This is a genomic window from Streptomyces sp. NPDC001903, from assembly GCF_042891345.1.
Classification (GTDB): Bacteria; Actinomycetota; Actinomycetes; order Streptomycetales; family Streptomycetaceae; genus Streptomyces.
The window spans coordinates 57,672-115,342 of the sequence record NZ_JBIASZ010000020.1 but is presented as its reverse complement, the minus strand read 5'-3'; the positions used below and the strand labels follow the sequence as shown (position 1 = coordinate 115,342).

General features: G+C 69.2%; 52 protein-coding genes and 1 pseudogene (2 of these 53 cut by a window edge). 38 read left to right on the top strand and 15 right to left on the bottom strand.

The window, feature by feature from the left end:
• On the top strand, positions 1-387 hold the 3' end of the coding sequence (locus tag ACFYZS_RS33405; RefSeq protein ID WP_389020947.1) for a phosphotransferase. 636 nt of this gene lie to the left of the window's left edge; only the last 387 of its 1,023 coding nucleotides appear in the window; its start codon lies off the left edge, out of view; it ends in the stop codon at positions 385-387.
• Here ACFYZS_RS33405 and ACFYZS_RS33400 read toward each other — a convergent pair.
• Positions 384-542, bottom strand: a complete 159-nt coding sequence (locus tag ACFYZS_RS33400) for a hypothetical protein (protein WP_389020944.1) — start codon at positions 540-542, stop codon at positions 384-386. The genes ACFYZS_RS33405 and ACFYZS_RS33400 overlap by 4 nt on opposite strands.
• Between ACFYZS_RS33400 and ACFYZS_RS33395 the strand changes: the two genes are divergently transcribed.
• The gene (locus tag ACFYZS_RS33395) at positions 528-692 is read left to right on the top strand and encodes a hypothetical protein (protein ID WP_389020941.1); all 165 of its coding nucleotides are present in this window, start codon (positions 528-530) and stop codon (positions 690-692) included. The genes ACFYZS_RS33400 and ACFYZS_RS33395 overlap by 15 nt on opposite strands.
• A gap of 191 nt (positions 693-883) precedes the next feature.
• Here the strand turns inward: ACFYZS_RS33395 and ACFYZS_RS33390 are convergent, their stop codons facing one another.
• Positions 884-1,105 carry a DUF397 domain-containing protein gene (locus ACFYZS_RS33390; RefSeq protein ID WP_389021084.1) on the bottom strand — a complete coding sequence of 74 codons (222 nt, stop codon included), beginning with the start codon at positions 1,103-1,105 and terminating at the stop codon, positions 884-886.
• Between the two features lies 1 nt (position 1,106).
• Positions 1,107-1,946, bottom strand: coding sequence for a helix-turn-helix domain-containing protein (locus tag ACFYZS_RS33385; RefSeq protein WP_389021081.1), 840 nt, complete (start codon positions 1,944-1,946; stop codon positions 1,107-1,109).
• A gap of 276 nt (positions 1,947-2,222) precedes the next feature.
• On the opposite strand from ACFYZS_RS33385, the gene ACFYZS_RS33380 reads away from it, so the two are divergent.
• The 4 genes and pseudogenes from ACFYZS_RS33380 (at position 2,223) to ACFYZS_RS33365 (ending at position 5,118) form a co-directional block, all read left to right on the top strand.
• Positions 2,223-2,705 carry an ATP-binding protein gene (locus ACFYZS_RS33380; RefSeq protein WP_389020938.1) on the top strand — a complete coding sequence of 161 codons (483 nt, stop codon included), beginning with the start codon at positions 2,223-2,225 and terminating at the stop codon, positions 2,703-2,705.
• Positions 2,706-2,843: 138 nt separating this feature from the next.
• Positions 2,844-3,074, top strand: a pseudogene (locus tag ACFYZS_RS33375) (DUF6415 family natural product biosynthesis protein); the annotation flags it as partial.
• A 112-nt stretch (positions 3,075-3,186) separates the two neighbouring features.
• Complete coding sequence (locus ACFYZS_RS33370; RefSeq protein ID WP_389020936.1) at positions 3,187-3,417, top strand: DUF5999 family protein; 231 nt, start codon at positions 3,187-3,189, stop codon at positions 3,415-3,417.
• 795 nt (positions 3,418-4,212) lie between these two features.
• Complete coding sequence (locus ACFYZS_RS33365; RefSeq protein WP_389020933.1) at positions 4,213-5,118, top strand: TauD/TfdA family dioxygenase; 906 nt, start codon at positions 4,213-4,215, stop codon at positions 5,116-5,118.
• Between the two features lie 138 nt (positions 5,119-5,256).
• On the opposite strand, the gene ACFYZS_RS33360 is transcribed toward ACFYZS_RS33365, so the two are convergent.
• A complete protein-coding gene (locus ACFYZS_RS33360; RefSeq protein WP_389021079.1) occupies positions 5,257-6,030 on the bottom strand; it encodes a glycosyltransferase family 2 protein in 774 nt (257 codons plus the stop codon).
• A 65-nt stretch (positions 6,031-6,095) separates the two neighbouring features.
• Here ACFYZS_RS33360 and ACFYZS_RS33355 point away from each other — a divergent pair, with 65 nt between their 5' ends.
• From ACFYZS_RS33355 to ACFYZS_RS33340, 4 genes are all read left to right on the top strand, one after another.
• Positions 6,096-7,352: a nucleotide sugar dehydrogenase gene (locus tag ACFYZS_RS33355; protein ID WP_389020930.1), complete on the top strand. Its 1,257-nt coding sequence runs from the start codon at positions 6,096-6,098 to the stop codon at positions 7,350-7,352.
• A gap of 43 nt (positions 7,353-7,395) precedes the next feature.
• A complete protein-coding gene (locus tag ACFYZS_RS33350) occupies positions 7,396-8,790 on the top strand; it encodes a hypothetical protein (RefSeq protein ID WP_389020926.1) in 1,395 nt (464 codons plus the stop codon).
• Positions 8,772-9,884 (top strand): glycosyltransferase family 4 protein, encoded by a 1,113-nt coding sequence (locus ACFYZS_RS33345; RefSeq protein ID WP_389020923.1) that lies wholly within the window; start codon positions 8,772-8,774, stop codon positions 9,882-9,884. The genes ACFYZS_RS33350 and ACFYZS_RS33345 overlap by 19 nt, the downstream gene beginning before the upstream one ends.
• 971 nt (positions 9,885-10,855) lie before the next feature.
• Positions 10,856-11,173, top strand: a complete 318-nt coding sequence (locus ACFYZS_RS33340; RefSeq protein WP_389020920.1) for a nucleoside triphosphate pyrophosphohydrolase — start codon at positions 10,856-10,858, stop codon at positions 11,171-11,173.
• 249 nt (positions 11,174-11,422) lie between these two features.
• Here the strand turns inward: ACFYZS_RS33340 and ACFYZS_RS33335 are convergent, their stop codons facing one another.
• Complete coding sequence (locus ACFYZS_RS33335) at positions 11,423-11,941, bottom strand: NUDIX hydrolase (protein ID WP_389020918.1); 519 nt, start codon at positions 11,939-11,941, stop codon at positions 11,423-11,425.
• Positions 11,942-12,680: 739 nt separating this feature from the next.
• On the opposite strand from ACFYZS_RS33335, the gene ACFYZS_RS33330 reads away from it, so the two are divergent.
• The 25 genes from ACFYZS_RS33330 (at position 12,681) to ACFYZS_RS33210 (ending at position 41,678) form a co-directional block, all read left to right on the top strand.
• The gene (locus ACFYZS_RS33330) at positions 12,681-13,619 is read left to right on the top strand and encodes a conjugal transfer protein (protein ID WP_389020915.1); all 939 of its coding nucleotides are present in this window, start codon (positions 12,681-12,683) and stop codon (positions 13,617-13,619) included.
• Positions 13,616-13,927, top strand: coding sequence for a hypothetical protein (locus ACFYZS_RS33325; protein WP_389020912.1), 312 nt, complete (start codon positions 13,616-13,618; stop codon positions 13,925-13,927). The genes ACFYZS_RS33330 and ACFYZS_RS33325 overlap by 4 nt, the downstream gene beginning before the upstream one ends.
• A complete protein-coding gene (locus ACFYZS_RS33320) occupies positions 13,924-14,427 on the top strand; it encodes a hypothetical protein (protein WP_389020910.1) in 504 nt (167 codons plus the stop codon). The genes ACFYZS_RS33325 and ACFYZS_RS33320 overlap by 4 nt, the downstream gene beginning before the upstream one ends.
• Complete coding sequence (locus ACFYZS_RS33315) at positions 14,427-16,991, top strand: ATP-binding protein (protein ID WP_389021077.1); 2,565 nt, start codon at positions 14,427-14,429, stop codon at positions 16,989-16,991. The genes ACFYZS_RS33320 and ACFYZS_RS33315 overlap by 1 nt, the downstream gene beginning before the upstream one ends.
• A 334-nt stretch (positions 16,992-17,325) precedes the next feature.
• Positions 17,326-19,728: a hypothetical protein gene (locus ACFYZS_RS33310; protein WP_389020907.1), complete on the top strand. Its 2,403-nt coding sequence runs from the start codon at positions 17,326-17,328 to the stop codon at positions 19,726-19,728.
• Entirely contained in the window at positions 19,725-20,834 is a 1,110-nt protein-coding gene (locus ACFYZS_RS33305; protein ID WP_389020904.1) for an NlpC/P60 family protein, read from the top strand. The genes ACFYZS_RS33310 and ACFYZS_RS33305 overlap by 4 nt, the downstream gene beginning before the upstream one ends.
• Positions 20,835-21,202: 368 nt before the next feature.
• Positions 21,203-21,490, top strand: a complete 288-nt coding sequence (locus ACFYZS_RS33300; protein ID WP_389020901.1) for a hypothetical protein — start codon at positions 21,203-21,205, stop codon at positions 21,488-21,490.
• A complete protein-coding gene (locus tag ACFYZS_RS33295; protein WP_389020898.1) occupies positions 21,472-24,075 on the top strand; it encodes an ATP/GTP-binding protein in 2,604 nt (867 codons plus the stop codon). The genes ACFYZS_RS33300 and ACFYZS_RS33295 overlap by 19 nt, the downstream gene beginning before the upstream one ends.
• The gene (locus tag ACFYZS_RS33290; RefSeq protein WP_389020895.1) at positions 24,072-24,977 is read left to right on the top strand and encodes a replication-relaxation family protein; all 906 of its coding nucleotides are present in this window, start codon (positions 24,072-24,074) and stop codon (positions 24,975-24,977) included. Before ACFYZS_RS33295 ends, ACFYZS_RS33290 begins: the two co-directional genes overlap by 4 nt.
• Before the next feature lie 486 nt (positions 24,978-25,463).
• On the top strand, positions 25,464-26,054 hold the full coding sequence (locus ACFYZS_RS33285; RefSeq protein WP_389020893.1) for a hypothetical protein: 591 nt from the start codon (positions 25,464-25,466) through the stop codon (positions 26,052-26,054).
• Positions 26,055-26,971: 917 nt separating this feature from the next.
• Positions 26,972-27,682, top strand: coding sequence for an SAF domain-containing protein (locus ACFYZS_RS33280; protein ID WP_389020890.1), 711 nt, complete (start codon positions 26,972-26,974; stop codon positions 27,680-27,682).
• On the top strand, positions 27,682-28,500 hold the full coding sequence (locus ACFYZS_RS33275; protein ID WP_389020887.1) for a hypothetical protein: 819 nt from the start codon (positions 27,682-27,684) through the stop codon (positions 28,498-28,500). Before ACFYZS_RS33280 ends, ACFYZS_RS33275 begins: the two co-directional genes overlap by 1 nt.
• On the top strand, positions 28,490-30,040 hold the full coding sequence (locus ACFYZS_RS33270; protein ID WP_389020884.1) for a CpaF family protein: 1,551 nt from the start codon (positions 28,490-28,492) through the stop codon (positions 30,038-30,040). The genes ACFYZS_RS33275 and ACFYZS_RS33270 overlap by 11 nt, the downstream gene beginning before the upstream one ends.
• Entirely contained in the window at positions 30,037-30,972 is a 936-nt protein-coding gene (locus ACFYZS_RS33265) for a type II secretion system F family protein (protein ID WP_389020881.1), read from the top strand. Before ACFYZS_RS33270 ends, ACFYZS_RS33265 begins: the two co-directional genes overlap by 4 nt.
• Positions 30,972-31,850, top strand: a complete 879-nt coding sequence (locus ACFYZS_RS33260; RefSeq protein WP_389020878.1) for a type II secretion system F family protein — start codon at positions 30,972-30,974, stop codon at positions 31,848-31,850. Before ACFYZS_RS33265 ends, ACFYZS_RS33260 begins: the two co-directional genes overlap by 1 nt.
• A 24-nt stretch (positions 31,851-31,874) precedes the next feature.
• A complete protein-coding gene (locus tag ACFYZS_RS33255; RefSeq protein WP_386167297.1) occupies positions 31,875-32,075 on the top strand; it encodes a hypothetical protein in 201 nt (66 codons plus the stop codon).
• Positions 32,076-32,215: 140 nt separating this feature from the next.
• Positions 32,216-32,566 (top strand): TadE family protein, encoded by a 351-nt coding sequence (locus ACFYZS_RS33250; protein ID WP_389021074.1) that lies wholly within the window; start codon positions 32,216-32,218, stop codon positions 32,564-32,566.
• A complete protein-coding gene (locus ACFYZS_RS33245; RefSeq protein WP_389020875.1) occupies positions 32,563-33,033 on the top strand; it encodes a TadE/TadG family type IV pilus assembly protein in 471 nt (156 codons plus the stop codon). Before ACFYZS_RS33250 ends, ACFYZS_RS33245 begins: the two co-directional genes overlap by 4 nt.
• A gap of 1 nt (position 33,034) precedes the next feature.
• A complete protein-coding gene (locus ACFYZS_RS33240; protein WP_389020872.1) occupies positions 33,035-33,478 on the top strand; it encodes a pilus assembly protein TadG-related protein in 444 nt (147 codons plus the stop codon).
• A gap of 30 nt (positions 33,479-33,508) precedes the next feature.
• Positions 33,509-37,006: a LysM peptidoglycan-binding domain-containing protein gene (locus tag ACFYZS_RS33235; RefSeq protein ID WP_389020869.1), complete on the top strand. Its 3,498-nt coding sequence runs from the start codon at positions 33,509-33,511 to the stop codon at positions 37,004-37,006.
• Positions 37,007-37,599: 593 nt separating this feature from the next.
• Positions 37,600-38,070 carry a phage capsid protein gene (locus ACFYZS_RS33230; RefSeq protein WP_389020866.1) on the top strand — a complete coding sequence of 157 codons (471 nt, stop codon included), beginning with the start codon at positions 37,600-37,602 and terminating at the stop codon, positions 38,068-38,070.
• A 608-nt stretch (positions 38,071-38,678) separates the two neighbouring features.
• Positions 38,679-39,467, top strand: a complete 789-nt coding sequence (locus tag ACFYZS_RS33225) for a phage minor capsid protein (RefSeq protein WP_389020863.1) — start codon at positions 38,679-38,681, stop codon at positions 39,465-39,467.
• Between the two features lie 283 nt (positions 39,468-39,750).
• Positions 39,751-40,071 (top strand): hypothetical protein, encoded by a 321-nt coding sequence (locus ACFYZS_RS33220; RefSeq protein ID WP_389020860.1) that lies wholly within the window; start codon positions 39,751-39,753, stop codon positions 40,069-40,071.
• Positions 40,068-40,259: a hypothetical protein gene (locus ACFYZS_RS33215; protein WP_389020857.1), complete on the top strand. Its 192-nt coding sequence runs from the start codon at positions 40,068-40,070 to the stop codon at positions 40,257-40,259. Before ACFYZS_RS33220 ends, ACFYZS_RS33215 begins: the two co-directional genes overlap by 4 nt.
• A gap of 285 nt (positions 40,260-40,544) precedes the next feature.
• Entirely contained in the window at positions 40,545-41,678 is a 1,134-nt protein-coding gene (locus ACFYZS_RS33210; RefSeq protein ID WP_389021072.1) for a glycosyltransferase, read from the top strand.
• 9 nt (positions 41,679-41,687) lie between these two features.
• On the opposite strand, the gene ACFYZS_RS33205 is transcribed toward ACFYZS_RS33210, so the two are convergent.
• Genes ACFYZS_RS33205 through ACFYZS_RS33190 form a run of 4 tightly spaced genes read right to left on the bottom strand, consistent with a single transcriptional unit; the run spans position 41,688 to position 45,286 of the window.
• Positions 41,688-42,119 (bottom strand): low molecular weight phosphotyrosine protein phosphatase, encoded by a 432-nt coding sequence (locus ACFYZS_RS33205; protein ID WP_389020855.1) that lies wholly within the window; start codon positions 42,117-42,119, stop codon positions 41,688-41,690.
• A complete protein-coding gene (locus ACFYZS_RS33200; protein WP_389020852.1) occupies positions 42,119-43,252 on the bottom strand; it encodes a DegT/DnrJ/EryC1/StrS family aminotransferase in 1,134 nt (377 codons plus the stop codon). The genes ACFYZS_RS33205 and ACFYZS_RS33200 overlap by 1 nt, the downstream gene beginning before the upstream one ends.
• The gene (locus ACFYZS_RS33195) at positions 43,249-44,256 is read right to left on the bottom strand and encodes an ATP-grasp domain-containing protein (protein ID WP_389020849.1); all 1,008 of its coding nucleotides are present in this window, start codon (positions 44,254-44,256) and stop codon (positions 43,249-43,251) included. The genes ACFYZS_RS33200 and ACFYZS_RS33195 overlap by 4 nt, the downstream gene beginning before the upstream one ends.
• A complete protein-coding gene (locus ACFYZS_RS33190; RefSeq protein ID WP_389020846.1) occupies positions 44,246-45,286 on the bottom strand; it encodes a dTDP-glucose 4,6-dehydratase in 1,041 nt (346 codons plus the stop codon). Before ACFYZS_RS33190 ends, ACFYZS_RS33195 begins: the two co-directional genes overlap by 11 nt.
• Before the next feature lie 241 nt (positions 45,287-45,527).
• Between ACFYZS_RS33190 and ACFYZS_RS33185 the strand changes: the two genes are divergently transcribed.
• Entirely contained in the window at positions 45,528-46,919 is a 1,392-nt protein-coding gene (locus ACFYZS_RS33185; RefSeq protein ID WP_389020843.1) for a sporulation protein, read from the top strand.
• Between the two features lie 1,070 nt (positions 46,920-47,989).
• Positions 47,990-48,757: a PIG-L deacetylase family protein gene (locus tag ACFYZS_RS33180; RefSeq protein ID WP_389020840.1), complete on the top strand. Its 768-nt coding sequence runs from the start codon at positions 47,990-47,992 to the stop codon at positions 48,755-48,757.
• A gap of 1,448 nt (positions 48,758-50,205) precedes the next feature.
• On the opposite strand, the gene cas6e is transcribed toward ACFYZS_RS33180, so the two are convergent.
• The 5 genes from cas6e to casA form a co-directional block, all read right to left on the bottom strand.
• The gene (gene cas6e / locus ACFYZS_RS33175) at positions 50,206-50,988 is read right to left on the bottom strand and encodes a type I-E CRISPR-associated protein Cas6/Cse3/CasE (protein WP_389020837.1); all 783 of its coding nucleotides are present in this window, start codon (positions 50,986-50,988) and stop codon (positions 50,206-50,208) included.
• 5 nt (positions 50,989-50,993) lie between these two features.
• Positions 50,994-51,788, bottom strand: a complete 795-nt coding sequence (gene cas5e, locus ACFYZS_RS33170) for a type I-E CRISPR-associated protein Cas5/CasD (RefSeq protein WP_389020834.1) — start codon at positions 51,786-51,788, stop codon at positions 50,994-50,996.
• A complete protein-coding gene (gene cas7e, locus ACFYZS_RS33165; RefSeq protein WP_389020832.1) occupies positions 51,785-52,927 on the bottom strand; it encodes a type I-E CRISPR-associated protein Cas7/Cse4/CasC in 1,143 nt (380 codons plus the stop codon). The genes cas5e and cas7e overlap by 4 nt, the downstream gene beginning before the upstream one ends.
• A gap of 133 nt (positions 52,928-53,060) precedes the next feature.
• Complete coding sequence (gene casB / locus ACFYZS_RS33160; RefSeq protein ID WP_389020829.1) at positions 53,061-53,660, bottom strand: type I-E CRISPR-associated protein Cse2/CasB; 600 nt, start codon at positions 53,658-53,660, stop codon at positions 53,061-53,063.
• The gene (gene casA, locus ACFYZS_RS33155) at positions 53,657-55,276 is read right to left on the bottom strand and encodes a type I-E CRISPR-associated protein Cse1/CasA (RefSeq protein ID WP_389020827.1); all 1,620 of its coding nucleotides are present in this window, start codon (positions 55,274-55,276) and stop codon (positions 53,657-53,659) included. Before casA ends, casB begins: the two co-directional genes overlap by 4 nt.
• Before the next feature lie 858 nt (positions 55,277-56,134).
• Between casA and ACFYZS_RS33150 the strand changes: the two genes are divergently transcribed.
• On the top strand, positions 56,135-57,349 hold the full coding sequence (locus ACFYZS_RS33150; RefSeq protein WP_389020825.1) for an IS110 family transposase: 1,215 nt from the start codon (positions 56,135-56,137) through the stop codon (positions 57,347-57,349).
• On the opposite strand, the gene ACFYZS_RS33145 is transcribed toward ACFYZS_RS33150, so the two are convergent.
• On the bottom strand, positions 57,346-57,671 hold the 3' portion of the coding sequence (locus ACFYZS_RS33145; RefSeq protein WP_389020822.1) for a hypothetical protein. 97 nt of this gene lie beyond the right edge of the window; 326 of the gene's 423 nt are visible here — the last part of the coding sequence; the start codon falls outside the window, past its right edge; it ends in the stop codon at positions 57,346-57,348. The genes ACFYZS_RS33150 and ACFYZS_RS33145 overlap by 4 nt on opposite strands.

Below are 57,671 nucleotides of genomic sequence, written 5' to 3'. Positions count from 1 at the left end.
CACGGCGATTTCCAGTACCGCAACCTGCTGCGCCGGGACGTCCGGGTGGTGGCGGTCCTGGACTGGGACCGGCTCGAGGTCCGTCCGTACGGGGAGGAGGTCGCGCGGACCGCGCAGGTGCAGTTCGGGGTAGGTGGTGTCTTCGACCTCGACCGTGTCGCCGCGTTCTGCTCCGGGTACCGGTCCGTGATCGATCTGTCCGAGGGCGACCTCGCCGACACAGTGAAGCGGCTGTGGTGGAAGCGGCTGACCGACTTCTGGCAGCTGGAGTTCTACCTTGACCGCCAGGACCCCACCTTCGGCGAGATGTTCCTGACGGACGAGGCACTGCTGAACTGGCGGACTGACCGCGCCGACGATGTGCAGGCCGCCTACGCGGCCCGTTAGCCGGCGGCTGCCGCCGGGATGAGCCCGGCGGCAGCAAGCTCAGGCAGGCACGACCGGACCAGCGGCGCTGCGCCGGCCTTCGCGCCGAGCCCGGCCCGGTCAGCCGTCTCGATTGCCTGCACCCAGGCGTCCACGTCGTCGTGGTGGACGATCACGCCGCCATCCGCGACCGCAACGAGGAGTACGCCAACGGCAACGGCCTGACCATCGCCTATGCGGAGGCCTTGGGTGTGCCGGTCGACGCCTCGCACGAGCCATGGCGGGACCTGATCAGCGAGATCCGGCTTCTGCGCGTGGACTCGTAGGAAATCGTCGATCGGTTGTGCTCGATGCAGGCACGTGGCGGCTAGACCGGAAGAAGCCATAGCCTCCCACCTCCGCAACGCGGGTGGGAGGCCATGGCTCTATGGATTGTCGGAGCCATCGCTGACAATCTGTGGTTAGCGGGGACCGCCCGCCTCCCCGTCATGACCGGGGAGGATGGAGTGGTCCCCGCTCACACCGCCTGAGCGGTGGCGAGGCGGACGAAGGCGTCGAAGGCGCTGGCCGACAGCAGGAGAACCGGGCCTGCCGCACACTTAGAATCACGGATACCGATCCTACTGTGCCTGGTGGCCGAAAGGTCGGCGACCTCGACGCACTGAGACTCTCCGCCTCCTGAGTAAGACGACTTGCGCCACTCCACGTTACCCAGGTCGGTAGCGCTGAGGCTGGCCATTTCAGTCACGGGTCTTCCCTTTCATGTAGTCCTTGATCATTTCGCGCGAGGCATCGACGTTGAGGGCGGCATCCGCCACGGCGTCGAAGGCCATCGCGAACGCTTCTACATCTTCCGGATCCTCCAGAAAGACACCGCCTCGCAGGTGGTCGATCAGCACCACGGGCGGCCACGGGGACCGGAAATCCATCACGGTCATGTTGCTGGTGAGCCCGGGATGAGCCGGCGCTCCAAGCGGCATGACGCGGATCGTGACGTTGTCCCTCTTTGATAGATCCAGCAGACCACGGAGCTGGTCCCGCATCACATCGGGGGTCGCGCCGGACGGCGGGAACAGCGCTGACTCGTCGATCACGGTCTCCAGAAGCGCTGGATGCTCCGAGCGGGTCAGCACCATCTTCCGTGCCTGGCGAACCTGCACCAGCGAGTCGGCGTGCTTGCGAACTGCGGGACTTGGCGAACTGAAGATCGCACTGTGCGCGTACGCAGGCGTCTGCAGGAGCGCCGTGATCAGCTGCGGGAAGTACGTCTTGATCGAGACCGCGGCCTCCTCAAGCGCGATGCTGTCCGCGTACGGCTTGGGCAGCACCTCCTCGTAGGCTGCCCACCACCGTCGCTGATGTGACTGCACCACATCGGTGATTCCATGCACCGTTTCCGGATCGGTCACCCCGTATGCGGCGAGGAGAAGTGCGACTTCCGAGGCCTTGATCAGGTACTGCCCGGTCTCGACGCGGGACAGCCGCGTGCTCTCCCATCCGAGAACGGCTGCGGCTTGAACTCCGTTCATACCGGCCGCCTTCCGGAAGCGGCGTAGCAAGTACCCAAGTCTGCGCCTCATCACCGGTGGCGGAGTCTGAGAGGTCGTCATGGGCGCAGTTTGGCACAACATTGCGGCGCTGCCGAGAGAACATTCGTTCCATTTTCCTGCGGATTGGAACCGCAATATTGCGAAACTGCGGCAAGTAGGAGCATGCTCTACGCAGGCCATGGTGACGGGGCATCAGTTCATGATCATTCGTCACCTTGAGTTCAACTGGCCTGCCCTGCCTGAAGAGGAACACGACCTGCACGCTGCTGCGCCAACCTGCTCCCCGTCGACACGGAGGACTGCGCCATGCCAATCACCGCCCCGACGCTCGCCGACTTACTGAGACGCGCTCGGCTGCACGGTCCAGTCCCGGCGCGAATCGAGGCTTCCTTTGAGCGCACAGCGCAACTCGATCAGGATGTCCGCCGCGTGGGGCAGGCACGGCGCATTGCTCGTGCCTGGCTGCACCTGTGGGGGGCTGCTGATCTCGTGGACTCGGCGGTCGCAGCACTCTCCGAAGTCGTCACGAATGCGTTCGTGCACGGCCACGGGGACACGGTGACCGTACGGCTCACCCTCACCAATGGCCAACTGCTCATCCAGGTAGACGGCAGTGGCCCTTGGTTGCCCCAGGTGAGCTGTCCTGACCCCAACCAGCTGGACGAAGGCGGCCGCGGCTTGTGGCTCGTGGATGCTCTGTCCGACGGTTGGGGAGTCTTAGAAGGTGGCCAGGTATGGTGCATCATCCGTCCCACCACCTTGCGGGTGGAGCCGGAGACCGGCCAGTGAACGTGAGCGGCGGGTTCGACGTCGCGAGACGACCATCATCCGCATCCTCGAAGCCCTACGGCCAGTCCAGAGTTCCGACATCGTCGACTCGATCCTCGACACCCGCGAAGACATCCTGGGACCGACTACAGACCCGACGAGGACGAGATCCCCGATCTCAGCCTTCGGACACGTGGCTACCTCATGCAGCTCCTCGGCGCCGTTCCCGAGGACGAGACCCTCACCGACCTCGTCACAACGGCTCGTACCCTGCTCGACGTCGAAATACCCGGTGGTTACCTGGCCGTCAGGCTGCACCTGCGCCGCATGGCACTGGCCGCGTTCGGCCTGCTCGACCATCAGCCCCCCCCTTCCGGTCCCTCCCCATGACTCCGCGGCCCGTCGGCGAATCCCGGCGCCGGGCCGTGGTTCCAGCCGCCCTCCACCGGACGACTACACCCTCCCGAGTGCCCGGCGGAGGGCCCACACCCGAAGGACCGTCATGTGCCAGCACAAGCCGATCTGCCCGCCGGCGCAAGCCGCCGACCGGGAGGCCGCCAAACCCGTGGCCAACCACCCCGACCAGGGATGGAGCCTGTTGTGCAACGGTGTGGTGCTCTTCGAGGACACCGGCGGGCTGCTGCCCGACGGCAGGACGATCGAGCCGCACCGTGCGACGGGCGCCTCGTATGTTCCAGTCTCCTCCGCGAGCGGCTCGGCGGTGGCTCGATGAGACGACTGCCCCCGCCGGACCCCGAGTCTCTTCCTGGAATCCGCGTCAACACCACTTACACCAGAACTGGATCGTGGCCGGTCGCCGCCCTATTCCACCCGCAGGCTCACTCTCAGCGTGGCCGCCGGGACGGCGATGCTGGCTATCGCGTCCGGGCTCACCCTCCGCTACGGCCACAGCCTTCCGAAGACTGGCCAGCATGTCTACAACATCTCGGGCTGCTGGGCACTGGACTACGGCCACCCCGCGACGTTCTGCGGTTCGCGCCGCCAGACCACATCTCGCCACACGTGGTGCGCGCGCCCCGGTGCGCTCGTCGCGGTCAGCTTGGAGCCTGAGCCGCGCCCTGCCGAGCCCGAGCACCATCTGCTCACCGGTCGGACCGCCTTGAGACAGCACGCCCCGCGTGAATGGGTCCGTGGGCGGTGAAAACGCCAACGACACCGTCAAGAGGGCTCGAGTCTATGGAAGAGCTACTCACCGTGCCCGGGCAACGTGGCGACTTCTGACCCGCCCGAATGCGACTGGCAGAGAGCGTACTGAACTCTGCGTTGGAACAAGATCTGGATCGAGGACGGTCTGGCCCCGGTACACGACGCGCGAGGCGTTCTGATCCAGCGGGCCCGCGACAGCACGCTCGGCCTCGAGGACAGCCTCACGGCCGTACGCGCCGCAGCCGACCGCCCCTGAGCAGCGGCCAGAACCGAGTTACCCGCCAAGAGATTCGAGCGGACTCGGTGAGAACGCCGGCGCCCGAACGACACCCCGAAAGCCCCAAGAGACAGGAAGCCCCGCGTGTTCATCGACATCCCGCGTGAACTCGAAGCCGCTCTGATCGACCTTCCTCTCCCGATGTGGAAACTGGACGGCTCGGCCCTGGCGAAGTTCACCATGGAGGAGTACCGGACCCAGCTGGCAGCCGCTCCGCAGTTTGCGGAGACCGGCGCGACACTGCGCCACGCGCTGACCGGGGATGGCGGCGGATTCGCCGTGCTGCGCCTGGGGAGCCTTGCCCAAGCCCTGTGCGGGGCAGACGGCGACCGGTTTCTGCGGCTGGCGACTGGATTCGCGGCCGAGGTGGCCGTCCCCTTCTCGCCGTTCCCGCGGTGGCCCCTGTGGAAGGACATCGGCGTCAAGGTCGATAAGGACCCTGGCAAGTCCAGCGGCATCGGGTACAACGCGTTCCACATGGACCTGGTGAACGGAACCCTGCCCCCGGACTACACCACGCTCCTGTGCGTTCGCCCCGATGTGCTTGGCGGTGGCCCGAGCATCCTCTCCGACGGCCACGCGGCGGTGGCGCGGCTGTCGGAAGACAGCCGCGCTCTCCTGGCCGAGGCGGCGTACCACTATGGGACCTTCTTCGACTTGCACGGCGTCGGAGAGGAGTACAACCCGTTCCCGATTCTGGACGGCTCCGACCCGGGCCAGGGGTTCGTCAGGTTCACCGCCAAGATGCTGGAGCGGTCCGAGCTCGGCCAGGCGCACGCCGATGCTGCCGAAGAGCTCGCCGAGGAGCTCGTCCGTGGGCAGGTCTCCTTAATGCTCCAGCCCGGGGACTACCTCATCGTGAACCAGCGCCGCTTCCTGCACGGCAGGGAGGCGCTGCACAGCGGTCAGGAGGCCGTCCCCGCCGCCAACCGGCGGCTACTCCTCCAGCTGTTCCTGCGCGCGGGGGCCAGCGACGGCTCGGCCGCATAGTCGGCCGGCGCCGCCGGTGCCCCTCCGGGTCCCGCCCCGGGTCGGCCACAGCGCGCGTGGCCTGGCTTTCGCGTGGGGCCGGGTCGGGCAGTACCTGGAAACGGTTGCGCTCCGGGCCCGCCGGTTCGTGCACGGAGCCTAGATTCGCGAGTTGCGCAGCGACTGCCACACTGCGCCAGCCAATGCCCGCGTGGCCCGGGGGACCGACAGATGTTCATGCTCGCGGTACAGGGCCCAGTTGTAGGGCACGAGTGAGAGCTTGTTGGAGGACAGCGATCCCGCCTGGTGGGCTCGGTAGAGCGCGAGCGGCTCGGCCAGGCCTCGAGCGTCGAAGCCGTCCCGCATGATCGAGAGCCAGAGGGCATAGTCCTGGCGCTTGCGCATTTCCGGCATCAGCCTCGTACCCAGGACGTTGCGGTCGTACATGGCGGTGAGGGCTCCGACGTGGTCTTGGACCAGCATCGCGCGGTAGTCGACGTGCTCCCGCGCGCGGACCACGCGGCCGTTCGGGATCCAGTCGGTGCTCTCGCCGTCGTAGTCGGCGTCCATCTTGAAGTACGAGGTGAAGGTCAACGGCGCATCGCCGTCCGCGGCGAAGGCGATCTGTTTTTCGGTCTTTTCCGGCAGCCACATGTCGTCGCTGTCGAGGAAGGCGATGTAGTCACCGCGCGCCCGCTCCATCGCAAGGTTGCGGGCCCGGCCCGCGCCACCCCGTTCGGGGGCCGATTCCGGCAGGATGCGCTCGTCCTGCTTGGCGAACGCGCGAAGCAGGTCCATGGAGCCGTCGGAGGACTGATCGTCGGTGATCAGCAGCTCCAGGTCGCTGTGGGTCTGTGTGACCACCGACCGAATTGCTGCGCCGAGAGTGGCTGCCGAGTTGTACACGGGCATCACGACAGACACCAAGGGCACAGCGATCTCCTTGCCAGACCAGGAATGACGGTCCATTCAAGCACCGCAATCGAGTAGGAGCTGCCATGCAGATAGTCGTCGCTGGTCAGGGCTACGTAGGGCTTCCGCTGGCCGTACGTGCCGCAGAGGTAGGTCACCGTGTCATCGGCTACGACGTGGATCCGCACCGCGTCCAGCAGCTCGCCGCCAGCGATTCGTACGTGGAGGACGTGGCCTCCTCGCGGCTCCGGGCGGTGCTGGACACCGGCGCGTACTCCGCGACCGACGACGCCGATGCGCTGGCCGGCTATGACATCGCGGTAATCACAGTGCCGACCCCGCTGCGGGACGGTGTGCCCGACCTGACCCACATCGAGACCTGCGCGCGGACTCTGGGCGAGCGCCTGCGCCCGGGCGCGACCGTGATCCTGGAGTCCACGACGTATCCCGGCACGACCGAGGAGCTGCTGCTGCCGATCCTGGAGGGCTCCTCGGGACTCAAGGGCGGGGTGGACTTCCGGGTCGGGTTCAGTCCCGAGCGCATCGCGCCGGGAAACAAGCGTTGGTCGTTCGAGGGAACACCGAAGCTGGTGTCCGGCATCGACGCCACGTCACTCGAAGTGATCAAAGAGTTCTACGACGGCATCTTTCACACCACGGTGCCGGTGTCCGGGCCCAAGGTCGCGGAGCTGGCCAAGCTGATCGAGAACACCTTCCGGCTCGTCAACATCTCCATGATCAACGAGCTGGCGACGCTGACCGCCCGCCTCGGTGTGAACATTTGGGAGGCGATCGATGCCGCCGGCACCAAGCCCTTCGGCTTCACCCGGTTCACCCCGGGACCGGGAGTCGGCGGGCACTGCCTGCCCGTCGACCCTCTGTTCCTCGCGTGGAAGATCCGGGAAGAGATCGGCGTCCCCTTCCGATTCGTGGAACTCGCTGACGACGTGAACCGGGGCATGCCCGACTATGTGGTCCAGCGCGTTGTGGCAGCACTCGACAAGCGCGGCGTGACCTTGGCCGGAGCCCGGATCCTGCTGCTCGGCCTGACCTACAAGATCAACGCGACCGACCTGCGCAACTCACCGTCGACACGTGTCGCTGAACTTCTGACCGACCTCGGCGCCGAGGTCCGCGTCGCCGAACCCAACGTCCCGAACAGCGTCGGCACCGAGTTGAGCGTTCGCCGGGTGGATGCGACGCCGGAGGAGGTCGCGGCCGCCGACGCCGTGGTCCTCCTGATGGACCACGCGCGATTCGACCTCGCGATGATCCAGCAGCACGCGGCCTGGGTTCTCGACTGCCGAAACCGCATGTCTGGAGTGAACGTCGAGGTCCTCTAGTACTCCCCCGATCGGCCCCTATCCTCCATCCCCAGGAGTTCTCTTGCGCGACGAATGGGAACACGCTCACACGGACTACACCGTGCCTGCGCAGCGTCGCAGCCCTGCCTCGCTGGCTGACAGCGAGGGCGACTGGCGCCACTACCTGGAACACTCGACCCCCAACGGCTGGCTGATCCGGAACAGCGCAATGACCGAGGCACTCATCAGCGGCAAACCGATGCACCTGCTGCACATCACCCGGGGTATCGACGCCATCCGCACCAGCCGGGAGATACACGTCTCCGCCGGCTGTCTGGTCGGCGCCCTGTACTGCTCACCCCTCGCTCGCCAGCGCGAGGGATTGCGCCCGCACAACCTCGGCGCCTACCTGATGCGGACAAAGCCATCCACCACGCCCCTGATCCTGGAGGTCACCCCGGATGCCCCGATCCGACCCAAGGGGATCGACTACCTGCATCTCGGCGCCATCCACCTGCGCACCTACCTGCGCTATCAGAGCTACCTCACCCCCGCCGAAAGCGACCGGCTCGACCGCGCCGTCCTGGCCGGCCTACGCGCCGCGGCCGCGTTCCTCGACATCGCCCTGCTCAACGCCATCGGCCACGCGACGCCGACACCGGCCTTCATCGACCAGCTTTCCGACGCGGTGGCCGACGTGCCGTTCCTCGGCTACCTGTACTTCGAGGTGCTGTCCGAATACCTGATGCTCCACTCCACCACCCCGGAGACCAAGGCCTACGCCGGGGAGGGCGAGCTGAACAACCTCCTCTACAAACGGCTCGCCTTCGCCGCCGTGGACGGCATGGATCAGCTGTTCGACCTGGCACGTTTCAGCCCGCGCCATCACCAGCTCATCCAGCTCATCGACGGCTTGGATCCGGCTCTCGGCCCGGGAGTCGCCGAGTACGTCCGGCGAAGGCTGTCCCACCTGCTCGCCCGCACTGCGCTGGCCCCGTCCCAGGACGTGTCAGCGGTCACGTTCCAGGGCACCGATATCGCTACGCTCCAGAAAGCAGCGCCTGGACTGATCGGCCAAATGGCATTCCGCGAGATCCGGTACATGGCCCGCTACGGGCAGCTGTATCACTGCTTCGAGAAATCAAAGGCTCTTGAGGTGTGGGACTACTGGAACAACGAGGGAATACCCACTCCCTTCAATGGGATCCTCCCCAAGGGAGAGATCGGAATAAATCCCGTCTACCCCCGTTCAGCAGTAAGGATCTGGGTGGCGGAACAAGACAGTAGGGGCTACTTACAGCCGATGGATGAGGTCGCGGCTGCTGTCACGCCCCACCTGGCGACGTGGTGGGCGCCTCCCCGTCAGCGTGGGATGCAGGACGCACCCGTGATTCACGAGCCGATTCAACGCGAGATCTCCAATTCCAGCCCATTGGCTATCGATGATCGGGGTTCCGCATGGCCGCCAAGTTCCTGAACATCCTCACCGGCATCAATCGCATCTCCGCGCCGTCCTCCGGAAGCATGATTCTCGTCGGCGACCTCTACGGCGCGATGCCTGAGACCCATACGACCTTCCTCGGCAGGGAACCGGTCGATCATGCCTGGCAGGCCGCGTTCGGTCAGCTGATCACCCTCTCAACGACAAAGCGGCCACACGGCCCAGACTTCGACCCCTACCTCGACGAGCTGACGCGTGAGGTCGGTGCTCTCATCAAAGAGATCCAGCCGCACGTCATCCACGCTCAGTACCTCGGGTTCGCCCTCAGCCAGGCCTTCACCCGCACTGCCGGCAACATCCCGATCATCTCCGTCGCCCACGGCCCCGACGTCATGGTGGCCGAGCGCAGCGCCCGGGAGCGCGAAGGCCTGAACGAAGTCGCTGCGGCAAGCGCCGCTATCGTGGCCCCGACTTTCGCCCTTGCGGACCGCATCGACCGTCTCACCGGACACCGATTCACCGACCGGCTCACCGTGATCCCGTGGGGTATCCATCTGAGCCATGCCCAGGTACGCGATCAATCGCCAACCGGCAGCGGCCCCCTCTCCCTGGTGCACGCCGGCCGTCTGGACGACAACAAATCCACGATCACCGCCGTCGAAGCCCTCGCCCTCACCCATCAACCGCACGACCTCACCATCATCGGCCAAGGCATCCGACGAGAGCACTTGGAGCAGCGGGCCCACGAACTCGGCCTACAGAACCGGGTTCGTTTCGACCCGTTCCTGCCCCGTGCCGAACTGTGGCGCCGCCTACCGAACTTCGATGCTTTCGTCTTCACCACGAGAGACCTGGAAGCGTTCGGACTCGTCCTCATCGAGGCCCAAGCCCACGGACTTCCCGTGGCCTACTCCGACCTTCCCGGCGTGAGGGAAATCCTCGGCAGCACCGGCGCTCCCTACACCCCCGGCGACCCGCGCTCCCTGGCCGACGCCCTGGACAAGATGGGCCGCGACCACCACCACCGACGCAGCGCCCTAACGAAGGCGGCTCTCAACAACGCACGCCGGTACGACATCGCCACCACCAGCCACCGACTTCGCGAACTGACGCTACGCGTCACCTCCTGACCCCGACGTACCTGTACACGCCAATTGCCATCGCTATCACGCTCCACGAACTCATGGCCGCAGGGAAGGTCGACCACTGGTTCCCTGGAACCTACGAGCCCGAGACGTTCACCTACGGCCGCAGCGCGGCCCTGGACGCCTCGCACTCGCTGTTCCACCGGTCAGCCACCTCCTCACCTATCCGCCCGGTCCGACCGGCCAGCACCTCGGCCGACGGAGACCGCCGTACTGCTGGGCAGCGCGATGATGCGCACCGCCGGACTCGACTGGTACGAGCAAGGCGATATCTGGGACAAGGTTGCCGAACTGCGCCCGCACACCGTCGGCGCCACGAGCGCCCCAGCCCCAGCCCCAGCCCCAGCCCGGCATCTCATCGCGATGCGCCGCCTCATGACCGCCAAGACGCAGGCACTCACCGAGGCCGGGGCCGCCCTGGACGGCCACCGCGACTGGGTGACCTCCTTCGAGGGGCTCGGCCAGACCTTGGCGCAGCTCGCCCAGTGAGCTGACCCGAGGCCTGCGCGCGATCCTTGCCCACCACGTTATCGTTCCCACCCATGCCGGCCTCCTCCACGTTTTGGATCGGCGACTACGCCGCTCGGCGGAACACCCCACTGCGGTGGTTCCGCTGCGCCGCCCCGGAGCCGAAGGTCGCCTGGTACCTGGAACGCGAGTGTGGGTGGACTCTCGTGCGCAAGGCACGCGACTGGGTCGGTTACTGAACTCGCTGCTGCAGAAGGCCCCCGAGCGGATGGAGCACTTCGAGCTGCTCGTCACGACCAGGGCCGACCTCACGATCGGCCCTGTCCTCCGCAGGGCGCTCCTCACGAGCGCTCACGCGGATCCGAAAGACTGACCACTTCGGGTGGATTCCTGGTTCTGATGGCGCCGGATGAGACGCCATCTCTACGCTCGAACAACACGGGGCCGGCCGCGCGGTCGGCCAAGGACGAACTGGTGCGGGAGAGTACGTGCTCACCGAAGGCAAGCTGGTACGGGACCGGATTCCTCAGATCATCCGCGCGGACGGAGCCGAGCCGGAGGTCTACGTGGCCGAGCCGGCGGAGTACCGGGAGCGGCTCCGGGCCAAGCTTGCCGAGGAGGTGGCGGAGTACATGGAGGCGGACGAGAGCGACGCCCCCGAGGAGCTTGCCGACATCCTCGAGGTCGCCTTCGCGCTCGCGGCGGACCTCGGCGTCGACCCTGCCCAGCTGGAGAAGATTCGGGCGTCCAAGGCCGAGCAACGGGGCGGCTTCTCGGAGCGCATTGTCTGGACCGGCAACCGCTGACCTGCGTGCCGGTCCCGCAACGCCTCTACAACTCAGACTTGACCAGCAAGATGTGACTCACCCCAGGCAGGGTCAGCCCGGCCGGCCTCCGTCGCGAACCGGCTGAACCAGCGAGAACGTCCCACTGACCATGCAGGCTTCGCCGGCCAAGGCCTATGCCCTCACCACCCCCGACGCCCCCACCGTGACGAGCTGGCTCACCGTCGTTGCCGCGCGGCCGCGCGTAACCGTGCACGGGCCGACAGAAGCTCAGTGCGCTACGATCGACCGCCCTGTCGCCAAAAGTCGTACGTGCGCCCGAATCCGCTCCCGGTCCGCGGGGAATACGCTCTCCCACTCCTCGTCCAGGTCGAACCAGCGTGGCGGCTGCCCGCTCTCCCCTCCCAGCGGTGCCGCGCGATCGATCACGGCCGCGTACGAGAGCCCCAGGGTCGCAGACCAGTCGGCGCGGTAGGAACGGACGGCCACGGCCGCCGGCAACGCCAGCAGTTCGCCCCGCAGCCCGGTTTCCTCCCCAAGCTCTCGCCTGGCGGCCTGGCGGGGCGTCTCCCCCGGCTCGACCTTCCCGCCGGGCGGCACCCACCCCCTCACCCGGTGCTTCACGAGCAGGACATGGGTGAACGAAGGGTCGGTGACCCACACCTCCGCCGAAAGCGGCGCCATCGGTGCCTGGCGGGCCCGGTCCAGCCACGCCAACGCCTCATCGTACTCCCGTACAGCCAGGCGGGCATCGGCGACCGCCGCTTCCACGGCCAGTTGGTCAGTCACCCGATTCACCCTATGCCTCCGTGCCCCACCGGCACAGCCCGACACCGCACAGAGCGGCCTCACGGTGGTCAACAGCCCAGGCACGCGCCCATCTCAACTAGGCTTACCTGACATGCCCGATGACACGAAACGCGCTGTTTGGATCGTCCCTGGCGCCATCCATCTCCTGAACGAGACCGCGCCCCGCCGCGCCTCCGACCCGGCTGTCCTTGTCAAGGTCGCGCCGCAGGAGATCTGTGTGCCGAGCACCACGGTAGTCGTGCGGTGGGACACCTCCGACATCTGCCCCGCCATCGCGCTGACCGCGGGCGGTAGCCGGATCGCCAACGCCCGAATCTCGGGCAGTGCACTGCTCCGTACTCGGAGCTTAAGGACAAGTCCCGCCACGCCAAAGCCGGTGACTGCCTCCGGGATTGATGTCACTGATAGACGGTGAGTAATGGGCGCGCAGGGCTGTGACCTGCGGTGGGGAGATTCCACTACGGCGGTGGTGAGTCACCGGGAAGTTCACCGCTCAAAGCGTTGCCGTCCCGTGACGGCGCAGGGCTGGTATCGGTGATCTAGGTGGTGAGGCAACGGCCGTTCCGTGACGTACATGCACTCCACGGAAGTCACACCAATGACCCCTGTCCCCCGCCGCCGCGTACGGACGGCTCCCCGCTCGCCGGCCGCGCAGCCGCTGCGCCGCTCACATCCCGAGACGGTTCTGGTCCGCGGCTCCCTCTCACGCGGCCCGTGTGTGGCCCGGATCGCGGTATGGGCGGCGCTGGCTGCCGGTCCCCTTGCCCTGGCAGCTGCCCTCGTTGTTCCCCGTGGCACCGCCGCCAAGGCCGCACCCGTCACCCAGGCCACCAGCGCGCCCCGTCCGGTGACCGATGCGGCCGGTACGGCAGCGGTGTTCGTGGACCTGTGGCTGCGCGCTGACGCCGCCGCACCCGACAGCCCCGTGGCCGCGGCGGTGCGTGCTATCGCCCCGGCCGCGGACCTGCCCAGGCGGGCCCGCACCGAGTCGGGAGCACCCGGTTTGGTGCGTGTCGTGCCGGTGCGGACCACGTCTACGCCGGGCGGGTGGACGGTCGTGGTGGCAGTCCTCACCGACACCGCACACACCCCCTCACCGTCCGCCGGCCAGGCGCCCGAGCGCACGGCGGACACCGTCGCGGCGGCGCGGTACTTCGCGGTGTCGGGGACCGGCGGGCAGAACGGCGGCCCGGTCACCGTCACCGGATCCCCGGCTGAAGTCGCTGCGCCTGACACGGCTCCGGCTCCCGCCTCTCCCTACACGCGTCCCATGCCCGCCGGCGACACGCTGGGCACGACGGTTGGCGAGTTTCTGCGGGCCTACCTCGCCGGCGGACAGGCCACCGCACTGGAGCGTTACCTCTCCCCGGGTGTGCGGCTGTCAGCCCCGGCTGCTGCGGCGTATGCGCGGGTGGATGTCGAGGACGTCGCCGCCGACACCGAACAGGCGGCCGCCAACGCTGTCCCCGGGGACGGTGTCCGTGCCCGCGTGCGAGTCCGGGTGTCCGGTGAGGACCGGGCGGGCAGCCGGTGGCCGCTGGTCTACCGACTCGAGATGACCGCGCGGGCGGGACGCTGGGAAGTCAGCGCGCTGGACGCCGGCACCGCGTCGTCGGCTCCGACTCCGGCCGTCTCCGCCCGGGCAGGTGGGCAGTGAAGTCGCTGATGCTTGCCGGCAAGCTCGATGAGCTGGGTGACTCGCTCATCAAGACTGTGACCGATTGGGGCGGCGCCGGGCTGGTCGCCATTTTGATCGTGCTCGTGATCGTCCAGATCGCCCGGCAGATGTCGATGAAGGCCGCCATCGGTGCGGTCATCGGGATGATCATCGTGCTCGGTATTTACAAGGCTCGCAACGATCTGTCGGACATGTTCACCGACGAGGTCCAGCACCCGGCCAACAGTTCCGGTGCCGTGGTCGTCGTCATCGCCCCGTCCCGGACCGGCGACGGAGGGGTGCTGTGATCGAGCTGAGGGTTGTCCGCTCGTACACCGGTGCGCGGCGCCACCCGTGGGTACTGGGCAAGCTGAGCGACTGGGTCGTCCCGTTCGGCCCGTACACCCCGGCGCAGCTGGTCGTTCTCGGCGGCGGTGCGCTGGGGCTGATCAAGACGTTCGACTGGTGGTCGTGGGCGGGTCCGGTGCCGGTCGTGGTGTGGCTGGTGTCGGTGTGGGCGGTGCGTGGTGCTCAGATCGCGGGGCAGAACCCGTTCACCGCGCTGCTGGGCGCTGTGGCTGTGCTGGCGCAGCATCCGGCGGGCCGGATCGGCGGCCGGGTGGCTCGGGACCGGCGTCCGTCCCACTTGGGCGGCCGGTTCGTCATCGAGCCTGCGCCCGCAGTGGTTTCGGCGCCCGCTGCCGTTGGGGTGGGCGTGGTGGTGGGGGTCCGGGCGGTCGGCTCCGGCCTTGACCGCCTCCTCGCCGGTCCGGCTGGTGCGGCTGATGTGGGGAGGGCAGCAGCATGATGCGGACTCCATTCCGGCACGTCGCCGGCCATCTGCTGTGGGCATCGTCCGGTGCGGTGTGGGCGGTGTGGCGGGTGGAGCCCCTCGCGGGCGGATACCTCCCGGCGCAGGTCCGCTGGGAGCTGCTGGCCCGGATCACCTCGCTGGTGCGGTCGATGCCCGGCATGGAACCCCGATTGTTCGTGCTGGCCGGGCGCACCGATCCCGGTGAGGTCGCCGAGCGGATGGTGGAAGGCGTCGACTGGCAGCGGCTGCCCGCGTGGGCGGAGGTCTGCGCAGCAGGCATCGACCTGCTCGACGGACAAGAGATGCACGAGCGGACCGTATGGCTCGCGGTCCCCCTGCCGGGTAAGGCAGGCGCCACCACTTCAGCGCTGGGTGCGATGTATGCGGAGGTGTCCGCCGCACTCGGTCTGGCCCCGGTGCCCGTGCCGGCGGGCGAGGTGCGGGCGGCACGTGAGGCGGCGGAGCGGCTGCAGACGTCGCTGGGCGGAGGTCTGGCCCTGCGTCCGGCATCGCCTGCGGAAATTGTGTGGATGGTGCAGCACGCCGTGTACCGCGGGCTGGAGGAGCCGCTGCTGGCCGATGCCGCGGCGAGCCCGCTGTATGGAAGCCGGATCCACGGCGAACAGCTCCTGTCTCCCTCGTACGCGGATCTGGGGCAGGTCCGTCTGGCCGAGGGCGGCCAAGAGCACAGGCCCGAAGACAGCAAGCGGCGCAGTGTCGGCTCGTGGTGGCGGTCGGCTGCGGCGGTGTCTCCGCTGGGCCGGCTGTGGCTTCAGGTCGAGTCGGAGGCCGGGACCGGCTACCAGGCCCACCTGGTTCTCGCCGAACTCCCGCCTGCGGTCGCTGTGGATGCCGCTGACGTCCTCGCTCAGCTGGAGGGCATGCCCTTCCCCGTGGACGTGAGCGTGGATCTTCGGGTGGTGGCGGCGAAGAAGGCGCGGGCGCAGGTGCAGCGCAAGAAGCGGGAGCTGTTGGACCAGGCCGGGCAGTACGGGGCGCAGCCGACCGGGATGCCGTATTCGCTGCCGGAGGCGGCCGGGGATTTGGAGGAGCAGGACGCGCGGATGGCGCGTACGTCGGTGGAGGTGGAGGTGCAGTCGGTGACGGTGCTCACCGTGTGGGGTCCGGATGCGGCTACGTGTGACGGGCGGGCGCGGGAGCTGTCGGCGGCCCTGGCGTCGGGTGACTACCGGGCGGTGCGGCCGATCGGCATGCAGGAAGAACTCTTCGTCCTCGGCTTGCCGGGCGGGGTGCGGGCGCCGAAGTTGGGCCAGTTCACGCAGCATCAGCTGTCGGAGGACTGGGCGGCGTGCGGGGCGCTGACGCTGTCGCGGGTGGGTGACCCGGCCGGGATCCTGATCGGCCGCGACCTGGACTGCGGCACCCTGCGCCCGGTACTCCTCAACCCCGCCGACGCCCCCCAGGTCAACGCCTCGGCATCCAGCGCGGTGATCGGTGAGCTGGGCGCGGGGAAGAGCACGCTGGAGAAGCTCATCGCCGCCGCGGTCGTGGATCGCGGCGGGCAGGCCATCGTCATCGACCGCACCCCCCTTCGCGAATGGTCGCGTTTCGCCAAGACCGCAATGGGGGACCGCAGCCAAGTCATTGATGCCGCCCAGGCGCAGCTGTCCATCGACCCGCTGCGGGTATTCGGCGGCGCGGTCGGCGCCCATTACGCCCTGTCGTATCTGACCCTGCAGCTGGGCGTCGGCGCGATGACCGCGGCCGGCGCGGTACTCCACCACGCCGTCGAGGAAGTGGCCGGCGGGCCCGAGCCATCGATGGGCAAGGTCCTCGGAGTCCTTTGCGCGCTCTCGTCGACGGGCGGGAGCCGTGCGGACGCGGCAGCCACCATGGCCGATCTGCTGCGCATCGTCGCCTCGAACCCGCTCGCTGCGATGGTGTTCGACTCGGCTCTGCCGGTGGTGAGCGTGACCGGTGACCTGGGCGCGGACATGGTCGTGGTCACCACCGCCGGTCTGACCCTCCCGCCGCGCGAGGCGTTCGCCGACGCCGAGGTGTTGCGCCAGCAGCCCCTGGAAGCACTGATCGGGCGGGCCGTGCTCTACCTTCTGGCTGCCATCGCCCGGCAGGCCGCTTTCACCGACCCCACCCGCTTCTGCCTGGTCTCACTCGACGAGGTGTACTGGCTGACGTCCTCGGCCGAAGGCGCCGCGCTCGTCCACGAGATCCTGCACGACGGCCGCAAGCATGGCGCCGGTGTCTTCCTCGGCGCCCACGACGAAGAGGAACTCGGCAAGGATGCCGGCCTGGTCGCCTACCGGTACCTCGCCCGCACCACCGACCGCACTCGCGCGGCCAAGGGTTTGCGATTCCTCGGCCTGGACGGCGACGACGAGGACCTGCTGCGGCTGGTGACCACCGGCCTCTCCCCTGTCGGCCAGGCCGGCCGGGAGGGCGAGATGCTGCTGCGCGATCCCCGTATGCAGGTCGGCCGGATCCAGGTCATCCCACCCGAAGTGCCCCGGCTGCGCGAACACCTGTTCACCACGCCCGGCCGCACATGTGCCGCCGCGTCCCACGGGGGGACCCCCTGATGAACACAAAATTGCGACTACAGCTCACCGCCGCCCTCGTCCTGCTCCTCCTCACCGGCATCGTCGCTGTATGGGCCCACCCCCCGCAGTGGCAGTCGCCGAACACGGCGGTGCCTGCCGGTGCTGCGGGCAGCGAGCCCTGTGACCTGGTGATCGGCCCTGCCCGAGGCTGGTGCACCTGCGGCCCCGCAGCGGCCGCCACGGTGACCGGAACGTCTTCGGCAGCCACCGCGGTCCCCGCCGCACCAGACAGCCACAACGGGCCGATGGTGTGTGCCACCCTCGCCCTTTCTGCGGCCATCGCCCTGGCCTTGACGCTCGAGCGGCGGACCCGATGAGAGGGATCCGCATCGACCGCGGCACGCTGCGCACAGCCGGATTCCTCGCCCTGCTCACCGTCGTGTTCCTCGTGACCAACACAGCGGTGGCATGGGCCGCAGACGGCAACGCGGACGCCGGTGGGAGCGGGCTGCTAGCCCCTTTCAACGTGGTGACAGCCGAGGGCGGGCGGCTGGACGCCTATCAGCTGCAGGCCGACGGCGGCAGCTCCTTCAACGTGGTCGGGCAGCTGCAGGTCCTGGTGATGTCCGGGTTATTCGCGCTGGCGCGACTCCTGGTGGGAATGTGCTGCTGGCTGATCGTCTTCGTGTTCCGCTTCCCGCTGCTTGCCCTGCTGACCGGTCCCGCGCAGCACCTCGCCGACGCTTACCAGACGCATGTGGTGGACGCGCTCGGTCTCAGAGGACTGACACTGGCCTGGGGGTTCGTCTTCGGGCTCGTCCTCTTCATGCGGGGCAAGGCTGCCAGCGGGTTCGGGCAGATCGCAGCCACCCTGGTGATCGGCGCGTTGGCCGCGAGCGCGTTCATACGCCCTGACTATCTGCTGGGCCGGGACGGACCGCTCGACGTCACCCACCAGGCCGCGATCGAGGTCGCATCGATCACCACGAGCAGCTACTTCGGCAACACGACGTCCTCAGACCCCTGCGACATGATCGCCGGACCCGGCCGCGATACCTGTCAGAGCTCCGGCGTGCAGGCGGCGGCCGTAACCCGGCCCATCCAGGACGCGCTGACCGACGCGCTGGTCGTCAAGCCCTACATGCTCCTGCAGTACGGACAGATCCTGGACCCGCACAAGGATAAGGACGCCTACCAGGCCCATCAGGAGTGGGTCAAGAAGAACAGTGAACCCCCCGGCCCCGATGCAGCGAAGAAGTGCGACATCCTGCCGGGCCCGGCCAAGGAGTACTGCAACAGCAAGGAGGCCAAGCGCGCAGCGTCCGCGGACCTAGGCAAGCTCATGGCTGAGCTGGAGAAGGCCGGACCCACCGGCAAGGCCGTCGCCGCATACGCGAAGTCTCCCAGCTGGGACCGTGCCTTCGGTGCCCTTGCCCTGCTGGTGGCCTGCCTGGTCGTCGCGGCCATGGTCGTCTCGATGGCGCTGGTCATGCTCGGCGCGCAGGGCGCGGACGCCGCCGCGGCGGGGGCGGGACCGGTGGTATGGGTGCTGGCGATGCTGCCCGGCCCCACACGGACACTGCTGTGGCGGTGGACGGGGGTCCTGGTCACCTCGGCGCTGGTCACCTTCGCCACCGCTGTGGGCCTGCCACTCTTCGGCATCGCGGCGGGCGTGTTGCTGTCGGACAGTGGGCCGGACGTGATGGCCGAGCGGCTCCTGCTCCTCGACGCTCTTGCCATCGCCTTCCTGGTCATGCACAAGCGGATCGCGGGCAGCGCCAGCGCGCTTGGTGCGCGGGTGGCCCTGCGCATGCAGTACGCCAGGCTCTCCGGCACCGGCTACCGCACCGCCGGCCTCGCCCTGGGCCTGGCAGGCACCCGCAGCTCGGCGCCGTTCTCCATCGGCCGGGCCATCGCCGAGGCACGCGGCGCAGTCCGTACGGGACTTGCCCCGCTGTCCTTGGCGATGCGCGGCGCCCACGCCGCACTCATCGGACCCAAACCAGGGACTCGCCACCCTGCAGCCCTGGTGCTGGAGGCCGTGCGCGCACACGCCGTATCCGGTGGCACCCGTGCTGCGGAAGGCGAAGTGCAGGTGGACAAGTGGACCGGCGAGATCCTGCACGACCCGGCCACCGACCGTCCCCTGCTGTCGTCCCGGCTGCACTCCCGTGCGTCACGGCTGCGCGGGTACCGCATTGCCCACCGCGCTGGCCGGGCCGCCTACGCGGCAACCTTGGGGCTGCCCCGCACCGTGCACACGGCGAGAGGGAAGGCCAGCGAGTTCACCGAGGACGTCCGCACCCAGCTGCTGGTGAGCGCGAACCGGGTCCGCGAGGACGCCGCCGGATGGCAGCCCGTCGTCGCTGGCACCGTAAAGGCCGGACAGGCCGTGGGTCAGGGCGCAGTCCACACCGGGCGTGCCGTGCGTGACACCGCGATCAGCGCCGCCGTCTACACCGCGCCCGCCACGACCGGACGTGCACCCAGGCCGCGGACCACCATCAGCCGCCCCGACAGCTCCAGCACCACGGCGTCCACCGCCCCGGCTCGAGCAGCCGGCCAGGCCACGGTCGGGCGGACCCTGCACACGCCCACGACCGGCAGCGGAAGGTCGGCGACGAGCCGACCGGCGCAGAGCGCACACCGCGGCAGCGGTGCAAGTCCCGCAGCCCCGGCCACCGACCAGGCTGCTGCGAACGCCGATCGGCTACGCGCGGCGATGAACCGGAATCGCCGGAGCCTGCGAGGCGATCAGGAAGGAGGAAATTCGTGAGGAAGACGCAGGCAGGCTGCCTGGTCGTGCTTCTGCTGGCCGTGGCAGCGTGCTGCACGGCCCCGGTCCTGCTGGTTGCCGCCGCCGGACAATCCGGCCGCCAGGGTCAAGTGGACGCTGCCGCGGCTGGAATCCCTGCGCGGATGCTGGCCGCCTACCTCACCGGCTCCGCACAGGTCACCATCTATGTGCCCGGCTGCCGTGGAATGCGCTGGCAGATCCTGGCCGGGATCGCGCGCGTCGAGTCCGACCACGATGCAGGACGACAGGTCGCCTCGAACGGGGACATCACCCCGCCGATCACCGGGCCCCGCCTCGACGGCTCCGGCGCCGGAGGCAACACCGCCGCCATCCCCGACACCGACGGCGGCACATGGGACGGCGATACGCAATTCGAACGGGCGGTCGGGCCTTTCCAGTTCCTGCCGGAGACCTTCCGCGCCTACGGCAAGGATGGCAATGGCGACGGGATCATCTCGCCCCACAACGCGGACGACGCCGCGACGGCGGCTGCCGTCTATTTGTGCGGCAACGGCCGCGACCTCACCGACCGCGACCAGCTCCGCGCCGCCATCCACACCTACAACCTGTCCTGGGCGTACGTAGACGACGTGCTCAGCGGCATCGACCGCTACGACGCCCTCGGCACCACTCCCAGCACCCCGACCGGCACCGCGGGTGTGGTCATCCAGGCCGCACTGGCCCAGCAGGGCCTCCCCTACTCCTGGGGCGGCGGAGGCCCCGATGGGCCCAGCACCGGAATCTGCTGCTCCCCCGGCGGCCAGGACGGCCGCACCGTCACCGGCTTCGACTGCTCCGGGCTGACCCAGTACGCCTATGCCAAAGCCGGCATCAACCTGCCCCGCACTGCAGCCGAGCAGGCCGGCATCGGACAGCGCATCCCCGCTACCGCCGGAATCTCGGCACTGCAGCCCGGTGACCTGATCTTCTACGGCTACGACCCCAGCGCGGACTCCACCATCCACCACGTCGGGATCTACCTCGGCGACGGGCAGATGATCAATGCGCCGCGGCCGGGCAAGGCCGTACGGATCGATCCCGTCACCGCGATGCCCGACTACGCGGGAGGGGCCAGGCCGTTATGACGTCCTCACCACGGACAGGCGGCCAGCTGATCGCCGTCAGTGGCGTCCTGGCCTGCGGCGGAATCCTTCTGCTGTACGCAGGCCTGCGGCCGCACACCTCGGTCCGCGTGTCCCGGCCGGCGCCCGCAGCAGTACAGGCCGCGGCGCCGGGTAAAGCTGAGGCCTCGCCCGCCCAAGCCGTGGACGGCGTTCCCACGTCGGCACCGACGGCGCCGGAGGGACGGAGCGCGAGCAAAGCGGCCAGCCGTGGCGGTCCACTGGCCGCGACGGCTTCCGCGGCGCCGCCTTCCGGTGCGCCGCCGTATGGTCCTTCGTCATTGCCGCATCCCGGATCCGGCGAGGCCGCCGACCGCTTCATACAGCGGGCAATGGACGACGCCAGCCGACACGACCTCGCGCTCGTCGACGAGGAACTGCTGCTGCGTCAGGGACGCGCGGCGTGGCTGGTCGAGACCGCCGAGTACACCCAGGTGCGGATCCAGGCGGCTACCGCACGCCGTGACACCGCGAGCAGTACGGACACAGGCGGGCCGGCGCAGGCCGTGGTGCGGCTGGTGTGGACCGGAGCCGATCCGGCCGGGACCTTCTTGGACGGCCGGACGGCCGCCGTCCACTTCACTCAGAACGGAGATGGATCATGGAACCGCACACCGTGACGGCGTCCGCATCCGGAGCCTACGGCGCTGCGAACGAAATGCTCGGTGCCGTGTGGACGCTTGCCTCATGGGGGTACGCGAATCTGTGGTGGCTGGCGCTGGCCGCGGCTTTGCTGATGGCTGGGTGGGAGGTGCTCCAGCGGCGCCTGGCCTTGAAAGCGCTCGCCGAGCGGACCTGCGTGGAGCTGGTGCCCAGTGCACAGTTCACGCCGGGGGATGAAGAGATCTGGCGCCAGGGCATGCAGGTGATCCGGGCCGCAGGATCTGGGCCCTGGTGGACGCCGCGCCGTGCCCGAACCGTGCGGCTTCGGCTGCGCGCCGACGGAAGCCGGCCCCTCTCCTACCGGATCGAGGCCCCCGCCTCAGCCCGCGCCCTCCTCGCGCTGACGCCGTTTGGGCCGCGGGTCCAGGTCAGCGAGAGCGCGCCGCTCGCGGACAAGATGCGCACCCACGTGGTGCGGGCGGTGCTGACCTTGCACGGCAAGCCCGGGTCAAGGCTGCGCGAGGTCCCCTTGGACCCTGATCCATTACAGCCGCTGGTCGACGCCGTCGCCGGCATCCGCTCCTCCCTCGGTGACCTCGCCGAGGTGTGCGTGGATCTCTCCCCCGCACCCAGGTGGCATCTGGCCGTCCGCCGCCTGCAGATCCTCCAGCAGGCCCGTGCCCGGGCCCGGCGCGAAGCCGTGCGCGAAGCACGGTCGCTGGGAGGGGAGCCGGCCACCAGCCTGCCCACCGCGATCGGCCGGCTGCTGGACCCAGCCGCGTGGCGAAACCCCGGCCGTGCCCCCGTCCTGCTGCCGCCGCACGCCCAGCGCATCAACCGCGACCGCGCCTTGGGCAAGTTCGCCCAGGACGCAGGCCTGATGCGGGTGCAGATCCTGGTGCGCTGCGCCTCCAACGCCGAGGGGCGCGCCGAGCAGCAGCTGGCGCTGATCAACGCGGCCATGGACCTGTACGCGGGCGACTCCAGAATCGGCTCCCGGGGGATCTCGCTCGGGCCGTGGCGGATCGGGCCCGACTGGTGGCCGTGGCGGCCCCGGTTCGATGAGCGGTGGGCGACTGCGCTCATGCGGCCAGCCCGCGGCGGCTGGGCGCGTATCGACGAGCTGGCCGGGCTGCTGAAGCCGCCGACGTCTGCGGCACGGCTGCCGGTGGTGGAGGCGCAAATGCCGACCTACAAGGCGGGCCAGGATCTGCTGCCGCAGGGCTGGTACCGCGCGCCGGACGGCCGGGAGCGGCTGCTCGCCACCCACGAGGACGACACCCTCTTCGAGGTCCAGTCCGGTAAAGCCGGATGGGGAAAGACCATGCGGGCCCAGGTGCAGGCTGTGGCCAGCGCCCACAACGGGCACGGTCTCGCGTTCGTGGACCCGCACGGCGACTCCTTCCACGAGGTCGCCCGCTACCTCGCCCACGACGACATCGAGGCGCGGATCCGTCTGTTCGATCTGACTGTCCGTGAGCCGGACGCGATGCTGGCCTGCTGGAACCCGCTCGACATGACCTCCGGACCACAGCCCCATGAGGCGACCGCCGCTGTGATCGACGCGATCGCCACCGCCCTGGGCTGGAGTGACATCACCGCACCGCGCGCGCTGACCATCCTCACCAAAACCGTCGAGGCGCTGGTCGCCGTCAACGTCTGCGCCGTCACCGTCGGCGCCGGGGAGCAGCAGGCGACCTTGTTCCAGATCCGGCCGCTGCTGACCGAGCCGGCCTTTCGCCACCTGGCCCTCAAATCCCTGGACGCCGATGCGCGCCGCTGGTGGAACAGCAGCTTCCCCGACCTTCCCAAAGATGCGCTGGTGACCGTCCTCAACCCGCTCGACCGCCTCGCGGCATCCCCTGTGATCCGCGCATTCTTGGGGTGCCCGATCAGCGGATACGACATCCGCCGGGCCATGGACGAGCAGCACGTCGTGTGGATCTGCCCGCCCGGGACCGGGCCCACCGACCGACTGCTGATCTCGCTCATCGTCCGGGACTTCCTGCGGGCTGGACTCTCCCGCAGAGACCTGCCTGAGCGTTCCCGCTCCCCTTTCCGCTTCTACCTGGACGAGCTGATCTCACTGGACGGCGCCGCGTCCACGGTCGCCGAGATCACCGAGCAGCTGCGCAAGTTCGGGTGCCGCCTGCACGGCATGACACAGCTGCTGCACCGCCTCTCCCCCGCGACCCGCACCGCACTGCTGCAAAACGCCAGCTGCCTGTCCACCACCGCCGGGTCAGCGGAAGCCATCGCGCAGATCACCGGTGAGTGGGCAGGCAAGGTCACCGTCGCCGACGCCGCCGAGCTGGAACGGTGGTGGCACTACGCCTCCTTCACCGTCGCCGGAAAACGCATCGGCCCCCTTCTGGTCCGCGGCCCCGCACTCACCGAGGTCTTCGACCACCTCGCCCGCCCCCGCCAGACCAAAGCCCTGCTACGCGCCGCCCACAACAACTCCGCAGCTCGCACCCTGGACGACCGCACCGCCCAGGCGCTCGCGCAGACCGAGCAAGTCCGCACATTTCTCACCACTCTGCCGCCTGCCCCAGCCACCACCGGATCCGGGACCGACGACGCTGAGGAGCAGTACGCATGAACCGCACCACCACGATCCAGCCGCCGACCAGCGACACCCGCGCCCACCAGGCACTGGCCCTGATCGCCCAGCACCGCATGGTCACCACCACCCAGCTCCACCAGATGCTCGCCCCCGAAACCCCCAGCCGGAAGATCTACAAGGTCCTGGCACCACTGCGCGCCCAGGGACTCATCTCCCACACGGTGCTGGGCAGAAGCAACCACCTGCGAGCCCACTTCCTCACCGCCGCAGGCGCGAACACCGTCCGAGACTGGCCCGAAATGCGCGGGCGCGCCCCCGCTGTCCTCGCCGACGCGGCAGCATCACTACGCGCCGCCCACACCCTCACCGGTGTCCGTGCCCACATAGCCTTCCTCACCGACGCCCGCAACCGGGGCGACGAGTACGGGCCGCTGGACTGGGTCCCCGAGATCGCCCACCGCCTCCCCGACACCGGCGGCGAAGACCAGATCATCGCCGACGCCGTCTTCCACTACACCAGCACCGGCCCCCGCCGCCGCCAGTACCGGGCCTTCGTCGAAATCGACCGCGCCACCATGAGCAGCGAACGCCTCGCCCGCAAACTCATCTCCTACGCCCGCTTCCACGACTACACCCCCCAGCCCGCAGGCCGACGGACCACCGTCACCGACCAAGGCACCCTCCTCGCCTGGCAACGGTTCTACCCCCGCTTCCCCCGCATCCTGTTCATCCTCACCGGCGCCCCCCGCCCCACACTCACCCGCCGGATCGACGACCTGCGCCACATGACCGCCGACCACAGCCTCGTCACCAGCCTCGCCGCCCACGTCCCCCTCGGCGCCGCCATCCTCGAAGACCTCGAAACCCACGGCCCCACCGCCCCGGTATGGACACCCCTGACAGGCCCCGCAGAACCCCGCCCATGGACACGTCTGTGAACCGCCGTCGGCCCCCACACATCGACACGCCACGAGGGGCCACACAGCACCATCGTGACGCGCACGCCCGACATCGGTGACTGAACCGGTGAGTACCAGTGACAAGGCTCGACAGGTGCACGGGCGAACCGGAGGACGTGCCCGCCTCCGCACACCAAGGCCTCACAAAAGCAAAGAACAAGCCACATGGCGAAATCTCAACCCACCTTCCTCCGGCGGCCGCCCCCTTCCGCAACCGCCCAGGTACGGCGACGCGATACACCGCCATCGAAGGAGCATCCGCAAATGAGTGACAGGCATTTACGGGCAAAGCATGACGATGAGTCACCTGCGCCTCAAGAACCCCGTAGGACATGGAGCGTTGACGTCGTATGGTGCGCTGTACAGCACGTCGCAAGGACACAGAAACGTTGCATCCGCGATGACGGGGCCCGGGATGGCGGCCTAGACCGCACTCCCGCCGAGGTGATAACCGGGGGTTTCCACGTGACAACGGCATACCAGCACAACACCCGCACCACACGAGGCCGCCGATTCCTCGCAGCCACCGCCGTCGCCGCCACCGTTGCAGCCGTCACGGCTGGTTGTGCCAAGGACAACAAAGCCGCACCTCCGCCCCTCAGCCCCACCGCTTCGCCCAGCACCTCCACTGATCTCCAGGCAACCGAGAAGGCGAAGGTCCTGGCTGCCTACGACAGTTTCTGGGGCGAAACAGTCAAGGCGTACGCAGCAGGCAGTGACAAAGACACCAAGCTAGTGAATTTTGCAGCCAACAGCGCCCTGGATGATGCCCTTACCGACATCGCGAACATGCAGAAGGCCGGCACCACCATGCAGGGATCGCCCGGACATCGGGCCGAGGCGACCGCATTCAACCCGTCTGGGGAGCACCCGAAGGCAACGGTCACCGATTGCTTGGACATCTCCACCTGGCAGACAGTCGAGCGTGCCACGAACAAGATCCAGCCATACCCGACGGAGCAGCCTCTGCGTTACGTCGCAATCGCTGAAGTTGAGCAGTGGGCCGGTCAGTGGATGGTTGTGAGAATGACGCCGAACGGTGACCGCACATGCTGAGACGCTCAGCAGCCGTCGGCACCTCACTGGCCGCGGCAACTGTCTTAGCCTTCGTCGCGATGCCTGCTCACGCCGAGGGTGGAATCTGCCAGGGGCGGACGAAGTACGTCACGGTCTGCGTCAGGGAACCTGGTGGCGGGGACGGCTCCCACCCTGACGGTCCACGTCCTCCGGGAGGTGGTGGACTCGCGGGTGACGACCGAGACAAGTGGGTCTGCTCCCGGACGCTCAAAGACCCACAGCCGCCCGCAGGCAGCCCCGAGTGGGAGGGGCATCAGCCGGGTGACGGTGCGGTCTACCGCCAAGAGTGCCGATGGACTGGCTCGGCTGCTGGCTACATCGTGATCAACACGGTCTGGTCAAACAGCCCCGACGCCGTCACGGTCGATCCGGCAGTACTAGCACAGCAGGCCGTCGACAGCATGCTCTTGACCGGCCCTACTGTCACCAGCCCAAGAGCAGAAGGCACCTACACGGTGGGGGTACCCATGTGGCTGTGGGTGACCCCGAGCCCTACGACGTGGGGACCCAACACGGCATCCGCGTCGGCTGGCGGGATCACAGTTACCGCCACTGCCAAGGTGTCGTCAATCCGCTGGCGCATGGGCGACGGATCCACCGTGACATGCGCCGGTCCAGGCGCTGCCTACTCTGCAGCTCGTGGAATGTCGCCCTCGCCGGATTGCGGTCACGTCTACCGCGCACCGTCGGCCCACCAGCCGGCCAACAAATACCAAGGTGCCGCGACCACTACATGGACGGTCGACTGGGCTGTCTCCGGCGGTGGACAGGCCGGACAACTGACCGAGGTGCGCCAGTCCCCGTTCACTGTGGCAGTCGGAGAGCTCCAGGTCGTCGGCCAGTAGCAACGCCAGCGACCGTACGTTTTTCTTCCCTCTTTTCAGGAGGCACAGCACGTGAGCACCACAACCACACCCGCGGCGGGCCGCTCTGTTCCTGACCTCGGCAGTCCGGGAGGGCCGGCTGCCGCGCCCCGTGTCGTGCGCCAACGGCGTCGCAGGCCAGGGCTGATCGCCCTGTCGGTCGCACTGATCGCGGCTGGCGGCCTGTCCGGGGCGCTGCTGTTCACCGCGTCGGGCCAGCGCAGTGCCGTGCTGGTGGTGGCGCGTGACGTTCCGGTGGGTGCGGCGATAGACGATGCCGATCTGGCGCCTGCGTCGCTGGCCCTTGATCCGGCAGTCAAGGCGGTTCCCGTGGCGAGGAAGTCGGGGATGGTGGGGCAGCGGGCTGCGGTGGCGTTGAAGGCGGGGGCGCTGCTCTCTCCCGGCCAGGTCACCTCGGTTTCGTTGGTCAAGGCCGGCGAGCAGGTGGTGGGCGTGGCGCTGAAGCCGTCTCAGCTTCCCGCGAGCCGGATCGCCCCGGGGCAGAAGGTTCTGATCGTCTCGACGCCTGATGCCAACCAGGCTGCGACCGCGGGGAAGGCCGGGGAGACGCCGGGGGCGCCGAAGACTCTGCCCGCGACCGTGGTCGCCGTGGGCGCCCCGGCCCCTGCCACCGGGGTTGTGGTGGTGGATGTCGCGGTGCCGGCCACGGATGGGCCGGCGCTCGCTGCCCGGGTGGCGACCGGTGCGGTTGCGCTGATCCTTGCCCCGCAGGATGGCAGCTGATGGCTGTGATCGCGCTGGCCGGTGGGCTGGGCGCTCCGGGTGTGACGACCACCGCGATGGCGCTGCTGCTGACGTGGTCGCTGCCAGAAGGGCACCGCGTGGTGCTGGCTGAAGCCGACCCCGACGGCGGCGCGATCCTGCCCGGGGCGCTGCAGGGCACGCTGGGTAACACCCATGGTCTGCGGAATCTGGCATTGGCGGGGCGTCAGGGGCAGTTGGCGGAGGCGTTCTGGCGTCAGCTGGTGGATATCACCGATGCCGGCAGCCGCGACCGCCTGGTACTGCCGGGCCTCTACGACCCTTCGCACGCCTCAGCGATGGAGCCGGTGTGGAAGCCCCTCGCCAAGCTGTTCGAGGGGATCGAGGCGCACCAGCACGATGTGATCGTAGACCTGGGTCGACGCGGCATAGCGGGGGCTGCGGCGGTGCTGGCGCAGCGGGCCGATGTGGTGCTCGTCGTAGCGCGCAACACGTTGCGGAGTCTGCAGCAGGCTCAGGTCCGTCTGGAGGCGTTGCGGGAAGTGGTCGGCGGGCGGGGTGAGATCGGGATGCTTCTGGTCGACCAGGGTCCCTTCTCCAAGGAGGAGGTCCGCAGGACGCTGGGTGTGCAGGTGACGGCGGTGCTGCCGTGGCGGCCGAAGGAGGCGGAGGTCTTATCGGACGGGACCGAGCAGCCTCGGCGGTTCGAGTCGTGTGAGCTGATGCGCTCAGCACGGTCCGCGGCGGTGCGGGTGCAGGAGCTGGTGGCGGTGCGCCGTGCCCGCCTCGGCCTTCCCTCCATTGCACCTGGGGCACGGGTGGTGGCCGATGCGCGCTAACCCGCTGCACCACAACCCCCAGGTCGCGGTGGGCGCGCCGCTTCAGGCCCGCCTGACGGGCCCGCGCCCGGCGCTCGCGCACCCGCCCGCCGGGACCAGGCCTGCGGACCCCCGTACGCCTTCGCCGGCCGGGGCCTCGTCCCTCCTGGCCGTGCCGGGCGCTGTCCAGGTCGACTATGCGTCGGTGCGGCTGATCAAGAAGGAGGTCGGGGAGCGGCTGACCGACCTGCTGCGGGTACGGCCGGGGATGAGTGCGGCCGCGCAGGAGCAGCAGGGCCGGCACCTGATCAACGAGCAGGTGGCCGTGTGGTCCGACGCCGAGGCCGTGAAACGGGGTGCGGCAACGAGCCAGGCCGAGGATTCGGCGATCGCGCAAGCCGTGTTCGATCTGCAGTTCCGGGCGGGCCGACTGCAGCAGCATCTGGACAACACGCTGGTGGAGAACATCTTCATCAACGGATTCCGGGATGTGTGGCTGGACTTCACCGACGGCCGGCGGATCCAGGTGGCGCCGGTCGCCGACTCCGATGAAGAGCTGCGCGAGCTGCTGCGGGACCTGGCCCGGCGCACGACCGGCCAGAGCGAGCGGAGTCTGTCGACGGCGGACCCCTTTCTTGCTCTGCGGCTGTCGGACGGGTCGCGTCTGCAGGCGGTCATCGACGTCACGCCGGGCACGTACGTCACGATCCGCCGGCACAGCATGCGCCACGCGGACCTGCCCGACCTGGTCGGGCGCGGCATGCTCGACACCACCCTCGAGCAGTTTCTGCGGGCCTGCGTACGGGCCGAGAAGAACGTGATGGTCGTCGGCGGCCAGGCCGCTGGAAAAACGACTCTGCTGCGGGCGCTGCTGAAGGAGATCGATCCGGACGAGCGGTTCGCCACGCTGGAGACCGAGTACGAGCTGTTCGCCCACGAGAACGGGCACCACCGCCAGGTCGTGCCCATGGAGGCGCGCGAGTCCAACGGCGAGATGGTCGCCGGGCAGGCCGCCGGTGAGATCACGCTCATGGACCTGATGTACCGGGCGCTGCGCATGACGCTGACGCGGATCGTGGTCGGTGAGGTCCGCGGCCCGGAGATCGTCGCGATGCTGCAGGCGATGACGAATGGTGCGGGCGGCAACCTGTGCACCCTGCACGCCATCCACCCCAGCGTGGTCTTCGACCGGATCGCCGAGCTGTACCTATTGGCTCAGGCCAACATGTCGGAGTCGCTCGCCTACCGGCAGGCCGCCAACGGGCTGCACTTCATCGTGTTCGTTTCCTCGATCGACGAAACGAAGATCGGCGGACACCGCCACCGCTTCGTCTCCCACATCCTCGAAGTCACCGGCATCGGCGAGGGCGGACGGCCCGAGACCAACACCATCTTCGAGCCGCGCCTGGAGTGGGGTGAACACCGGGCAGTGCCGCTCATGCAGCCCCGCTGCATCAACGACCTACGCCGCGCCGGCTTCGACTCTGCCCTCCTGAACGAGCCGGGCGGCGCCTGGACCGCGGCCCTGTCGCTGATGGTCGACCAGGGAGCGGCGCTGTGACCGCGCTTCTGTTGTGGATCGTGGCTGGACTCGCTCTCGCGGGCGGTCTGGTCGGTCTGGCTGCCGGCATCGTGGGCACCACCGCACCGAAGGGGCCAACGCTGGCTGCCCGGATCCGGGCAGGGCAACGCCTGGTAAGCCGCGACGAAAAGATGATTCGGCGTACCCGTCTCGCGGTGGGGGCGCTCGTTGGGGTGCTGCTGTGGCTGGTGAGCGGGGTGTTCGTCGGCGGTGCCCTGGTGTTCCTCGCGGTGATCGGCGTGCCGTGGCTGCTGTCTCCCACGAAGTCGGCGGCCGCCAGGATCGGGAAGCTGGAGGCGCTGGGCGATTGGACGCAGCGCCTGGCCAACACACTGCGCTTGGGCCGTGGGCTGGATGAGGCGCTGCAGATCTCCCGCAGGGGCTGCCCCGAGGACATCACTGCCGAAGTCGGTGACTTGGTTGACCGGCTGCAGGTCGGATGGCGGCCAGCCGACGCCCTGCGCCTGTTCGGCGACGCGCTGAACGACGTCACCGCGGACAAGGTCGTGGCCGCGCTGGTCCTGTCGGCCGCCGATCGCGGTCCGGGCCTCGCGCAGGCATTGGATGATCTCGCCGAGTCCGTTCATGAAGAAGTCGCACGGCGTCGAGCCATCGAGGCCGACCGGGCCAAACCGAGGACCACGATGCGGTGGATGACGATCATCACCCTGGGCGTTGCCGGCGCCGGGTTCCTCATCCCCTCCTACACCGCTCCTTACGGGACCCTCCTCGGGCAGCTGGTCCTTGCCGCCCTGTCCGCCGGGTTCGTCGGTGTGCTCGCGCTGATGCGGCAGATCGCCGACCACAAACCCGTCCCCCGCTTCCTGGTCGCCGACCCGCGAAGCGCCGTTGCCGCGGCACCCGTTCTCGAGAGCGATGTCGAGCAAGAGAGCGTGGAGGTGACCGCGTGATGCCGGTGGCCGCAATCCTGTCCGGCGCCGCCATCGGCGCCGGGACCGCGCTTCTGATCCGGGAAGTACTGCGTCCTGCCCCGGCGCTCGGGCCGGCCCTGCAGCGCCTGAACCACCCTGCCCCGCCCAGCACGGCCAACGTCCCGGCAGACCGGGATGAGCAGTGGGGAGCCTGGCTACTCGAGCATCTCGGCGACCTGCCGGGAGTGCGGATCCCGTACAAGGACCTCGCCCTGACCGGCCAGACACCGGGCAAGTTCCTGCTGACCAAGGTCGCTCTGGCGGCGGGCGGGCTGCTGTTGCCGCCCCTGTCCACCATCCCGTTCCTGATCCTGGGCATGCCGCTCTACCTGCCCGCCATCGTCGCCGTCCTGGCCGCTCTCGTGCTCTGGTTCACTCCCGACCTGGCCCTGCGGGACAAGGCCAAGCAGGCGAGAGCCGAGTTCGCGCACGCCATGGCCGCCTACCTCGACCTCGTGGCACTGCGCCGCGCCGGGAACGTTTCCGCCGAGCAGGCCATGGAACAGGCGGCCCAGGTCGGCCACGGCTGGGCGTTCCTGAGGATCCAGGGGGCACTGGCGCGCTCACGCGTGGACAAGGTGCCGCACTGGGAATCCCTGGCCCGCCTGACCGCCGAACTCAACCTGCCCGTCCTGGACGATCTTGCCGCGATCATGCGGCAGTCCGCCGACGACGGCGCATCCGTCTACGCCACCCTGCGCTCCCGCGCCAAGAACCTGCGTACCGAACTCCTGGCCGCGCAGGCGGCCGAGGCCAACGCCGACAGCGAGAAGATGACCGCCCCCGGCGCGCTCCTCGCCGTCCTGGTGATGCTCCTGATCGCCTTCCCCGCCATCATCCGCATGCTCAACACCTGAACCGTGTCGAAGGAGTCCACTGTCATGAACAAGCTGGCCGTCCGCCTGACCGCCGCCGCTCAATGGCTGAAGAACCGCGTCGAAGAAGGCGGTACCAGCGACCGGGGCGACATCTCGATCACGACCATCATCATCTGGGTCGCCGCAGTCGCCGGCGCTCTCGCCATCGCCGGAACCATCGGAGTGGTCCTCGCCAAGTACAACGGCAACCTCGCCGGCATCTGAGACCACGACGAGCGGCACAACAGACAGCAGCGGAGGGGAGGAGACAGGTGCCGCAGAGCCAGCATGCCCTGCCGGAGCAGAAACGGCCCGACAGCACAGGCACAGGCTGCAGGGACTGGAGGGACCGAGGGGAGTCATCCATTCAGATGGCGATCGTCTTCCCGTTCGTCATCCTGGTCACCGTCGCGGTGGTGCAGGCGGCGATGTGGGTTCACGCGCGCAACATCGCGCTGACCGCCGCACGCGAAGGCGTCGCTGCCGCACGCACCTACCAAGCCCCAGAGAGCGCGGGCGCCGCCCGCGCTCGGGAAACCCTCGGCCGGATTGCAGGCGACAGCCTGCGCGCCTCCACGGTCAGTACCGCGGGCAGCTCGGCGACCGAAGTCAGCGTGACTGTCACCGGCAGCGCCCCCTCCATGCTGCCCGGCCTCTCCGGGCTGTCGGTCTCCCAGTCCGCGTCCGCACCGCGTGAACGGTGGACCGCCCCGTGAGCGCGCTGCGCCCCCTGCGCGCCGGAGGCAGGTGGCGGGCGCGGCTGCGGGAGGACCGGGGCAGCGAGGCGATCGCCACCGCGATCGTCACTCCCCTGCTGCTGATGCTGCTGTGCCTGGCGATCGCAGGCGGGCGGATCGTCACCTCCGGTGCCAAAGTCGACGCCGCCGCCGAGGACGCAGCCCGCGCCGCCTCCATCTCGCGCACCTACAGCAGCGCCCAGTCCGAAGCCACCGCTGCGGCCGCCCGCTCCCTGGACGACCAGGGAATCCACTGCGCGTCGTCCTCCACCAGCGTCGACACCACAGGCTTGGCCGTCCCCCTCGGCGAAGTCGGCACCGTCACCGTGACGATTTCCTGCACCGTGCCCCTGTCCGACCTGCTGCTACCCGGAGTCCCCGGCTCCAAGAGCATGACCAGCACCTTCACGTCCGTAGTAGACGCCTACCGCTCCAGGGAGGGATGACATGCAGCATCCGACAACACTCCGCGCGCGGCTGCGCCGTGATGAAGGCGGTGTCGCCGTCTACACCGCGATCTGCACCGTCGCCCTTCTGGGCATCATCGGCCTGGCCATCGACGGCGGCGGAAAGCTCCGCGCCACCGAACGCGCCGACGCCCTCGCGATGGAAGCAGCCCGCGCCGCCGGACAGGCCATCGACCCCGCCGCCGCCGTCACCGGCGACGCCGTACGCGCCGACCCCGAAGCCGCCCAGGCCGCCGCCTACGCCTACCTCGCCCGAGCCGGCACCCAGGGAACCGTCAGCCTCACCGGGGACCGCACCCAGCTGACCGTCACCGTGACCGACGCGTACGCCACCAAGTTCCTGTCCGTCGTCGGGATCGGCTCCATGAGTGTCACCGGCCGCGGCTCCGCCCGCCTGCTGCATGGCGTCACCCAGCCCGAATAGCGAATCCCGCGCAAGAAGGGGCCCGTCTGTATGCCCAAGCCCACCACCACCCGCAAGAGGCCCGGCTCCGGCCGGGCAGGGGGTGTGCGTACCGCAGCCGCCCTGCTGCGCGGTCTCCTCAGCCTCGCCGCCCTCCTCACACTGCTGGCCGGCCTGCCCCTGCTCCTGTGGTGGGCCACCACCATCGTCGGACCGCCCGGACTCACCGCCCTCAGCTCCCTCTTCACCACCGACGACAGCGGACAAGTCTTCCTCCTCGCCCTCGCAGTAGCAGGCTGGGCAGGCTGGGCCCTGTTCACGTGCGCGGTCCTGCTGGAGATCCCCGCGCAACTACGCGGTCGTGCCGCCCCGCGGATCCGCGGGCTGGTCGGCCAGCGCGCCGCGGCCGCACTCGTCGGCACGGTCCTGCTGGCGCTGCCTGCCGGCACCGCCCTCGCCGCCCCCGCAACCACAGCCCCCGCCACCGCCTCACCGGTGATCGTCAGCGCAGCGGTCACCCCTGGCAGCGAAGCCGGCACGGGGATGCATACCCGCGATGGAGCGGCCGACGAGGCCGGGACCGCCGCGGTGACGTACACCGTGCGGGACGTACGACCCGCGGAGAGCCTGTGGTCGATCGCCGAGACCGTCTTGGGTGATGGCCAGCGATGGGAAGACATCGCCGCCCTCAACGAGGGCCGCACCATGGGCGACGGAAGCGTCTTCCACACCGAGCAGCCCATCCAGCCTGGATGGGTCCTCCGTCTCCCGGCCGACGCCAAGCCCCCGCAGTCCGGCGGGCTTCAGCAGCAGGAACACACCGCCGCCTCGGGCGGGATCACCGAGTACTCCGTCGAAGAGGGCGACAGCCTCTCCTCGATCGCCGACACCCAGCTCGGCGACAGCACCGCCTACACGCACATCTTCGAGCTGAACAAGGGCAAGCCCCAGCCCGACGGGCGGCCTTTCACCGACCCTGACCTCATCTACCCCGGCCAGCACCTGACCCTCCCCCACCAGGGCGGCGTCAACAAGTCACCCGCCCCGGCGCCCACACCCGCACCTACGGAGTCCAAACCCCGCACCGGCGCAGCCGAGAAGCCGGCCGGAACTGCCTCACCGCCGCCTGCGTCCCCGACACCGTCCGCCTCAACGGCGGCTAAGCCGACGGCGACCCCGTCCCTGACCACTCCCACCCCGGCCACCTCCGCCTCGGCGACGGCGGCGCCTGCGGCAACTGGCTCGCCTGCCCAGAGCGTGCCTGTCCCGGCGGCGAGACCCGCCCCGAAGGCCGAGGAGGACGGCAGCCACCTCAACTTCGCGCTGGTTGCCGGGATCGGCACACTGCTGGCCGCATCCCTCGCCGGAGCGCTCGGCATACGGAGAATCCTGCAGCAGCGCCAGCGCCGCGCCGGACAGACCATCTCCCAAGACACCGACCCTACCCACCTCGAACAGATCCTCGCAGCAGCATCAGAGCCGGCCGGGATCGAGCTCCTCGACCGCGTCCTGCGCACCCTCGCCCACCACGCCAGCGAGACAGAACGTGAACTGCCCGCTCTCCGCGGTGCCCGCCTCGAACCTGACGGCATCACCCTGCTCCTCGACGAGCCGGCGGAGCCAATCGCTCCCTTCACCGACGGCCCCGACACCCGCACCTGGAGCCTCGACGGCGAAGCCGTACTGCTGCCGGCCGATCAAGCCAACGACGTCCAGGCCCCGTACCCGGGGCTGATCACGCTCGGCGCGACCGAGACCGGGCTGCTCCTGGCCGACCTCATGACCTGCAAAGTCCTGCTCCTTGACGGCGAAGCCGACGAAGCCCTCGAGGTAGCCCGCGCCCTCGCCTTGGAGCTCGGCACCTGCGCCTGGACCGACGACAGCGAAATCCTCACCACCGGGCTCGGCGCCCGTCTGGCCGGACTCCTGCCCCAAGGCCGCATCCGCACCATGCCCCACCTGCCCGCCGTCGCCGCCGACCTCGGCGAACTCCTCCTTGAAGCCCACCAAAGCGGCCAGCAGGTCCTGCCCTGGCTGCTCATCGGAGCCGGCGAGACCGACGAGGAACACCTCACACAGCTCGCCGACGCCCTCGCCGCCGCCCGCAACCTGCACACCGCCATCGTCCTGCCCGCCACGGACACCACACGCCGCGTCTTCCCCCACGCCGAAATCCTCGACACCCGCCGCGACCAAGACGCCCGCGTGGAGATGCTGGACGAGCCAGTGGCCTTGCAGCGCATCACCGACGAGCAGTACCTGCAGTACGTCCACGCACTCCAGATGTCGCTCCAGGAACCCGAACCTGGGACCGGGGCATGGGAATTCGCCGAAGACCACGACCAGGCGGCCGCCGCCGGCGCGCCTTTGACCGTTCGGGTGACCAGCGAGGATGCCCAAGACCCCGGCAACCCCTTCCCCGCCCTCCTCGCAGCCAGCGCCCCAGCAACCCCCGCAGCCACCGAGACCGAAGCAGCAGAAACTGCTGAGGCTGCCGACGCCGAGAGCCAGCCCGCCGCAGCCGGCGCAGTGAACCAACACCCCCACCCCGGCCAGCCCCGCGAAGCCACCCCTTCGGCCCCGACCTCAGCCAGCCAAGGCGACGAGGCCATCGTCGTCTGCATCGAGATGCTCGGCCCCCTGCACATCACCGGCGGCCTCACATCCGCCCACAGCCCCCGCACCACCGCCATCGCCGCCCTCATCCACCTCCGCCCCGGACGCAGCGCCGAATACCTGTGCCAGGCCATGGACCCCGTCAACCCGTGGTCCACCCGCACCCTGCACTCACGCCTGTCCGAACTCCGCAACCACATCGGCCTGACCGACGACGGGTATCCGCTCTTGCCACGACCCAAGAACGGCAGCGGGTACGCCTTCCACCCAGCAGTGACTTCGGACTGGGACCGCTTCCAGCAGCTGGCCTCGCGCGGGCTGGCCGCCGGCCCCGAAGGCGGCATCGCGGATCTGGAAACGGCGATGAGGCTGGTGCGGGGCAAGCCGTTCGACGGCCGAAACCTTCCCTGGGCCGACCCCGTCATCCAAGACATCCTGTCCCGGATTACCGACACCGCCCACACCCTCGCCCGCTGGCACACGGATGGGACCGCCCCCGACCTCGACGCCGCCCGCCGCACCATCCAGCAAGCCCTCGATATCGACGAGACCTCCGAGGTCCTCTACCGGGACCTCCTCCACATCGAACGGGCCGCGGACAACCAGGCATCCATCCGCAGGACAGTCGCCCGAGTGCAGCAGATGGCCCGCACCTACGACATCACCCTCGACAGCCTCACCGAGAACGCCATCAACCACGCCCTGACCAGTCCGTACCCCCACCACAGCCGGGATCAATACAACCTGAAAGACAGCAGGACAGAATTGGGCGTGGACTCTGCAAAGGCAGAACCCACTGACGCGAGGTTGACGAGACTCCGGCACGCCTCTCTGACCGCCCCCACGGAACATCCCCACAGGAACGGGGGCGACCCGGCACCCCGCCCCGGGGGCTCCCGGTCCGGAGGAGGATTCCCACAGGCCCATCGGTGACCTGCTCGACCGACGCGTCCTGCACCGCGCCCGCGTCCCTCGACCGGGGCCGTCGCGTGTGGCGGGGGCGCCGACTTGGTGCAGCTGTGGACAGCGCTCATGAATCGCCGGTGACAGAAAAAGAACGCCCTACGGGCGGTCGAGCCGCCCGCAGGGGCGGCCCCTCACGGTGCGCCGTTGGCCGGCGCTTGGCCACGGACCCGTGGTGGAACCGAAAAGGGCAAGGAGAAACGGTTGTTTAGAAGAAGGAGTCATGAATCCACCGAATGAGGAACCAAATCGCCACTCGCAAGCTGAGCTTGCGCAGTATGCGACCTGCTTCCCCAGCGGGGTCCGGCTCCGAACCCTTTCGCCTCATCTTCACCACCTCCAATCCGATATCGAGCAGTAACTCGACTCGGACCGGGGCGCCCACGACGACAGGTGTTGCCCTCCTTCAGGTAGCCAGCCTTCCAGAGGAGGTGATACCCCAATTGTCCCACTCCGCACACTAACGCTCCACCGCAACCGCTACAGTGAAGACACTTCGAGCAGCTCAACATGCCGCCCACCGAGAAGGGGGCCGGGATCAACCTGAGCCAGTTCGAATCCGGGTGGCCGAGCACCAGCAGACGGCCGAGGCGATCACGCACCAGGCCGCACCGCCCACCGGGTACTCCGCCCAGAGCTTCGGCCTGCACGGCCAGGGCGAGGCGATCACCGCCACCGAGTCCGCCAGCCGCGACCAACGCAGCATGGGGACCCGAAAGAAGAAGGTCGGTTATTGGCGCTACGCGCTGGCCGACATGCTGCACGTGATGCTGCTGCTCGACGTCGCTCAGTTCGGCACGCGGATCACCCCCGAGCGCCCGAACGTGGAGTTCGGCGACGGCATCGCGGAGTCGGAGCAGCAGACCGCCACCACCCTCGACCTGCTGGCCCGAGCCGAAGCGGTGTCGACCGGTACCAAGGTGCGGATCCTGCACCCGGAGTGGGACGACACCGCTGTACAAGCGGAGTCCGAGGAGATCCTCGCCGAGACCGGAGCTAGCGCGCCGGACCCCGTCGGGGCCTTCCCCTTCTAATGCCTGGCCGCGCCCCGGTGGACGCAGCGTCTCTGAGTGAATCGGAGAGCTGGCCAACGACACCGAGAACGACCAAGGCCCATATCGCGGTCGGTTCGTGGACGTGTCCTGTGGCGATGGCTGCGGCAATGCCACCACCACTAAGGGTGCTCCACCGAAGCGAGGGCCGAGGGATCTGCACTGTTAGAGCGCTGAGGTTGCGCTGTCTCGTTGTCACACCGTTGCCAACGTTTGAGAACGTGCGGCTATCCCTGAAAAGTTCCAACGGGCAGTCGTAATCGCGGATTCAGCCTGTTGGCGTAGGGGGTGTAGACATAACGTGCCGATCCACCCGCGCATGGTCGAGCCCCTCGCCGAGCGCACCCGCGACCTGTACGCCGGTGCCGAGGACTGCCTCTTGGGCATCAGTGCCCGGCAGCTCGGCGCAGGTCTGGGCGCGCCCAGCTGGGCCGGGCAGAAGCTCTCCGCCGTCCAGGCCGTGCGCCGGGCCTCACCGGCCGTCGTCGACGAGCTGCACCAAGCCGTCACCGACGTACACGAGGCGGTCGCCGAGTCCTACAACGCCGTGCACTGCGCCGCCGTCGCCGAGCTGGGCGCACTGTCCGACGATGCGCGCCGACTGGTCGACGACCGCCTACCCCAGGCGCAGGCCATCGACCGCCTCGCGCAGGAAACCGTGGACGTCGTCACCTCGACCACCGCGGAATCCTGCGCGCCATCGTCGACGGTTCCGGGCCGTCGTCTCCGAGGTCACGGCCACCACGGCACTCGGCACTGGTACCCGCCGCCAGGCCACCCAGGACGTAATGCGCCGCTGGGCAGACGAGGGCATAACTTCCTTCCGCGACAAAGCCGGCCGTCGCTGGCAGCTCACGAGCTACGCGGAGATGGCCGTACGGACCGCCACCGGACGCGCCGCGACCGAGGCCCGCCACGGAGTCGACATACCGCAGCCGGCCGACACCGGTAACGCCGTCGAGGACCTGCTCGCCGACCGCCAGGCCCTCGCCCAGGCCCTCGCGCCTGCGCCCGATCCGGACGGGTGGGACGCCCTCGCCGACGACGCCGCATGGGCGGCCGTCGCCGCCGGGACGGAGAGGCACAGCCAACCGCGCCGGAGGAAGGGCAGCACGAGGAGGGCCTGCAGATCACCAGCCGCCAGGCCCGCGAGATGTACGACGAGTACGCTACTGGCAGTACCTCGCTGCCGAGGACGCATGCAACGGCTACCTGCTCAACAAGAAGGCGCGGGCCGCCGGACACAGCCCCGCGTCCCTGGTCGGCGCAGAGGCGGTCCGCCGACCGTGTGCCCGTACGGCCGTGACTCTTTCCTGCAAGTCGCATGGATCAAGGCGTACGCCGCTGCCCGCCCAGCCGGGCACGCGTCGCCGGAGTAGCGGCAGACCAACGAACACCCCGAGGGGGCCCGCCAGGTGCGGCCCCCTTTTGCATGCCCGCACGCCCGCCAGGAGCGGGCCGACCAGCCCCAGGAGGGCGACACCATGAGCACCCCCACCCCCACCCCCGGCCCGACCGAGCGACCAGGGTGACCCGAACACCGGCACCGGGCAGGACCCGACCGCCCCGCCGAACCCCGACGCGCTGGCCCCCGGCGAGCAGGACCAGGCCGCCACGATCGCGCGCCTTGAGGCCGACCTCGCCGAGGCCGGTAGGACCCGGGTGCGCCAGGAGCTGACCGCGCAGCTGCTCGGCACCTCGACCCGTCCCGGGCCGGGCAGCAGGCCACCCCGGAGGAGCTCGCCGAGCAGCTCACCACCTCGCGCTGAGGCCCAACAGACCGCCGTACAGCTCGCCGTGTACCGGACCGTCGCAGCGGCCGGAGCCGACCCGGACGCGCTGCTCGGCTCCCGGGCGTTCGCCGACTCCCTCGCCGACGTCGACCCGGCTGACAGCGCCGCCGTCACCGCCGCGATCACGGCGAACCCCGTTTCATCGTCATCTCCGCCGTGGGGCCCTCGGCCGCTCTCGGTGGGACAGTGACCGCCGAGAACGACCCGAACCAGTTCCTCAGGCGCCCTCATCAGTACACGTCGAAGATCACGTTCACCGACGGGCGGATCACGGACGAGCGGATCGAGGGCTACACGCCCGGCAGCGTCGAACTCGGCGGCAGTATCGAAGCGTTCCCGACGCAGCCGACGCCCAGGTCCGTTACGACTGCATCCTAACCGTCACCAAGCGAATCCCCGCCCTCACCGAATACGACTACCTACACGGCACCACCATGATCCGCGTCAGCCGGCTACTCACCCCGGCACAGGCCGCCGACTACGAGAAGGCCGCCGCCAACCTCCCCTAACCGAAAAGAATCCCCGCCAGCAGCTCATGCCTGGCTCTGACCAGAGGAGTACCTCCCGGGCCGCATCGGATACGTCACCGCGTGAGGCTAGGAAGCCAGTAGGGTGCGTGGGGTGAACATTTCCTCCGGGCTCCCGCGTTCGTTCCGTCTGCTCGTGACGGGGGGTGGGACCGGCGGTCACACCTACCCGGCTCTTACTGCAATCCGGACGTTGCACAGCCGTCTCGCGGACGCGGGCGGCACGCTGGACGTCATGTGGATCGGGACCGCGGAGGGGCTCGAGGCGCGTGTCGCTCCGGCGGAGGGGATCGCGTTCAAGACGGTGGCCACGGGGAAGATCCGTCGTTCGGTGAACCCGCTGAAGATGCTGTCCGCCTCGAACTTCAAGGACATGGCGCGGGTGCCGCTCGGTGTGGCGCAGGCGCGGGCGATCGTGGCCGAGTTCCAGCCGGATGTCGTTCTGGCGACGGGTGGGTATGTCGCGGTGCCAGCCGGGCTGGCCGCCCGGTTGTGCCGTCGTCCGCTGGTTCTGCACGAGCAGACCGTGCGGTTGGGCCTGGCCAACCGCAAGCTCGCGAGTTCTGCGACGCGTATCGCGGTGTCTTCGGAGTCTTCGCTGGCTCTGCTGCCTGCCGATGTGCGTGAGCGTGCGGTGGTCACCGGGAATCCGGTGCGGCCGGAAGTGTTGGGCGGGCAGGCGGACAAGGCGGTCGAGGCTCTGAACCTTTTCGGGTTCGACCGGCGGCTGCCGACGGTCTACGTCACCGGTGGGGCGCAGGGTGCGCAGCAGATCAACACGGTGATCCGGGATGTGCTGCCTTGGCTGCTCGGTCACGCGAACGTGATCCACCAGTGTGGTCCGGCGAACGTCGAGGGGCTGAGGGCGGCCGCTGCCGGGCTGGACCCGGTTCTCGCCGGCCGGTATCACCTGACCGGGTTCGTCGGGCCGGAGTTGCCGGATGTGCTGGCGCTGGCCGACATGGTGGTGTCGCGGAGCGGGGCCGGAACTCTGGCTGAGCTGACCGCACTGGGCAAGGCGGCCGTGTTCGTCCCCCTCGCCACATCGGCTGGCAATGAGCAAGCACACAATGCCCGCCATCTGGCCGACGCGGGTGCGGCACTGGCTCTGCTCGGCGAGGTCACCGGGCAGGCACTGCAGAACGCGGTCGGCCCGCTCCTGACCGACCCTGCCCTGCGGACGGCGATGGCCCAGCGAGCACGGGCGCATGGACGGCCGGATGCGGCGGACAGGCTCGTGGACGTGGTGCTGTCCGCCGCATCCAGCTGATCACCCGCGTTACGGGCGGCGGCGTGCGATGTGCACGGCGGTGCCGGCCTCGATCAGCACGGCGCAGTCGTTGAACGTGTCCTCGTCTTGGCTCACCGGGTCGGGAACGTCGCAGCCGGGGAGGTAGAGGCGGAGTTTGTGGGCGTTGTGGCCGCCGTCGATCGCCCGGAGCGTATCGAGGACGGCTGCGTCCATCGCCAGGACCTCGTCCGCCCAGTCCAGGTCCTCCAGGATGATCTGGTGTCCGCGGTGGTGGGTGAGGTCGTGCCCGAGCCTCCGGGCTGCGTTGATCATGGACTGGTTGGCGGGCTGGTCCTGCCACTTGCCGATCAGCCCCGCGGAACGGACGGTCACCGCCGCCCCGCCCCTACGGGTGAGCGCGACCTGCGCAAACGGGCTTCGGCAGTAATTTCCCAGACATACGGTCAGGAGCTTGCGCATCACGATCCTCCGGCGGACTTGAGGGCCTGTTCGAGCGAGGTCACCACATGGTCGATGTCGGTCTCGGTGAGGTGCTGGTGGAACGCCAGGCTGAGGATCTCCTCGCCGGCCCGTTCGGTGGCCGGCAGGCTCCGATGCCAGGCGGCGAACGCGGGCTGAAGGTGGTTGGGCGGGTAATGGACTCCCACACCGATGTCCCGCCCCCGGAGATTCGCGAACACCTTGTCCCGGTGGGGCACGCGGACCTGGCACAGGTGCGGCACTGCCTGGTCCACGTGGACATCGACGAGCCTCACGCCGTCCAGTGCGGCGAGTGCGTCCCGGTAGGTACGCCACAGGTGGCGGCGGGTGTCCTCGGCGGCCTGGAAGCTGTCGAGCTGGACCAGGCCGATGGCGGCGTTGATGGCTGAGAGCTGGTAGCGCAGCCCGAAGCCCTCCACGCGGTAGCTGGTGGTGTTCGCGCGCTCGCCCTGGGACTGGACCACACCCAGGAGCCGGATCCGGCGGAGTGTGTCGGCTTCCGCAGGCGTACGGGGAATGACCATGCCGCCTTGGCCGCAGGTGAGGTTCTTGATCGGTCCGAACGAGAAGCAGGTCAGCGCCCCGTCCGCCCCGATGCGGCGTGTGCCGTTGCGGGATCCGAAGGCGTGCGCCGCATCCTCAATGACAGCGATGTTTCGTTCATCGAGCTCTGCCTGGATGGCGCGGAGGTCGATGGGCCGGCCGCCGAACAGGACCGGGAGGACGGCGGCCGTCTTGCCGGTGACGGCATCCATGAGGAGTTGGTCGGTGACGCACAGGGTGGCGGGGTCGATGTCGACGAAGTGCGGGGTGGCTCCGACGGCCAGGATGGCCTGCACGGTCGCGCAGAACGTCATGGACGGCACAATCACCTCGCGGCCGGGGCCGATCCCGGCGGCGAGCAGGGCGGTGTGGAGGGCTGCGGTGCCAGACGCGACGGCCACTGCCTCGGGGACGCCCAGGAAGTCGGCGATCCGCCGCTCGAACTCCTCGGTGACGTCGCTGTGTCCGTACTGCCCGCCCTCCAGGACCCGGGCGACTGCTGCGGTCTCCAGCCCATACAGGTACGGGCTGGCATTACGCCGGGCATCGGGCGTGGCGGATGCGGTCACTGTGCTTCTCCCTTCACCGCGGCCGAGAGCTCGGCGACGTCGCCGAAGGCCAGGGTTTCGATGTAGCTGGTCAGGAACATGCCGGTCCGGTAGGTGAGGCGGCTGTGGTCGACCGGCAGGCCGAACAGGCCGTTCACCATCTGTCCGACGAGGTCCGCTCCGGCGGCCTCGGTCAGGGCGAAACCGCCGGCGATGCGCAGGTTCAGCTCGGTGATGGTGATCGTGCCGTCGCCGCGGATAAATCCTTGGACGCAGCAGAGGCCTCGGGCGCCGACGGCGCCGAGCGTCCGCACCACGAGGTCGCGCACGTTCGGGTCATTGAACGTGGTGGACACCACGGCGAGACCCGCCTTGACCAGATCCCGGCTGCGCAAAACGACCGAGGCGAGTCCGTCGCGGTCCACCAGGCAGTCCGCCGTGAACTCGCAGCCGTAGATGCGCTCCTGCACGATGGGCTCGGGGACGAGCTCGCACAGAACGCGCGCGTGCTCCCGGCGCCGCACGAAGTGGACGTTCTGCGCGCCGTGTCCGTGCCGTGGCTTGACGACCAGCTCGGTGCCGTCCGGAACCTGGTCGACCTCGTGCGGCCGCCAAGTGAGCGGGGTCGCAATGCCCTGCTCGGTCAGCACCTGATGGAAGAGCGCCTTGTCCGTACAGGCGCTCACCGACCAGGCGTCCGGGAGCCACAGGCGTACGCCGTCTGTGTCCAGCTCGTCTGTCATGTGCGTCAAGGGCGCCAGGTCCGGCTCGATACCGGCCACCACTGCTTCCACCGCCAGCTCTCGGCACAGGCGGGCCATGACGCTGTGGTAGTCGGGGTCACTGGCGAGAGGGATGATCCGAGGTACTGCGGAGGGCAGAAGGAATCCGGGAGCCAGCGGATTCGCGTCGACCGCGATGACCGTGTGGCCCAGGCGCATGAGGCTGCGGGACAGCCCGAAGCCGGGGGCGGCGCCGACACCGGTCACCAGAATCCTACGCGGGGTGTGCCGGTCAGTGGACATGCGCTTCCACCCTTGCGGATGCGACCGCGGCGGTGGCGCAGGCGGAGTGCAGGGTGCCGGCGACGTACGGGGTGCGCGTCAGGGGGGCCCAGCGGTCAGGGTTGCGTCGGTACCAGTCGACGGTCTCGGCCAGCCCCTCATCGAGATCGCGGGTCGGTCGGAAGCCGATGCGGGCGATCTTGTCCCAGTGCATCGAGTACCGTAGATCGTTGGCCTGCCGATCGGGAATGCAGGTCACCGAGTCCCAGTCCTTGCCGCACAGGGCCAGGAGTTTGGCGGTCAGGTCCCGCCCCGTGAGGTCGGTGCCGCCGCCCAGGTTGTAGATCTCGCCTGGTTCCCCTTCGTCAAGCGCGAGTTCGATGCCTGCACAGTTGTCCTCGACGTGCAGCCAGTTCCGCACGTGCTGCCCCCGGCCGTGGAGAGTCACCTTCTCGCCCCGCAGGAGTCGGGTGGTGAAGAGGGGGATGATCTTCTCGGGAAACTGGTGGGGCCCGTAGTTGTTCGAGCTGCGCGTCACGCAGACCGGCAGGCCGTACGTCTGGAAGTGGCTCAGGGCCACGAGGTCGCTGGCAGCCTTCGACGCCGCGTACGGGACGCTCGGCCGTACCAGGTCGTCCTCGCTCGCCGAGCCTTCGGTAAGCGATCCGTAGACCTCGTCCGTCGAGACGTGCACGAACTTCTTGATCCCATGGCGACCAGCCCAGGCGGCGAGGGTCTGCGTTCCCAAGACGTTCGTCGTGAGGAAGGTGTCGGCCGTGGTGAGGGAGCGGTCGACGTGGGACTCGGCGGCGAAGTGCACGACGGCCGTGTGCCGGGCCATGAGCTCGTCCACAAGCGTGCCGTCGAGGATGTTGCCGTGAACGAACGACAGCCTCGGGTCGAGGAAGGCCTCCCCCAGGTTCTGTGTGTGGCCCGCGTAGGTGAGTGCGTCCAGCACGGTCACCCGGGACACGTCCTCCCGGCGCAGTATCCGCCGGACGAAGTGCGAACCGATGAAGCCGGCACCGCCGGTGACAAGGACTTCGTGCATCTGATACCCACCTTGGTCGTGGACGGGAAGGGACGGCGGGCTGCCGGAACCGCGTGGTGCGGGCCTGTCGGCGAGTCGCCGCCTGCACTCAGAGAACTCCGGGACCCCAGCTGCGCGGGAGGCGAACTAGGGGGGCGAACAACGCACATCCGGTTCCGCCACGTCGCCCTCGCGTCCTACGCTCGGATCCCGCACCCGCGACATCCGCGTCGCAGGACACCGGCTGGCATAAGGGGGCTCGGTGGCGTCCACGAAGGAGCTCCGCAGCGATCCCAACGAGGATCTGGCCCGGCTCATCAAACAGGCCGGCGCAAGCCACAAATCCCTGGCCGCCCAGGTCAACCGGATCGGCGCCGCGGCCGGTGTGCCGCTCCGGTACGAGCACACCAGTGTCGCCAGATGGGTGAATCTCGGAATGATCCCGCGCGGCCGCGTCCCCGAGTTCCTGGCCGCTGCGCTGGGCGAACGCCTCGGCAGGACGGTGAGCCTGGACGAGATCGGCATGTACAGCAGGTCAGGCGGAAACCCTGACATGGGGTTGGATTTCGCCCGCGACCCCGTCGATGCCATCCGCGTCGCCGCGACCTACTGGAGAACCGTGGACCGCTCCCGCCGCCAACTCATCAGCAACGGCTTCGCCATCGCCGCCTTCACTACCCCCGTCACCCGCTGGCTGGCCAAACCGGCCGACGCCCCGACCGCCCACAGAGGCAGCCGTCAGGTTGGCCGCAGCGACCTCGACGAACTGTGGAAGGCCGCCGATGAGGCCCGCCTGTGGGACTCCCGCTTCGGCGGCGGGAACTGGAAGGCCAGCTCCGTCACCGAATGCCTACGCCTGAACGCCGCCCCACTACTGACCGGCAACTACACCGAAACCATCGGACGCGAACTGTTCGCGGCGACCGCCGAGCTGTCCCGCGTCGTCGCCTGGTCAGCCGTCGACACCGGCCACCACGACACCGCCCAACGCCACTTCGTCCAAGCCCTGCGCCTGGCACGAGCCTCCGGCAACGTGGAGAGCGGCTGTTACGTACTGGCCACCATGGCACTGCAGGCCTTCCTGCGCGGCTACCCCGAGCAAGCAGCGGACATGGCCGAAGGGGCCTACGAGCGCGGCCTCGGCCATGCCGCCCCCCGGGTACTTGCCTTCGCCAAGCTGGCCGAGGCCCGTGCCCACGGCCGCACCGGAAACGCCCAGGCCGCGAAAGCAGCCCTCGGCCGAACCCAAGAGCTACTCGACTCCATCCGACCAGGCAGCCACGACCCGCAACAACTCGCCTACATGACCCACGCCCGCCTCGCCACCGACGCAACCGAAGTACACCGCGACCTCGAAGACCCCAAGGGTGCCTTCACCTGGAACTCACTGGCTGAGCCCATGCCGGCCGACCGGTTCACCCGCGCCACCGGGATCCGCATGGCCGTCCTAGCCACAAGCCATCTCCAGAACCGCGAACTCGAGCGAGGCCTCATCGCCGCGAATACCTCACTCCGCATCCTCAGCAACGTCCACTCAACCCGCGCCCACAGCTACCTACGCGATGTCACCCACACCCTCGCACCCTGGAAGGGAAGCCCCGAGGTCGCCGACTTCATCCACCGCACCCGCACTGAACTGCCCGCCGCAGCCTAAGCGGTCCTAACAAAGGCCTTGGACGTGCCAATGGGATAGGAGAAAAGGCCCCGAGTCAGGATCGTCGATACGGCGGAGCAGAAGGGAATGCACTTGGACCTGCTCGCCGAACTCGGCGATCCCAAGGTCAAGCCCACACCGAAGGACAAGAATGAGGTGTGTCAGTTGTCGGACTGCCCCCGCAGGCGCGGGGTCGACAACGAGCGCCAGGCTAGCCCTGAACAGCGGCATGAGCGGACCATCCCCGCAGGCGCGGGGTCGACTCGGCGGCGAGCGGCTCGTCGATCTCGCGGAAGGGACCATCCCTGCAGGCGCGGGGTCGACACTGGCTGATCTGGGGTTCTGTCGGCCCGGGTGGCTGTTCTCGTTCAGATGCTTCAGAGGCGAGAGGGCTAGCCCCGCCGTGGTCCCACCAAGCTAGCCCCCACCTCCCAGGGCCGGAATCCGCTCCGTCGAGTCCTGAAACCAGCTGGGCGCATGTTGTGCGTGCCGTCGCAATCGGCCTGACGGTCACCCGCCTGTAGCAGATGGCCCGCACCTACGACATCAACCTGGACGCCTCGCCAAGGACACTCCATTAGCCTCGTCCTTTCAGCGGGCCGGCGGACCCGCGTTCAGGCGAGCGCCGCTACCCAATGACGGGCCGCGGCCAGTAGGTCAGCCCGTTCCTGGCACGCACCGGTCGGCTGCCGCGTCACGAGGCGCTGGCGCGCCCCTCCCGGCACAGACGACGAAGAACCCGCAATGAACCTGATTACCTGCACACGGTCGCCTTCGCCCCGGCAGAGGGCGGCCCGTTGCAGGCCATCGCGTCCGGCTCCGCGAGCGCATCCACCGTGGGCCAGGAGCCGACGTCAGTCACCAGCTGCCCGCCACCGGGGCAGCCCGCCTTCCTGGACCATAGCGATGACCGGACCGGAAACCGGCGAAGAGGTGTCCGCGCCGCCACGCGAGCCGGGCAACCGAGAACGTACGCACCGCGCACACCCGCCAGCCGAGCCGAGCCGGCCAAAAAGCAGCCCGCACAACCGCGAGCCCGGCGCCGACACCCCACCCCCAAGGAGTCAACTGTGCCGCTTCCCAGCATCCTCGGCGTCTTCGGCCATCCAGACGACGAGTGCCTACTGGCTGGCGGCGTCCTCGCGCAGCACGCTGCCGCGGGCGCGTCGACCGCCGTGGTCACCGCGACCTGGGCCCCCGACAGCCACCGGGCCGGCGAACTCGCCAATGCCTTGGCCATCCTGGGGGCCGGGGAGCCTAGGATGCTCGGCTTCGCCGATGCCCGCATCCCCGACTCAGCGCCCGGCCGACCCCAGCTGTGCGACGCACCGATCGACGAAGTCGTGAGGCTGATCGTCGGACACGTCCGCACCATGCGGCCTGAAATCCTCATCACGCACGACGCTTACGGACAGTTGACCGGCCACCCCGATCATGCCCGAACGCACCAGGCCACAGTCCTCGCCTTCCACGCCGCCGGCCTCGAACACCTCCATCTCGAAGCCGGAGCACCATGGCAGCCCAAAGCCCTGTACACGGCCACCCACCCGCACGCCGGCGTCGGCGAGCTCGGCCCGCTCCTCGCACAAGTCGGAAAGAAGACGCTGTCCGTGCCCGACGAGCTGGTCACCGCGACGGTCGACGTGAGCGGCCAACTCGATGAGAAGTGGGCTGCGATCCTCGCCCACCGCAGCGAAGCCGCCAGGCAGCGGTCCCTGCCCGGAATCCTGGCCCGCCTGCCGACAGAAGTACGCGAGTCAATCATCGGAGCCGAGCACTACATCCGCCTCTGCGCCCAACCCTCCAAACGGCCAGCACGAGCTCACCACCTGACCTAGAGAACAGATGGTCTATTCGGCTGCAGATCCAGCAGCGACCGAGTCGACCGCGAGAGCAACATCCCGCAACCAACCTCATTCAGGCACGGGGGCGACGCCATCGTGGGCAGCACGCTTGGGGAGGAGCACGCCCGATCCCCGCAGGCGGGGGGCGACGTGTTCCGCGCACAGGAGCGGGACGGCCCCGCCGGATGATTCCGAGCACGCGAGGGCGACTGGATCGAAGACCTCGACGTCTCCGGCCGCCACGGACGATCCCCGCGTACCCGGGGTCCACGGGCCCCGTACGTGCTTGCCAGCTCCAACCTCCGGACGATCCCCGCGGGCGCGGGGGTGACTACCCGTCGACCAGTTCCCGGACTGCCTGACCCGGACGATCCCCGCGGGCGCGGGGCGACGTCTGGTGGTACCGGGCCTGCTGCGGGGCCGCCGGACGATCCCCGCGGGGGCGACAAGCGGCTGGTCCGCTTGAGGTGGGTCCAGGCCGGACGATCCCCGCGAGCGCGGGGGCGACGGGATGTCCCGCTCCTTTTTCCCTTTGGGCAGCGGACGATCCCCGCGGGCGCGGGGGCGACTGCCACCGGAGGTAGAGCTCGGTCTCCAGGGCCGGACGATCCCCGCGGGCGCGGGGGCGACGGCGCGGGCAGAGCGACCACCGTCGCTGCTGCCGGACGATCCCCGCGGGCGCGGGGGCGACCTCGGCGAGGCGCTGGCCGAAGCGTTTGACCAGGGACGATCCCCGCGGGCGCGGGGGCGACCACGCGGTGGCCCGGGTCCGTTCGAAGGCGTCCGGACGATCCCAGCAGGCGCGGGGGCGACTACTCCAGCACCCACAGGACGGAGGCCGACTGCGGACCATACCCGCGGGCGCGGGGCAACGTCTCAGAGGCGATCCACAACGGCATCCCCCTCGGTCGATCCCCACAGTCGCGGGGGCGGCTCCGGCATCCACAAGCTGACCACGCTGTACGACGGACGATTCCCGTGGGCGCAAGAGCGACGGCTCCTTGGTGCGCTCCTCCTCCAGCGCCTCTGGACGATCCCCGCGGGCGCGGGGGGCGACTTCCTGCGGGTCTCGTCCAGCTCGCAGTTCATCGGACGATCCCCGCAGGCGCTGGGGCGACCCGGAGGAGCGGGAGGTGCGCTCCGCGTGTTCCAGGCGATCCCCGCAGGCGCGGGGGCGATCGTGAGCAGCATCCCGACCCAGGTCGATGTCCGCGTAGCACCCCCGCGGGCGCGGGGGCGACGGCATGTCTCGCCGGACTGCCCTCATCCTCGACGGACGATCCCCAATGGCGAGGGAGCGGCTCGGCGATGGCCTCGGCCTTCACCGATCACAGAGGACGATTCCCATAGGTGTGGGGCGGTGTCAGGGGCCATGGCCCCTGACCTGGATGCCCCGGACGATTCCAGCAGGAGGCGCGGGCGACTGACTCCCGTCAGCCTAGCTACTGGGCGGCTGCGAGGGTGAGGAGGCCGCAGCCGTACGCCTTTGCCGGGCCGATGCCGGTGAGCAGGGTTCGTGCGAGGGTGATGGGGTCGGTGACGGTGAGGGTGCCTTCGTAGGTGGCGGTGGAGATGGTGATGGTCCTGTTGCCGGTGTTGGAGGTGGTGTCGGTTTTGGTGAACTGGCGTCGGTCTCGCGCGGTGATGCGGACGTCGAGGGTGGGCTCGGGTTCGTGGGCTGGGGAGGTCAGGGGGAGGATGCTCGGTGGCGGGGGTGTGGAGGCCGGTACCTCCTTCAGTTCGAAGCCGAAGCCCTTGACGCGGTCGGTGAACCAGGCAAGTTGGTGGGTTGCGGTGCGGTGGCCCATGCGGAAGGAGCGTGTCTTGCCGCCGGCGGCGATGCGGTCTGCCTGTGCCTTGGTGGGGCTCTGGGGGGTGCTTGAGTTCTGGACCGGCGAGGCGGTGAGCCGAAATCCGTAAGTCTGTCCGGGCTGGAGTTGTGCCAGGAGTTGTCCGTAGTCGGCGACGGCCGGCTTGGCGTTCGGGTCATCGACGAGCCAGCCTGCCTGTTCGACGAGGGCAGTCCAGTCCGGTGGGACCTGCGTGACCGTGTAGAGGTAGGGGCGGTGGCGGTTGTCGCTGTCGAGGCGCCAAAGGGTGCGGCCGGCGTCGGGGTGGTAGGCGACGGCGCCGAGGACGGCTGCGTGCATGGCCTGCGGGGAACGCAGGAGCTTGCGGGTGCCGTCACGGAGCGGGGCCAGGGGGATGCGGGAGAGGTGGGCCATGGGGGTCACCATCCGAGAAGGGCGAGGGGGTCGTGCCCTTCGCTGCTGGTTGTCTCTGGGCCGGGGTCGAATCCGGTGGGCAGGGGAATCAGGGCGTGGCGGACACGACGGCTGGTGTGCCGGGGGCCGCCGAAGGCGTAGCTGAGGGGCTGGTCCTGGAGGACGGTGTCGCCGTCCGGGTCGTCCAGAACTGCCGAGACCTCGACGGTTGCGGGCGAGGCTCCTCGGTGTTGGCGCTGCCATACGGTGCGGGCATGGGGGGATGCGAGCCAGTCGTGGCTGGTGAGGACATCGGCGATCGGATCGGAGGTGGTACCCAGGACGAACGGGAATGTGGGCGGGCAGGAGCGTCGTCCGAGCGCAAGGATGGCGACCGGGGCCTTCGCAGCAGCGGTCACGTCGGCCATGACCGAGGCTGGCCCGTGGACGGCGACGAGGAAGGCAGCGTCCTGCAGGTAGAAGCGTTCCCCGGTCTTCGTGTACCGGGCCGGGCTGGTTTTGACCTGGTGGCCCTTGGCGTTGACCTTCGAGGACAGGAGGGGCACGCCGCGGTGGTCGCTGACGGTGTGGTAGTCCCGCAGGAGGGTGCCGGGTACGTCGGCGCGTACGCCGATGGTGAGTTGGGCCAGGGTGCCGAGCGGTTCGTCTCGTTCGCGGCCCAGGGCCGCGCCGAGGAGTCCGATGACGCCGGACTTGGTGGGCATGGGGCTGGTGTGGCGGGTTTCGATGACTGCGCGGTGGTCGCCCCACGCCTGCAGGGGTGCCGCGAGGCGGAGCAGGAGTGTGTTCGAGGCGGTCACCGGGACAGCTCCGCGGTGAGGTTGTCGATGAGGCCGGGGAAGGTGAGGGCGGGGCCGAACGCAGCGTCGAGGGCCTTGGCGGTGTCTTCGCCGGTGAAGGCGTGGGTGACGCCGGTCCACAGGGCGGGGGCGCCCCACTGGCGGGTGAGGTTGCTCTGCTCGGCGGCCAGCGCGGTCGCGGACGGCTCGGCGTAGCCGGTGCCGCCGTATGCCTGGACGGGCTTTTCGAAGGCGGTGACGAGGTTGACGGGCTGGTCCTCGCGGACGGCGACGGCGACGAGCTGGGGCATGGTGCGGTGGCCGAAGCTGTTGCCGTAGCCGGTGGGCATGGACCGGACGAACGCGGACACGAACGCGCTGGCGGCTTCGACGGACGCCTTCGGGTTGCCGAGGTTGGTGTCGAGCTGGTGCAGGGAGACGGTGCCGTACCGGTAGAACGTAGCGGAGTTGAAACCGATCCGGCCGATCATGCCGGCGCCCTTGGAATCGGACTGCTGCCGGTCGTCGACGGCCGTGTAGTAGTCGAATTCGAGTTCGGCGGCGTGGGTGGCCAGGGCGTGCGCGACCTGGCAGGCGGCATTCACGTCGATGCCGGGTACGTTGGCGACCATCCGGCCGAAAAGCCCGACGTCGATCGGATGCCCGGTCATCAAGGCGTCCTTCGCCTCAGCCGTGGCGAGCTCGGCCAGAAGCTTCTTGTCGTCGAGGGTGGCCAGTTCGGCGGCGCGGTCGGCGACCAGGTCGACGAGGGTTTCGATCTGCCGGTTCCCGTAGAAGAGGAGGTAGGCGGTCTCCTCTGCCTTGTTCTTGCTCGCGGTGATCCCCAGGGGAGCCAGGAGCGCGGCCGCGATCCGGGCGGCGGGTTCCGGCTCCAGGCCGGTGCGGGAGGCGAGTTCCTCGGCGAGGTGGTCGGCGATCTGCTTGGTTCGGGTGCCGAGCTGCTCCTCGCCGATCCCGAGCGCAGCAAAGGCGAGTCGGGTCGCGCGCTTCCACGCCTGCGAGGAGGCACGCGGTCGGCGCACACCTCCGTACATCGCTTCCTTGGGCGATCCTGCATCGTCGCGGTTCAGGTTGGACGGGGGGACGGTCTGCAGGACGTGGACGTCGATGAAGCGGCGGCGAGTGTTCTTTTCGGACACGAGGTGACTCCCGGGTGAAGGTGCTGGTGGTGCGGTGCAGATGTGTGCGCCCGGCTTGGGCGGTGATTCAGGAGACGACGCCAGGTCTGTCTCCCTGGTGAGGCCGGTCCCGTCACTGGGTTGCTGGAGAGCTCTAGGCAGTGCTGGTGTTGCTCTCAGCAGGCTTCGTCCACGCGTGGTACGTCAGTCCCCAGGCGCGAACGACGCGGGTGCGGGATTCGGGGAACGGCCATGCCTGCAGGTCGTACAGGAGGCGGGTGTAGTCGAGGGGCTGCCCGATGCTGGCGAGCTGGGAGACCAGGCCGCGTACGGCGAAGAAAACCGCGTTGGGGGTGCGGGCCTGAGCGGCGGCCGCCATGCGGCCGTCCACTCCGTCGGTGCTGAACCGCTCGTGCAGGGCCCGGGCGGCCTGCCCCAGGCCGATGCCCCGAGCGTGCATCAGGCGGCTCTGGCCCTGCTGGTGCATGGCGAAGAGAGCGAGTGCCATGTGCTCGGCCTTGAGCTTGTCGGGGACCAGGCCGCGGCCGGCCAGCGAGTCGTCAACCTTCGTGCGGTAGTGGCGCCACATCTGTGGGACCGTGCCGGCCGGGAGCGTCAGCCCTTGGCGCAGTGCGGCCAGATCAGCTCCGGGAGGGATCTTTCCGGCCCGGGACCTGCCTGGTTCGAAGGCGCACCAGTACCACGGGTCCGTGCTTACCTCGGGTGTGCTGGTGCTCTGTTCGGGGATGGTCATGCGGTCTTCGTCTCCTGTGCGGGCGGGTACAGGTGGGTGAGATGGCGGCGCAGCGCCGCGTGGAAGAACCGCTCGGCGCTCGCCTGCCGGTAGGTCTTCGCGTCGCTGCCGCGGCCCTGCGTGACGCCGTTGAAGGCCCGTCCCGGGAGGCGGTGCAGCAGCTCGTTGGCCGCGGCGCGGGCGGCCCGGTCGGCGAGGGTCTCGAAGGCGTGGTGTGCCCGGTCGAGCTCGGCGTCGTCGGGGTTGTGCTGGCAGCCGGTCAGGAACCTGCGCACCAGCGGGTCCAGGGTGTGGAGCAGCTTGGTTCCGGGCTGCTGTCCCTTTCCGGCCGGGGCGGGTTCGCCTCCGACCGCGAGCGTGAGGTGCTTGGCGAGGTCGTCGACGGCGTAGGCGAGGTTTTCGGCCTGGGCGCACACCTGGATGACCGAGCCGCGCAAGGCCGTGTCGGCGCGGAGTGCGGCCATGGGGATGGGCATGGAGTCGAAGAGGACGTCGTCGATGACGGCGGACTGGTTGCCGTAGACGACTCCGCAGGTCTCGGCGCGCAGCGGATAGGTGACGGGCAGGTCGCCGGTGAGGGTGGCGGAGGCGATCTGGGTGAGCAGGGTGGAGGTCTCGACGCCGGTGGTGTCCTGGTCGAGGGCGATGAGGGTTTTCAGGCCGCGCCATCCGGTCCGGCCGGGCAGGTGCCGGCGGGGGTAGCGGACGCTGCCCTTCTTCGGGTCCTTCTTGATCGTCCAGAGGGTGTGGGGCTCCCAGGCCGGCACATCGGGCATGCGGTCCCCGGTGGACATGACGACGTGCGAGACGTACAGGCCGCTGTCCGTCCGGGTGGGGATGAGGCGGATCCGGCGGGCCTGCCAGGTGAACAGGTCCAGCACACCGACCGGAGCACGTTCGGCCCAGGCCGGCCCTTGAGGATCTCGGCGCCAGTGCGGCAAGTCGCCGTCCGGGCGCGCGCCGATGGGGAGGTTGAGCACGATCGTTTCGAAGAGCGTCGATCCGATCGGCGTGACGACACCGAGGGATCCCAGTGGGCCCACGCGCGTGCCCGTCGTCTTGCCGGCGCTGGCCTTCGGGTCACCGACGGCGGCCGTCTTAAGTCCCGCGGTGTCCCAGGACTGGGCGTGCAGCATCCACCTCACCGCCTCCCCCACCGGGACCGGCATCGGATCGGCGTCCGTGCGGGCATTGCGCAGCGGGGTGTTGTTCCCCGTCGCCACGTGCGGCATCAACTCGGTCACCGGCTTGAGGACGCCCTTCGGGTGCGTCAGCCCCTCAGCCTGCCCGAAAGGGCTTACGTCGTCGAAGACGTCAAAGGAGTTCCGGTGCTCGTCGAGGTACTGGGCGAGCGCCGCGCACTGGTCGGGGGTGAACCGGGCCTCGTCCAGCATGTCCGCCCAGGTCTCGGCGTCGATGGGGCCCAGCGCGTCCAGCACCACGGGCACAAGGAGCTGGCGCAGCAGGACGGGGGTCATCGTCGGGAGTTCGACCGCGAGGCCGGCGTAGGTGTGCGCGTCGAGGAGTGCAGACCTGAGCCCGACCTCCCGTAATCCGTCGGCGCTGTGGACGGGGATGCATCCACCGTCGACGAGAGACCACTCTTGAACGGTCAAAACACCTTGCTCCTTTGCAAGTTGAGTGACAGTCAGACAAGACGAGCAGGACGTTACGCAACTCTGAAGAGATAGGGCAAGCCGTGGCCAAACCTTGCGTAACGCTCTGGATCCAGACAGCAGAAAGACCCACCCAGAGGTCTACCGGACGGGTCTGACAATGAGCTCCCGCTCCGGAACTCAGCCGGCCCGCCGCGAAGGAGACAGGCAGCCCCGGCACCGCGCTACAGGGCCCGCGCGAAAGCAGATGACCTTGGCGTGAAGGCGCGACGAGGTCTGGATGCCTGCTCCGGACTCCAGCGCCCGCGACTCTCCATCGGGGCCAGGCGCTCTGGACCCTGACTGACACAGGGCTTGCAGCGCTGCCCCGGGCGAGCGAGGTCACCCGGACCCCTCCGCGATCGGCACCGAGGCCCCCGGTTGGTGCCCCCGGTCCGGCCCTGGAGCGGGACCGGCCGAGACCGGCCTTCGGGGCACTCCCCAGCCTGGTGTCCGCCCCGCTCGTGCGGGGCCGGCTCGGCGCCACGCCCGCCCTACCGGCTACGTCGCAGAGCTCCCCATTCGGGCGCCGACAGCGGCCCGCCAGCCCTTTGCGGTGCGGTCTCGCGCAGCTGCCCCCCCGTTACCGTCTTCGTGGCTCCGCAATGGGGCCTCCGGCCTTCGGGTCCGGCATGACTTCCCCCTCCTGTTGTTGATGATCCGGGGGGTGGTGTCACCGGGTCCGAAGGCATCGACGGACCGCTTATGAGGGGCTTGAGCACCGGCTTCACCCGAGCCGGAAGAGCTCTCCGTAACGTGGGTGTGGCAGCTCGGTGCCGAGGCAAGGCCGGACGAAAGCGTGAGCGGAGAGGCCTGTACGTGATCGACACCGGAGACATCGACGTCTTCCTCGGCCTGGACGTCGGCAAGGGCGAACACCACGCCACCGCCGTCACCCCGGCCGGCAAGAAGGCCTTCGACAAGCGGTTACCCAACACCGAACCCAAGCTCCGCGAGCTGTTCGCCAAGCTGAAGGCCAAGCACGGAACGGTGCTGGTCGTGGTCGACCAGCCGGCCTCGATCGGCGCCCTGCCGCTGGCCGTTGCGAGAGACATGGGCTGCCCCGTCGCCTACCTTCCAGGCCTCACGATGCGGCGGATCGCCGACCTCTACCCGGGCGAGGCCAAGACCGATGCGAAGGACGCGTTCATCATCGCGGACGCGGCCCGCGCGATGCCGCACACGCTGCGGGCGATCGACGGCGAGGACGAGACCATCGCCGAACTGGAGATGATCGTCGGGTTCGACGACGATCTGGCCGGCGAGGCGACCCGCGTCGCGAACCGGCTGCACGGCTTGCTGACGCAGATCCATCCGTCGTTGGAGCGGGTGCTGGGGCCGCGGTTGCAGCACCCGGCCGTCCTGGCTCTGTTGGAGCGGTTCGGGTCTCCGGACCAGATTCGCAAGGCCGGCCGACGCCGCCTGGTCACGCTGTTACGGCCGAAGGCGCCGCGGATGGCCGGGCGGCTGGTCGAGGAGATCTTCGCCGCCCTGGACGAGCAGACCGTCACCGTTCCGGGGACCGAGGCGGCCACGCTGATCGTCCCGAGCCTGGCCGGGTCCCTGACAGCCGTCCTTGACCAGCGGAAACTGCTGGCAGGGCGGATCGAGGAACTCCTGGGGGCCCACCCTCTTTCACAGGTCCTGAGGTCGATGCCGGGAATCGGCGTCAGGACCGGAGCCCGCATCTTGGTCGAGGTCGGCGACGGCAGCACCTTCCCGACCGCCGGCCACCTCGCCGCCTACGCAGGACTGGCCCCCGCGACCCGCACTTCCGGGTCCTCGATCCGCGGCGAACAGCCTTCCAGGAGAGGAAACAAGCAGCTCAAACGGGCCTTCTTCCTCTCCGCGTTCGCCGCCCTGGGAGACCCTGCCTCCGGGCCCTACTACGACAAGAAGATCGCCCAGGGCAAGCACCACACGCAAGCTCTGCTCTGCCTCGCCCGACGCCGGGCCGACGTCCTCTTCGCCATGCTCCGCGACGGAACCTTCTACGAACCGCAGCCCGTCCGGGCGGTCGCCCCGCAGACCTAGACCCTGGTCAGGAGATGATCCGTGGGGCCGTAGTCGATCTTCCAGTCGGCATAGACCCCGACGGCGCCGTCCTTCTGGCACCGGAGCCCAACGGTCACCCAGCGGACCGATCCGTCGTCGGCCAGGGAGAACGCGACCGCGGTCTCGAACTCCTCGCTCCCGCACGGGCAGCAGGCCTCGCCGGGATCCGCGTCCTCCCAGAACTCCTCGCTATCCGCGATGAACGCGCGGCCGCCGCAACCAACGCACACCCGCTCGGCTCCGCCCTCGACATCGTCGACGAGCACGAAGAACACTTGCTCGCCGCACCCGCCGCAGACGG

What these genes read in the sequence shown, in the direction of transcription:
- ACFYZS_RS33390 (WP_389021084.1), bottom strand. Translation starts at nt 1,105, where the DNA reads ATGGCCAGCCTCAGCGCTACCGACCTGGGTAACGTGGAGTGGCGCAAG.
- ACFYZS_RS33385 (WP_389021081.1), bottom strand. Translation starts at nt 1,946, where the DNA reads ATGAGGCGCAGACTTGGGTACTTGCTACGCCGCTTCCGGAAGGCGGCC.
- ACFYZS_RS33380 (WP_389020938.1), top strand. Translation starts at nt 2,223, where the DNA reads ATGCCAATCACCGCCCCGACGCTCGCCGACTTACTGAGACGCGCTCGG.
- ACFYZS_RS33370 (WP_389020936.1), top strand. Translation starts at nt 3,187, where the DNA reads ATGTGCCAGCACAAGCCGATCTGCCCGCCGGCGCAAGCCGCCGACCGG.
- ACFYZS_RS33355 (WP_389020930.1), top strand. Translation starts at nt 6,096, where the DNA reads ATGCAGATAGTCGTCGCTGGTCAGGGCTACGTAGGGCTTCCGCTGGCC.
- ACFYZS_RS33345 (WP_389020923.1), top strand. Translation starts at nt 8,772, where the DNA reads ATGGCCGCCAAGTTCCTGAACATCCTCACCGGCATCAATCGCATCTCC.
- ACFYZS_RS33315 (WP_389021077.1), top strand. Translation starts at nt 14,427, where the DNA reads ATGCGGACTCCATTCCGGCACGTCGCCGGCCATCTGCTGTGGGCATCG.
- ACFYZS_RS33310 (WP_389020907.1), top strand. Translation starts at nt 17,326, where the DNA reads ATGAGAGGGATCCGCATCGACCGCGGCACGCTGCGCACAGCCGGATTC.
- ACFYZS_RS33300 (WP_389020901.1), top strand. Translation starts at nt 21,203, where the DNA reads ATGGACGACGCCAGCCGACACGACCTCGCGCTCGTCGACGAGGAACTG.
- ACFYZS_RS33295 (WP_389020898.1), top strand. Translation starts at nt 21,472, where the DNA reads ATGGAACCGCACACCGTGACGGCGTCCGCATCCGGAGCCTACGGCGCT.
- ACFYZS_RS33290 (WP_389020895.1), top strand. Translation starts at nt 24,072, where the DNA reads ATGAACCGCACCACCACGATCCAGCCGCCGACCAGCGACACCCGCGCC.
- ACFYZS_RS33275 (WP_389020887.1), top strand. Translation starts at nt 27,682, where the DNA reads ATGGCTGTGATCGCGCTGGCCGGTGGGCTGGGCGCTCCGGGTGTGACG.
- ACFYZS_RS33270 (WP_389020884.1), top strand. Translation starts at nt 28,490, where the DNA reads ATGCGCGCTAACCCGCTGCACCACAACCCCCAGGTCGCGGTGGGCGCG.
- ACFYZS_RS33260 (WP_389020878.1), top strand. Translation starts at nt 30,972, where the DNA reads ATGCCGGTGGCCGCAATCCTGTCCGGCGCCGCCATCGGCGCCGGGACC.
- ACFYZS_RS33255 (WP_386167297.1), top strand. Translation starts at nt 31,875, where the DNA reads ATGAACAAGCTGGCCGTCCGCCTGACCGCCGCCGCTCAATGGCTGAAG.
- ACFYZS_RS33240 (WP_389020872.1), top strand. Translation starts at nt 33,035, where the DNA reads ATGCAGCATCCGACAACACTCCGCGCGCGGCTGCGCCGTGATGAAGGC.
- ACFYZS_RS33235 (WP_389020869.1), top strand. Translation starts at nt 33,509, where the DNA reads ATGCCCAAGCCCACCACCACCCGCAAGAGGCCCGGCTCCGGCCGGGCA.
- ACFYZS_RS33225 (WP_389020863.1), top strand. Translation starts at nt 38,679, where the DNA reads ATGCGCGCCGACTGGTCGACGACCGCCTACCCCAGGCGCAGGCCATCG.
- ACFYZS_RS33205 (WP_389020855.1), bottom strand. Translation starts at nt 42,119, where the DNA reads ATGCGCAAGCTCCTGACCGTATGTCTGGGAAATTACTGCCGAAGCCCG.
- ACFYZS_RS33195 (WP_389020849.1), bottom strand. Translation starts at nt 44,256, where the DNA reads ATGTCCACTGACCGGCACACCCCGCGTAGGATTCTGGTGACCGGTGTC.
- ACFYZS_RS33190 (WP_389020846.1), bottom strand. Translation starts at nt 45,286, where the DNA reads ATGCACGAAGTCCTTGTCACCGGCGGTGCCGGCTTCATCGGTTCGCAC.
- cas6e (WP_389020837.1), bottom strand. Translation starts at nt 50,988, where the DNA reads ATGGCCCACCTCTCCCGCATCCCCCTGGCCCCGCTCCGTGACGGCACC.
- casB (WP_389020829.1), bottom strand. Translation starts at nt 53,660, where the DNA reads ATGACCATCCCCGAACAGAGCACCAGCACACCCGAGGTAAGCACGGAC.